Annotated in this window: 32 protein-coding genes (1 of these 32 cut by a window edge); 22 read left to right on the top strand and 10 right to left on the bottom strand. The window is 41.3% G+C overall.

The features are described 5' to 3' along the window. From AC1XUO_RS01235 to AC1XUO_RS01210, 6 genes are all read left to right on the top strand, one after another. A protein-coding gene (locus AC1XUO_RS01235) for an MGH1-like glycoside hydrolase domain-containing protein (RefSeq protein ID WP_483327940.1) crosses the window boundary here: on the top strand, nucleotides 1-1,424 show its 3' portion. Its footprint begins 1,267 nt before the window's first position; the window shows 1,424 of its 2,691 coding nt (coding positions 1,268-2,691); its start codon lies beyond the left edge, outside the window; its stop codon occupies nucleotides 1,422-1,424. Nucleotides 1,425-1,576: 152 nt separating this feature from the next. Beyond that, nucleotides 1,577-3,340: a phospho-sugar mutase gene (locus tag AC1XUO_RS01230; RefSeq protein WP_483327939.1), complete on the top strand. Its 1,764-nt coding sequence runs from the start codon at nucleotides 1,577-1,579 to the stop codon at nucleotides 3,338-3,340. A 206-nt stretch (nucleotides 3,341-3,546) separates the two neighbouring features. Further along, complete coding sequence (locus AC1XUO_RS01225; protein ID WP_483327938.1) at nucleotides 3,547-6,648, top strand: SusC/RagA family TonB-linked outer membrane protein; 3,102 nt, start codon at nucleotides 3,547-3,549, stop codon at nucleotides 6,646-6,648. 39 nt (nucleotides 6,649-6,687) lie between these two features. Next, complete coding sequence (locus AC1XUO_RS01220) at nucleotides 6,688-8,127, top strand: SusD/RagB family nutrient-binding outer membrane lipoprotein (RefSeq protein WP_483327937.1); 1,440 nt, start codon at nucleotides 6,688-6,690, stop codon at nucleotides 8,125-8,127. Between the two features lie 31 nt (nucleotides 8,128-8,158). Beyond that, on the top strand, nucleotides 8,159-8,641 hold the full coding sequence (locus AC1XUO_RS01215; protein WP_483327936.1) for a hypothetical protein: 483 nt from the start codon (nucleotides 8,159-8,161) through the stop codon (nucleotides 8,639-8,641). Nucleotides 8,642-8,866: 225 nt separating this feature from the next. Next, nucleotides 8,867-9,964: a carboxypeptidase-like regulatory domain-containing protein gene (locus tag AC1XUO_RS01210; RefSeq protein ID WP_483327935.1), complete on the top strand. Its 1,098-nt coding sequence runs from the start codon at nucleotides 8,867-8,869 to the stop codon at nucleotides 9,962-9,964. A gap of 82 nt (nucleotides 9,965-10,046) precedes the next feature. Here AC1XUO_RS01210 and AC1XUO_RS01205 read toward each other — a convergent pair whose 3' ends face one another. The 6 genes from AC1XUO_RS01205 to AC1XUO_RS01180 form a co-directional block, all read right to left on the bottom strand. Further along, nucleotides 10,047-11,570, bottom strand: coding sequence for an FG-GAP repeat domain-containing protein (locus AC1XUO_RS01205; RefSeq protein WP_483327934.1), 1,524 nt, complete (start codon nucleotides 11,568-11,570; stop codon nucleotides 10,047-10,049). A 75-nt stretch (nucleotides 11,571-11,645) separates the two neighbouring features. Continuing rightward, nucleotides 11,646-13,424, bottom strand: a complete 1,779-nt coding sequence (locus tag AC1XUO_RS01200) for a RagB/SusD family nutrient uptake outer membrane protein (RefSeq protein ID WP_483327933.1) — start codon at nucleotides 13,422-13,424, stop codon at nucleotides 11,646-11,648. A 26-nt stretch (nucleotides 13,425-13,450) separates the two neighbouring features. Further along, the gene (locus AC1XUO_RS01195; RefSeq protein ID WP_483327932.1) at nucleotides 13,451-17,020 is read right to left on the bottom strand and encodes a TonB-dependent receptor; all 3,570 of its coding nucleotides are present in this window, start codon (nucleotides 17,018-17,020) and stop codon (nucleotides 13,451-13,453) included. 216 nt (nucleotides 17,021-17,236) lie between these two features. Continuing rightward, nucleotides 17,237-18,340 carry a FecR family protein gene (locus tag AC1XUO_RS01190; RefSeq protein ID WP_483327931.1) on the bottom strand — a complete coding sequence of 368 codons (1,104 nt, stop codon included), beginning with the start codon at nucleotides 18,338-18,340 and terminating at the stop codon, nucleotides 17,237-17,239. A 93-nt stretch (nucleotides 18,341-18,433) separates the two neighbouring features. Beyond that, nucleotides 18,434-19,051, bottom strand: coding sequence for an RNA polymerase sigma factor (locus tag AC1XUO_RS01185; protein ID WP_483327930.1), 618 nt, complete (start codon nucleotides 19,049-19,051; stop codon nucleotides 18,434-18,436). A gap of 194 nt (nucleotides 19,052-19,245) precedes the next feature. Next, nucleotides 19,246-20,781: an FG-GAP repeat domain-containing protein gene (locus AC1XUO_RS01180; protein WP_483327929.1), complete on the bottom strand. Its 1,536-nt coding sequence runs from the start codon at nucleotides 20,779-20,781 to the stop codon at nucleotides 19,246-19,248. A 202-nt stretch (nucleotides 20,782-20,983) separates the two neighbouring features. On the opposite strand from AC1XUO_RS01180, the gene AC1XUO_RS01175 reads away from it, so the two are divergent. The 3 genes from AC1XUO_RS01175 (at nucleotide 20,984) to AC1XUO_RS01165 (ending at nucleotide 29,734) form a co-directional block, all read left to right on the top strand. Then, a complete protein-coding gene (locus AC1XUO_RS01175) occupies nucleotides 20,984-24,241 on the top strand; it encodes a SusC/RagA family TonB-linked outer membrane protein (protein ID WP_483327928.1) in 3,258 nt (1,085 codons plus the stop codon). A 69-nt stretch (nucleotides 24,242-24,310) separates the two neighbouring features. Beyond that, nucleotides 24,311-26,053 carry a RagB/SusD family nutrient uptake outer membrane protein gene (locus AC1XUO_RS01170; RefSeq protein ID WP_483327927.1) on the top strand — a complete coding sequence of 581 codons (1,743 nt, stop codon included), beginning with the start codon at nucleotides 24,311-24,313 and terminating at the stop codon, nucleotides 26,051-26,053. Nucleotides 26,054-26,149: 96 nt separating this feature from the next. Next, complete coding sequence (locus AC1XUO_RS01165; protein ID WP_483327926.1) at nucleotides 26,150-29,734, top strand: VCBS repeat-containing protein; 3,585 nt, start codon at nucleotides 26,150-26,152, stop codon at nucleotides 29,732-29,734. 65 nt (nucleotides 29,735-29,799) lie between these two features. On the opposite strand, the gene AC1XUO_RS01160 is transcribed toward AC1XUO_RS01165, so the two are convergent. Both AC1XUO_RS01160 and AC1XUO_RS01155 read right to left on the bottom strand, forming a co-directional pair. Continuing rightward, nucleotides 29,800-31,029: a PepSY-associated TM helix domain-containing protein gene (locus AC1XUO_RS01160; protein WP_483327925.1), complete on the bottom strand. Its 1,230-nt coding sequence runs from the start codon at nucleotides 31,027-31,029 to the stop codon at nucleotides 29,800-29,802. 33 nt (nucleotides 31,030-31,062) lie between these two features. Continuing rightward, nucleotides 31,063-33,540, bottom strand: a complete 2,478-nt coding sequence (locus AC1XUO_RS01155; protein ID WP_483327924.1) for a TonB-dependent receptor domain-containing protein — start codon at nucleotides 33,538-33,540, stop codon at nucleotides 31,063-31,065. 640 nt (nucleotides 33,541-34,180) lie between these two features. Between AC1XUO_RS01155 and AC1XUO_RS01150 the strand changes: the two genes are divergently transcribed. Together AC1XUO_RS01150 and AC1XUO_RS01145 are read left to right on the top strand one after the other, a co-directional pair. Then, on the top strand, nucleotides 34,181-34,546 hold the full coding sequence (locus tag AC1XUO_RS01150; protein ID WP_483327923.1) for a hypothetical protein: 366 nt from the start codon (nucleotides 34,181-34,183) through the stop codon (nucleotides 34,544-34,546). A gap of 253 nt (nucleotides 34,547-34,799) precedes the next feature. Next, nucleotides 34,800-35,321, top strand: coding sequence for a GNAT family N-acetyltransferase (locus tag AC1XUO_RS01145; RefSeq protein ID WP_483327922.1), 522 nt, complete (start codon nucleotides 34,800-34,802; stop codon nucleotides 35,319-35,321). Nucleotides 35,322-35,409: 88 nt separating this feature from the next. On the opposite strand, the gene AC1XUO_RS01140 is transcribed toward AC1XUO_RS01145, so the two are convergent. Both AC1XUO_RS01140 and AC1XUO_RS01135 read right to left on the bottom strand, forming a co-directional pair. Next, nucleotides 35,410-36,447: a Gfo/Idh/MocA family oxidoreductase gene (locus AC1XUO_RS01140; RefSeq protein ID WP_483327921.1), complete on the bottom strand. Its 1,038-nt coding sequence runs from the start codon at nucleotides 36,445-36,447 to the stop codon at nucleotides 35,410-35,412. A gap of 143 nt (nucleotides 36,448-36,590) precedes the next feature. After that, nucleotides 36,591-37,544: a sugar phosphate isomerase/epimerase family protein gene (locus AC1XUO_RS01135; RefSeq protein ID WP_483327920.1), complete on the bottom strand. Its 954-nt coding sequence runs from the start codon at nucleotides 37,542-37,544 to the stop codon at nucleotides 36,591-36,593. 261 nt (nucleotides 37,545-37,805) lie between these two features. On the opposite strand from AC1XUO_RS01135, the gene tsaE reads away from it, so the two are divergent. From tsaE to gyrB, 11 genes are all read left to right on the top strand, one after another. Further along, nucleotides 37,806-38,243 (top strand): tRNA (adenosine(37)-N6)-threonylcarbamoyltransferase complex ATPase subunit type 1 TsaE, encoded by a 438-nt coding sequence (tsaE, locus tag AC1XUO_RS01130; protein WP_483327919.1) that lies wholly within the window; start codon nucleotides 37,806-37,808, stop codon nucleotides 38,241-38,243. A gap of 63 nt (nucleotides 38,244-38,306) precedes the next feature. Beyond that, the gene (locus AC1XUO_RS01125) at nucleotides 38,307-39,533 is read left to right on the top strand and encodes an alanine dehydrogenase (RefSeq protein WP_483327918.1); all 1,227 of its coding nucleotides are present in this window, start codon (nucleotides 38,307-38,309) and stop codon (nucleotides 39,531-39,533) included. A gap of 149 nt (nucleotides 39,534-39,682) precedes the next feature. Continuing rightward, on the top strand, nucleotides 39,683-40,090 hold the full coding sequence (locus AC1XUO_RS01120; RefSeq protein WP_483327917.1) for a hypothetical protein: 408 nt from the start codon (nucleotides 39,683-39,685) through the stop codon (nucleotides 40,088-40,090). A 324-nt stretch (nucleotides 40,091-40,414) separates the two neighbouring features. After that, nucleotides 40,415-43,510 carry a SusC/RagA family TonB-linked outer membrane protein gene (locus AC1XUO_RS01115; RefSeq protein WP_483327916.1) on the top strand — a complete coding sequence of 1,032 codons (3,096 nt, stop codon included), beginning with the start codon at nucleotides 40,415-40,417 and terminating at the stop codon, nucleotides 43,508-43,510. 8 nt (nucleotides 43,511-43,518) lie between these two features. Beyond that, nucleotides 43,519-45,123, top strand: coding sequence for a SusD/RagB family nutrient-binding outer membrane lipoprotein (locus tag AC1XUO_RS01110; protein ID WP_483327915.1), 1,605 nt, complete (start codon nucleotides 43,519-43,521; stop codon nucleotides 45,121-45,123). 131 nt (nucleotides 45,124-45,254) lie between these two features. Further along, complete coding sequence (locus AC1XUO_RS01105) at nucleotides 45,255-48,590, top strand: VCBS repeat-containing protein (RefSeq protein ID WP_483327914.1); 3,336 nt, start codon at nucleotides 45,255-45,257, stop codon at nucleotides 48,588-48,590. Next, entirely contained in the window at nucleotides 48,590-49,906 is a 1,317-nt protein-coding gene (locus AC1XUO_RS01100) for a vanadium-dependent haloperoxidase (RefSeq protein WP_483327913.1), read from the top strand. Before AC1XUO_RS01105 ends, AC1XUO_RS01100 begins: the two co-directional genes overlap by 1 nt. Nucleotides 49,907-50,093: 187 nt before the next feature. Next, nucleotides 50,094-50,834 (top strand): outer membrane beta-barrel protein, encoded by a 741-nt coding sequence (locus tag AC1XUO_RS01095; RefSeq protein WP_483327912.1) that lies wholly within the window; start codon nucleotides 50,094-50,096, stop codon nucleotides 50,832-50,834. A 197-nt stretch (nucleotides 50,835-51,031) separates the two neighbouring features. Next, entirely contained in the window at nucleotides 51,032-51,910 is an 879-nt protein-coding gene (locus AC1XUO_RS01090; RefSeq protein WP_483328653.1) for a ThuA domain-containing protein, read from the top strand. 62 nt (nucleotides 51,911-51,972) lie between these two features. Beyond that, complete coding sequence (locus AC1XUO_RS01085; protein ID WP_483327911.1) at nucleotides 51,973-55,143, top strand: PVC-type heme-binding CxxCH protein; 3,171 nt, start codon at nucleotides 51,973-51,975, stop codon at nucleotides 55,141-55,143. 480 nt (nucleotides 55,144-55,623) lie between these two features. Continuing rightward, the gene (gyrB, locus tag AC1XUO_RS01080; RefSeq protein WP_483327910.1) at nucleotides 55,624-57,579 is read left to right on the top strand and encodes a DNA topoisomerase (ATP-hydrolyzing) subunit B; all 1,956 of its coding nucleotides are present in this window, start codon (nucleotides 55,624-55,626) and stop codon (nucleotides 57,577-57,579) included. The last annotated feature ends 92 nt before the right edge of the window (nucleotides 57,580-57,671 follow it).

Below are 57,671 nucleotides of genomic sequence, written 5' to 3'. Positions count from 1 at the left end.
GGTTTGCTGCCTGGGACCTTGCTTTCCACTGTGTGCCGCTCGCCCGGGTTGATGCGGATTTTGCCAAACGGCAACTTGAAATATTACTTCGGGAGTATTACATGCACCCGAACGGCCAGATTCCGGCATATGAATGGAATTTTTCTGACGTAAATCCGCCGGTACATGGCTGGGCAACCTGGAAGGTATATGAGATTGACCGTGAACAAAACAACGGTGTAGGGGATATTGAATTTTTAGAAAAAATATTCCACAAACTTCTTCTGAACTTTACCTGGTGGGTAAACCAGAAGGATGATACCGGAAATAATATTTTCAGCGGAGGTTTCCTTGGGCTTGATAATATCGGTGTATTTGACCGGTCGACGCCGATGCCTTTTGGTGGAAAATTGCAGCAGGCTGACGCAACGGGCTGGATGGCGATGTATACCTTGAATATGCTTCGGATTTCGGTTGAAATCGCGCTGGCTCATCCCGTTTACCAGGATATGGCCTCAAAGTTTTTCGAACATTTTCTGCATATCGCCGGTGCGATGGAGTCGATTGGTGGCAAAAATTCTTCAATCAGTCTTTGGGACGAAGAGGATCAGTTTTATTACGACGTAATTCATATTCCGAACGGACAAAGCATATTGCTGAAGGTACGCTCGATCGTTGGGTTGATTCCACTTTTTGCTGTGGAAATTCTTGATCCGCAGAATCTCGACAAAATGCCGGTTTTCAAACGCCGCGTGGAGTGGGTTCTGGCCAACAGACCCGACCTTGCCCGTTTGATATCGCGTTGGTTTGAATCAGGAAAAGGAGAAAACAGGTTACTTTCAATCCTGCGTGGTCACCGGATGAAAATGATCATGAAACGAATGCTGGACGAAAATGAATTTTTGTCAGATTTCGGCGTTCGTGCACTTTCCAAATATCATAAGGAAAACCCGTATAAATTCTATATCAATGGTGAAGTTTTGCAGGTAGATTATACGCCTGCGGAAGCTTTGACTGATATCATGGGCGGAAATTCCAACTGGCGCGGTCCGATCTGGTTCCCTCTGAATTATCTGATCTTTGATTCACTGATGAAATTCCATGCCTATTATGGTGAGGATTTCCAGATAGAATATCCCACAAATTCCGGAAATCTGGTTACTATTAAAGATGCAGCCATGGCCATTGCCAATCGGTTGATTGATATCTTTAAAAAGGACGCGGACGGAAGACGTGCGTTCAACGGCAACGATGAAAAAAGTCAGACTGATCCACATTTCAGTGATCATATTTTATTTTATGAATATTTCCACGGAGACAATGGGAGAGGCTGTGGTGCCAATCATCAGACAGGCTGGACAGGCCTTGTAGCTGAGCTTATTTTGAAAACTTCGCAGGAAAAAATGAAGGAATTGGCAAAAGAAGAAGTGCCGCTAAGTAAGTAATTCCGGTATATTTTTACTTTTATAAAATAATACTCAACCGAGAACGATATTTTTAGTCTTTTTATAATCAAAACCAGTAATATGACTTTTGATTATAAAAAGACTTATTTTTAAAAAATTAACTGTTTCAGAAAACCATCTTTTAATTAATTATGACCGCACAATTAGATCCAAATGTTTTGGCCAAAGTGAATACGTGGCTTAACGGCGATTACGATATCGACACAAAACAGTCGATTCAGCAATTGATTGACGAAGAGAATGATACTGAACTTACTGATGCATTTTATAAGGATCTTGAATTTGGAACTGGTGGTTTACGTGGATTAATTGGTGTGGGTTCAAACCGGATGAACCGGTATACGGTCGGCACTGCAACGCAGGGTTTGGCAAATTATCTTAACAAAGCTTTTCCAGATCAGGAAATTAAAGTGGCTATTGCCTACGACAGCCGTATAAAATCGGATGAGTTTTCTCAGATCATTGCGGATATTTTTTCCGCAAGCGGGATCACGGTATACCTTTTTGACGGGCTTCGTCCGACACCTGAACTTTCTTTCGCAATTCGCCAATTGGGCTGCCAGAGTGGAGTTGTGGTAACTGCTTCTCATAATCCAAAAGAATATAACGGATATAAGGCTTACTGGAACGACGGTTCTCAGGTTGTTGCGCCGCATGACTCCAATATAATTGATGAGGTTAATGCCATCAAATCGATTGACGATATTAAATTTGAAGGTGATCCTTCAAAAATAATCAAAATCGGGGCTGACATTGACGAAAAATATCTTGATCATATTTTGTCACTTTCGATCTCAAAGGATGCGATCGCACGTCAGAAGGATTTGAAAATTGTATATACCCCATTGCACGGAACTGGGGTAACGCTGGTGCAGCCGTTATTGGAGAAAATGGGTTTCGAGTCTGTAACTGTTATTGAAGAACAGGCTGAACCAAATGGTAATGGCCAGTTTCCAACGGTGGTTTACCCTAATCCTGAGGAAAGTGAAGCCATGTCGATGGCCGTAAATAAAGCGAAGGAAATCGATGCTGATCTTGTATTGGGGACAGATCCTGATGCGGACAGAGTGGGTATCGCCGCGAAAAACCATCATGGAGAAATTCAGCTTTTAAATGGTAATCAGACAGCAAGTGTATTGATTTATTATTTGCTGAACGCCTGGAAAGACGCCGGGAAATTGACTGGAACTCAGTTTGTCTGCAAGACAATCGTGACGACGGATCTTATCGATAAAATGGCTGCGTCCTACGATGTGAAATGTTACAATACCCTAACCGGTTTCAAATACATCGCTCAGGTAATTCGAGAAAAAGAAGGTATCGAGCAGTTTATCGGTGGCGGTGAAGAAAGTTATGGTTATCTGATCGGCGACGCTGTTCGTGACAAAGATGCGATTGCTTCCTGCGCTATGATCGCAGAGCTGACGGCTTATGCAAAAGACAAAGGTTTGAGCCTTTTTGATATGTTGATTGAAATTTACAAGAAGTTCGGATTCTATTACGAAGGACTTATCTCATTGACGAAAAAAGGTAAGACCGGCGCAGAGGAAATCCAGCAAATGATGGCAGATTTCCGTGCTAATCCGCCAAAAACATTGGCTGGTTCGGACGTTATCCGCATGGATGACTACAAAGCTTTGACCACAACTGATTTCACTACGGGAACTACGACTTCGATTCCTTCTGGTGAAATGGGTATTGAATCGTCAAACGTACTTCAGTTCTTTACTGTTGATGGTACTAAATTCACTTGCCGTCCATCAGGGACTGAGCCGAAAATTAAATTCTACGTGGGTGTTCGTGCTGAGCTTGAAGGTAAAGACGAATTTGACAGCGTGTATGCAGGATTGAAAGATAAGGTGAAGGCAATTGGTGAAGAATTAAGATTGAAATAATTCCTGAATAAGAATTTGAACAGGAGCTGTCATTTTTGGCAGCTCTTTTTTTGTGCCTTACTGATGATTTTTAAGTCAGATGAAAGCTTTTACAAAAGATGAAGTAATACCAGTAGTTACTTTATTTATATTTTGTAAATAAATTATTACATTTATTCAGAGTAAAAGATTTTCTTAGCCTTGGTAATAAAAACTAATTACTATTTATGATGAAAAAAATACTTCACAACAAATTCTTGATTCTTCCACTCGTCCTTTTTCTATGTGTCAGCAGCCTTATGGCTCAGACTGTTACCATTTCAGGAAAAGTTACTGATGATACAGGGTCTGATATTCCGGGTGCGAATGTTAACGTAAAAGGTACCTCTCTGGGAACAACCACCAATGAAAAAGGAGAGTATTCATTGTCTGTACATACAGGAGGAACTTTGGTTTTCAGTTTTATCGGGTTCAAAAAAGTTGAAGTCAATGTCGGAAATCAGAAAGTCATCAATATTAAACTGGAATCTGAAGCTTCTGAACTCAACGAAGTAGTCGTTACGGCATTGGGACAAACACAGGAAAAACGGGCAATTGGATATTCGGTCCAATCTGTGAAGGCGGAAGAGATCAGAAATTCTGGTAATCCGAACGTGGTTGGAGCTTTGCAGGGAAAAATTGCCGGTGCGATCATTACAGGATCTGGCGGCGCGCCTGGTGCCGGTGTTAATATCGTGCTTCGCGGCGTCACGTCACTGAGCGGCGGCGCGGATAATCAGCCATTATTTGTTATCGATGGTATCATCATCAGTAACTCCACGAATGCAGGAAATCCGCTTCCCAGCGCGGGAAGTAATTCTCCCGGAGCTTCTGAACAATTTGCAAATACGAACCGTGCGGCAGATATAAATCCGGATGATATTGAAAGTGTATCGGTTTTGAAAGGCCCGGCTGCGACCGCGCTTTACGGCCTTCGGGCATCAAACGGAGCCATCATCATTACTACAAAAAGGGGTAAGTCAGGAAAATTAAACGTCTCTGTTTCGTCTTCCGTGGGTGTAGACGTTTTGGGGAAATCACCCGATATTCAAACGACATTTTTGCAGGGAAGGTTAGGTGAATTTATACCACTTGGTCCTGGTCGTACGCCTTATCAATCCTTTGGTCCGGTACTTGACCCTCAAAATAACACAGACAAGATCTACGATAATTTCCGTGATTTTTACCGTACGGGTATCCGCAATAATAATAATGTGACGCTGACGAAAGGTAATGAAAAGGGCAATATCTACGTCTCGCTCGGAAATAATACGCAGAGCGGGATTGTGCCAAATACCAATTTTTACCGACTTTCCGGAAAGGTGGCCGGTGCTTATAATGTTACGAAAAATTTTAATGTCTCGGCCTCATTTAACTATATCCGTTCTGGTGGCAAGCGCCCGCCCGCAGGTGACAAGTCTATTTTTAGTGCGTTAGGTTATTGGCCGAATACGTATGATGTGAATGACTATCTGAATCCGGACGGCACGCAGAAAAATATCCTTCCTGGTTTTACAGATAATCCCAGATATCTGGTTGAGAAAAGTCCGCGTGTTGATAAGATAAACCGGTATATATCAGACGTTACTTTAAACTATAAATTCACGGACTGGTTGTCCGCAAAATATCAGCTCACCTACGATACTTATCACGAAACCCGTAACCGCCAGGTTGACAGTACTTTTGATGTCGGTATACAGGTTAAGGGCTTTTTGATCAATGAGGAACTTAACTTTCGGGAGTTGAATTCTAATTTGTATCTGACTGCTCAAAAGAATTTCAATGAAAACTGGACAGGTTCAGTGATGGTTGGAAACGCAATTGTCGATAGCAAGCGGCCGGATAGTTATTACATTCGTGGAGAAAACTGGAATGCGCCTTTTACCAATGACATTTCGAGCTATCAAAATCAACAGAAAAGATTTTATTCCCCGGCACAATTCAGGATTGTCAGCTTTTTTGCAGACGCAAAACTGAGTTATAAGGAAATTTTATACCTGAATGCGACGGTAAGAAATGACATCGTTTCGGTTCTGCCCAAAGCAAACAGATCCTTTGTTTATCCATCCTTTAACGCAGGTTATGTTTTTACGGAACATCTGGCAAAAAATAACTTTCTGTCCTACGGGAAACTTCGTGCTTCCTGGGCACAAGTCGGAAAAGCGACTACGCCTTATTTGATCGGTACGTATTACGATATCACCGACAACTTTCCTTATGGAAATACAACGCCGGGTTATAACCGAAGACTGACCGCCGCCGATCAGGACCTGAAACCAGAACGGACGACGTCAATCGAAGTAGGCACTGAGCTTCGATTTTTCAAAAACCGGCTTATGGTGGATGCGACTTATTTCACCATGGATAGTAAAAATCAGATCGTTCAGGCTCCGGTATCCAATGTGTCCGGATTCTCGACCTATTTTACAAACATCGGTTTGATCAGAAATAAAGGGGTGGAATTATTGGTTACGGTAAAGCCAATCCAGGTAAAAAATTTCTCCTGGGATATTGCTGTAAACTGGGCGAAACTTTCCGGAAAAGTGATTGAAATGCCTGACGCTTTGCAGGAAATTTCCTATTACGACAATACCGTCGGTTCCCTCAAAGTGCGTGAGGGCAGCAGGATCGGTGATTTGTGGGGATATGACTACAAACGTGCTGCCGACGGCCTGATGCTGATCAATGCGACGACGGGTTTTCCTGAGACCAGTACAACACTCACGCAATACGGCAACGCTCAACCAGACTGGATCGGCGGGCTGACCAATACGTTCAACTACAAAGGTCTTTCACTTTCTGTACTGATGGAATGGAGGCAAGGTGGCGACGCCATTGATTTGGGGGAAAGAAACGCGCTGCGAAGCGGATCTATAAAACTGACGGAGCGACGTAATGAGCAGGTTGTTTTTAAAGGTGTGGTGCAGCAAACGGACGGATCGTTGGTTCCAAACACCAAAGCCGTTTATCTGGACGATTCATTTTACAACCCGTCTACTTCGACTCGTTTCAATGGGTGGTCTCAGCTTAATATTCAGGATGCTTCCTGGTTTAGAATCAGAACGGCCACTTTGAATTATTCCTTGTCTAAAAAACTGCTCGGTAATTCACTTTTCAAAGGTGGCGTTCGGTTTAGCCTTACAGGTACTAATTTATTCCTGAATACGCCTTTCCGCGGTTATGATCCCGAAGCACTTACTTTCGGTTCAGGAACAAATCTCATCGGTTTTGTGGGTAGAAATAATCCGTCGACCCGCAGCTTTCAGTTTGGTGTCAATATTAATTTCTAAAACTGATCAACAACCGAATTCATCTTAATTTTCCTGATTATGAATAAGATAAGAAAAATATATTTACTCCTGATCTTTGTTTTGGTGACCATTGTTTCAGGCTGCGATAATTTCCTGGATGTCAATGTAGATCCAACTTTAAAACCCGACGCAACGGTTCAGGAATTGTTGCCGACCGCACAGTTTTATACAAGCGAAGCCAGTTATCAGCAGGCCTTTTTTGCCTGTCAATATGCCCAGCAGATCAGCAGCAATCTTGGTACAAATGGGACAGACACTTATGCAGAGTCTGAAAATGCTACGGGTTGGTCAAATCTTTATCTGTATGTAATTCCACAATTGAATGCAATCATCCGCAAAGGCCAGACCGACGACATTCCCGGATATGTCGGTATTGCCAAAACCTTACTTGCTTATAATTTAGGCCTTGCCACTGTCAATTGGGAAAATGTTCCTTTTTCAAACGCAGATCAGGAACCAAAGAATTTCCAGCCAGCTTACGATGCGCAGCAGGAAATTTATACGACAATTCAGCGGTTACTGGACGAAGGAATCGTAGAACTGGCTAAAAATTCCGGCACAAAACCGGGGACGGATGATTTGATTTATAGTGGCGATCTGGTAAAATGGACCAGGCTGGCATACTCGTTAAAGGCTCGTTATCTTATGCATCTTTCAAATAAAAACCCAAAACAAGCAGCAGAAAATGCTTTGGCTGCTTTGCAAATGGGAATGATGAGCAACGCAGATGATTTCCAAATGCCATACAATACCAAGAATTTGAGTCCCTGGTATAGTCGGGTAGCTTTGGCAAATAGTACTGGAAATTTGTCTGTCACGTATGGAAGTACTTTTGTGGATCTGATGAATGGAAAAGTTCAGACGATCACAGACCCGCGCTTGACAAAAGTAGTGACATTAAAAACAGGACAAACAACCTATAACGGCGTATTTCCCGGATCAAACCTTGGATCCACTGTTGACTTCACCATCAGGTCCTGGCATTCCTCTGTGACGTCGCCAATATTAATGATGACCTATTCTGAGGTGAAAGCGATCGAAGCAGAAGCACGGTTTTTGGCAAACGACGGAACATTATCTTCGAAAGGAGCGACCGACGCAGCCTATACTGCTTATTTGAATATTGCTCGTTCCAATATGACCAAGCTCGGTGTCGCGGAAGCGGATATCTCGACATATCTGGCGGCCACTTCTGTAAACGTCGGTGCCAATGAGTTGACTTTGTTAAATATTCTGAGAGAGAAATACAAGGCGATGTTTCTGATCGGAGATATCTGGACAGATTTGAGGAAATATGATTACTGGGATTTTCCACTTCCTCAAAATATAAATCCCGACCTGCAGGGCCGAAGAATTCAGCGCATGAGGTATCCGTCGTCAGAATTAACGAGAAATACTGCGAACGCGGAGGCTAACCAGAAAACCCCGGCGACGCCGATGTGGTTTGTTTCGAAATAGTTTTGCTTGATAACTTTCAAATATTAATGATATGAAGAAAAATATTAACATCCTTTTCCTTGCGTTGACATTTTGTTCGGGTATTTTTCTCACGAGTTGTTATGAAGAACCTGATTTGATCAGCGAAATTTCTACAAGCGTCGGCAAGGTCGCGCAGGTTTCGGTTGTATGGCTGGGAACCACAAGGACTGTTTCGTCAAGCAGTGCTGTTGTAACGGGTTTAACGGTTGATGCCGGAGCGACGACAAATTTTAACATCGAGTTCACGTCAGAAATTCCGATAAAAGAGTTCAAAGTGTATTATGCGGCAACGTCAACGGGAGCACAAACTTTGGTGACGACAATTCCGGCAGGAACTCAGAAGTATGATGAAGTGCTTCGAAATTATGTCATCTCTGTTCCTGTCACAGCGCAGGAAACCAAGGGTACGACGCGGGTTTTCTTCGCAGAAATTATTGGAGACAATGGCCTTGCGTCAATCAAAAAATCGGCTACGCTTACGACGAATAAGTAAAATCTGAAGTTTTGTAGCATACACAGGTCTGACTAACGACGTTTAAAATTCCAACCGGAGAATTAATTCCCGGTTGGAATTTTCTTTTGCAACAGACTCTCAACATTATTGGTATCAGGATGAAGATTCCAAACTCCTCATTTATCTTTGGGGATGAATGCCTCTAACCGCTTAGTTATCCGTGCTATAATGTTTCGTAATTTATTTTTTTTCAAGAGCGTATTTTTGTCCGTTTTAATCTTTGGCTGTGCAGTATCCGTTTCTTTCTCGCAACAGGGTGGTGCGGTTATCCTTACCGGCAAAGTGACAGATGGAAAAACCGGAAAACCGTTGCCGTTCGCGAATGTTTTCGTCAATAATTCGACTATTGGAACAAACGCCGACGAAAACGGAAATTACAAACTTACCGGTCTTACCATTGGAAGTATTGAAATGGCTGTGTCGTTTTTGGGTTATGAAACGATTAAGCAAACTTTAAGATTTGAGCAGCCGGGTATCAAAACCGTCCAATTCAAATTAATTGAAGGTATGCAGCTGACCGGCGTTACGATTTATTCCAAAAAGAATAAAAAACGTGAAAAACATCTGGCGATCATTACCAGAGAATTACTTGGGAAAACGCCGTTTGCAAAACAATGCAGAATACTCAATCCGGAGGTTTTAAAAATTTCTTTGGATGATAACCGACATTTAAGTGCACAAACCACTGCTCCGCTAATTATTGAAAATAATGCATTGGGTTATAAAATCCACCAGGACCTTGACGATTTTGATTATTTCGAAGGACGGGTTTTATATGGCGGAAGCACGCGTTTTGAATTACTTAAACCAAAAGACGAAGCGCAGAAAAAATTGTGGCGCGAAAATCAGAAAATTGCCTACGCCGGTTCGCTGAAACATTTACTGGCCAGTATGGTTGCAGACAGTTTATGGGAGGAAGGATTTAGAGTATACCAGGAAATTCCGGATTCGATGCGCATGTTCAGATCGGTCAGAAGCGTAAACGGTTATAACACGATCGCCAATAATATCCATAACAGGATAGAGCCGATTTTAGGTAATCGTTTGATCAAACCAGGAGAATTAATGACCGAACGACTGGTTGTTTCTAAAATGATGCTGGAAGTTTTTTTTACCAAAAAGAAAGGAAGCTCTCCTTATTCTGATATGCCTTATGCTTACACGCAGATCAAATTTCCGCAAGGATATTGTGTGATCACGCCGCAAGGTTGGGTGGTTATGCCCATGGGTTTCGAAATCGCAGGTTATCTGGGAAATGACCGATATTCAACCTTGCTGCCTGCGGACTGGAAACGAAATTAATGATCAATTGTTAATGCTGGCTGACTTAAAAGGTTGTTTAGAAGTTAATTCACGGGAGTGATTTTCAATTAATCCTTAACCATTATTTCTTCAGCAGTAAAACGAAGGGTAGATATGAATTCCAGTTGGGTTTGAAATTGTCCTGATTCAAAAAACCTTTGGAATAATTTCCGAGGACGATATCTGTATCGCCATCTCCGTCAATATCTTCTGCGTCCATACAAATCCAACGCCCGGATTCACTGATCGGAAGGGCGTTCGGGGTGAAATTCGGAAACTTAGTCTTGTTGTTTTGTTCAAAATAAAGAAAACTTCCGGATGGATTATTTTGAAAATCAGCAAAGAATGCAATGGTAGCCAGGTCGATATCCCCGTCCTGATCAAAATCTTTGGCAATAACTTTCGTTGCACCGTGAATAGGGTAGAAGTATGCCTGTTCGAAATTCAGATTCCGTTTTTTTAAATCTCCTTTATTAAGAAATAGGTATAGTCCATGATATGGTTTAAGGATTCTTGAATAATCGCTATTATCTCCTGCAGTGTAAATGATATCCAGTTTTTTGTCCATATTGATGTCGGCTAATTGGAAGCTGCTGGAACCATAAACTGGCGGAAATCTCAATACATTTTCCGAACTGAATCCACCTTTTTTATCATTAAAAAAAATCCATATTCCTTCGTCTGCATGCGCAAATAAAGCCATAATATCCGGCCAGCCATCTTCGTTAAAATCCCCTGTAATTGCCTGAGTCGCACCTGCAACTTCCCGGATTGGAATTTTCTCAAAAGTTCTATCTGATAATTGTTTGACAAGATAAAGTCCACCCTTGTTGTGTCCAAAGCCGCAAACGACATAATCAATTAACCCGTCCTTATTAAAATCAGCATTTATGGTTGAGATCGGGCGAATAAAATCAGACGAAATAATCTTATCTCCGCCATTTCCATCTGTTTGAAATAAAGTACCGCTCGGAGAATCATAGGCCTTCATCTCACCGATCAACGTGATGATCTTATTATTTTTTGCAAAAGTAATATCAACAGCTGGGGAAAAAAGTTTGGTAGAAAAGGAAGGTTTTAAAGTCTGATCCCATTTTATCAGATCAGGAATTTCTGCGCTGCTCGTATATATCGCATGCTCAGATTTGTTAATTGCAACCAAGGTTGTTGTGGCAATTTTTGAAGTATCTGTTTTTGGAATTTTTAATGTAAAACCTGCCCAGTCGTGTAACGCCGCAACAGGAGGTTTTACTTGTGCGATCGTTACAGGGGCAAGTGAATCGTAATAGGCAATAATTTTCAGCCAGTCACTGTGTGATATCGTAGATTTTTCATTTTGAAAATATTTATTTCCCTGCCATACTTCAAGCCCTAATTGCTTCGCCATCGCTGGCAAAACCTGATTCTTCCAGGTTTCTTTATCAAGTAACCCGGGATCAACACCCAAATGGCAGGTGCTGCAATACTTCACAGACAATTTCTCACCTTCTAATATTTCACCTGTAAGCTCAGGTTTTTCGCTCTCATTTTTTGAATCACAGCCCATCAATAAAATACCAGAGAAAACGAGTGTCAGGCAAAGAAAAAGCAGTGAGCTCGGGCGCATTGGAAGAAATATTTTATCAAATATCAACAAAAAGAGGCAGTCGTGAAACTGCCCCTTCTTGCTGATTAAAGTTTGTTACTGATATCCTGGATTTTGTTTCAAAGACGACACCCCATTTCTGGTACTCAAATCAATCTGAGTTTGTGGGATCGGGAAATATTCATTTCTGTTTTTAATGAATTTTCCGCCACTCACATCCGGAGTGATTTTACTTTCGAAGGCTACATAGGCATTCAATGCTTGTTCAGCAATGCCCCAGCGTGACAGGTCAAAGAAGCGATGGCCCTCCATGGCAAGCTCAACTTTGCGTTCAAAATAAATTGCTTTCAAAGCTCCGTCTTTACCTTTTGCAGCAAAAGATCCTGCTGGATATTCAGCGATTTTATAATTACTAGCCGGCGTTGTTGTGTAACCTCCCATAGGTTTTGTAGGATCGGCATAGGTATAGACCCAACTTTCAGGTTTTGCTGCGCGAGCACGAACTTTGTTGACATATTCCTGTGCTTTTTCCAAACTTCCGGCCTGCGCCTCAGCTTCTGCAGCCATTAGCAAGACATCTGCAAAACGGATGATTTGAACATTGATGGCTGTTCCCGGAGCCCAGGAGTGCTGATCAGAATATTTATCCTGCGTTGCCTGGTAGTACATGTTTTTCTTTGGAGAATATGGACCTGCATACCCTTGATCGCGAATCCAGTCCTGTCCAGGGTGTGTTCCCCAGTCAAGGAACGGAATACCGCGACGGCCAACTGTCCAGTCGATACGTGGGTCCAGTGGAACAGAAGCGTCAGGCGTAAAAGCGGCATCAGATTTTACGCCCATATCATTTTTCAAGGTAGTATTATTATAGGTGTCTACCAAAGGAAGGCCATTTGCATCTGTCTGGAATGAATTTGCGAGGTCAAGACTTGGCTGATAAAACCCACAGCAACGGAAAGGAGAGTTGTATGGAAAATTCAGCATACCACCAGTATTTGCGTTATCAATGGTATTCGTTCCGTCATTTGCTGCCATTTGAACCGCGAAAACTGATTCAGCAAGATTTTTCTGAGCAGCGTCAAAGTTGTCCTGATACTTTGGCAAAAGATCATATTTCAATCCGTTGCTAGTTACGCCGGAACTAATTACCTGATCAAAAACTGTTTTCGCATCAGTAAATTTTTTCTCGTACAAATAAGTTTTCCCCAAATAAGCAGCCGCAGCCCACTTATTTACTCGACCCACTTCTGACTGGGTCGCCGGAAGATTATCCATAGCAAATTTGAAATCAGCTTCGATGTTTGGCCAAATGTCTGTATCATTTGGTACCATCGCAGGATCCACAGTTGTTTCGTCAACCCAAGGAACCATGTTAAACATCTTCTTCAGCTCAAAATAATAATGTCCGCGCAGGAATCGTGCCTGTGCAGTGAAACTTACTTTCTCCGCGTCCGTCATACCGGAAGTGACGAGCGGAACAAATTTTAGAACTGTATTAGCCCGGTTGATTCCTTCGTAAACAGCTTTCCATTTACTATTAAAAAAACCATTACTAGGACCATGACTATAAATCATGATTGAGTTAATCCCAGGCTGGTCAGCTCCATCACTGCCTTTTTTTGCATCACCACCTGCGATACTACCATAAATCCAGTTGTCTGCGGCTGCATCCCATGCACTAGCTGCACCAACTCCGTTTCCGTCGAGGGCGGCATATGCGCCTACCAGAAGTCCATCGACTCCTGCCTTTGTACTTAATTGAGCATCACTCAATGCCCCTAATGCTGGTTTATCAAGGAAACTGTCCTGGCAGGCGTAGGACATTAATCCGAAGGCAACAACTAACGCTATTTTCGAAAATCTTAATTTTTTCATCTTTTTTCTGTTTAAGGATACAGTAATTAGAATGTCAGATTTAAACCGATCAGGAATTGACGTGTGTTTGGATAAACACCTTCGTCAAGACCAAAGGCAGTAGAACCAGCAACCTGGCTTTGTCCAACTTCCGGATCAGGGCCTGAATATTTGGTGATCGTAAACAGATTTGCTGTTTGAACATATACACGAAGTCTTTCAATTTTCAGGCTCTGTGTCAAACTCTTTGGCAAGGTATAACCCAGCTGAGCATTTTTAGCGCGTAAGTACGATCCATTCTCTACATAGTAAGAATTTGGAACGTTTGTCGTACTGAAAGAACCTGTGTTTTCCTGAATTGGGGCGGTTGCATTCATGTTTGTCGGAGTCCATGAATCATATAAGGCGGTATTGCTTTTCGCTCCCTGGAAATTGGTATAGAAGTCGTTCCACCATTTCAGGTTATTCCATATTTCGTTGCCTTGTACACCGTAAAAGAAAATACCAAAATCAAAGTTTTTGTAGTTCGCACCGATGTTCAAACCATAACTGAATTTTGGACTTGGATTACCAAGGAAAGTACGGTCATCAGATGTGATGATCCCGTCGCCGTTGATATCCGCATACCGGAAACGACCCACTTTAACTTCGTTTTGGTAAACTGCGTCAGCGTTCCCTGATTTTTCGATAGCGCTTGCGTTTGCCTGATCGATTTCCTGTTGTGTATTCCAGAAGCCATCTATCTGGTACCCGAAGAACTGACCGATTGAGTGCCCAACTGCATTTCGAATAATGTTACTACCGTTGAACCTACGACTTTCCTGATCAAAATATGTAGCTCCGTCCGTGATCTTTTTGATCTCGTTGTTATAAGTTGTTAACGTTACTGTCGCATTTAGCTTGAAATCTTTTGTGATGTTCTTCTCAGCATAAATCGACATGTCAATTCCCTTATTTGCCATTTTACCAATGTTTACAGCTGGTGCAGTTCCTTGTCCAACCGTTCCGGCCAGTTCAGGAGAAAAAAGCAAATCATTGATATTTTTTTGGTAGTAGTCAATGGTTAAGTCAACTGCGCCATTGAATAAAGTTGCATCGATACCAATGTTTGAGTTGATATTACTTTCCCATTTAGCATTTGGATTTCCAACGCGCGTTCTCTGAAAGCCCTGCACGGTGCTGTTTCCCGTTCCACGGATGTCATAGAAGGAATTGCTTCTGTTCAGTCCGTATGTTGTGAAAGCATTAGCCGGGTTAACGTTGAACTGGTTACCCATAATACCATAACCTCCACGAATTTTAAGATCTGAGATCCACTCAACCCCTTTCATGAAAGCTTCTTCTTTTACTCTCCATCCTGCACTTATAGCTGGGAACCAACCAAATTGGTTTGTGAAACGTGACGATCCATCACGACGTACTGTGGCGCTGAACAAATAACGATCTTTGAAATTATAGTCGATCCGCCCAATGTATGAGAATAACGCGTCTGAATATTTTGCACTATAGTTAGTTGGCGTTCCTGAACCGGTTGACAAAATTGTATAGTTTGGATCAAAAGAGAAATAGTTCTGAGAAGTACCACCCACTTCGCGTCCTGTGCTTGTATAAGCTTCGGTGCCCGCTAACAACTTGATCGAATGAATGTCGTTAAAAGTATGTTCGTAAGACAGAGTGTTAGTCCATGTCCAGTTGAAACCCGTATTTGTGTATTCGGTGTAAGCGTTTGTCGTTACGTTTTCAGCATTTTCCCACTCTGGATAAGCAAATGAATTTCCTCTTTCAGAATAGTAATTACCACCAAAGCTTGAACGCACAACGAAGTCTTTAAGGAAATCAACTTCGGCAAACATATTTCCGAATACACTGTTGTTCAGTCCAACATTGTTGCGTGCACGGTCGCGAATAGCAACCGGGTTTTTAGCATTACCCAGACCACTTCCGAATGAACCTGCATAATTGCCCTGAACATCATAAACCGGAATGATCGGTTGCATACGATAGGCCATACCAATTGCGCCACCTTCTTCAAGAATCGTGGATCTTGGATTGTTCACCAATGCCAGTGCAATGTTTTCGCCCACACGAATGTGCTTGCTTACATTATATTGACTGTTTGCACGAACCGTATATCTTTTCAGATAAGTGTTCATCAGGTTTCCCTGTTGGTTAAAATGGTTGAATGAAAACATGTAACTTCCACCCGTTCCGCCTCCGCTCACTGACAAGTTATGGCTTTGGATTGGAGCATTTTTAAATATTTCATGGAACCAGTCCGTACCTTGTTTGTTTGCTTTTACGATTCTGTAAAAAGAATCCATATCAGCTTTGTCCGTATAATTCGGGTTTACATAATATTTGGAAAGATCAACTGAACCTTCACTCATACCTGTCGGAACGATATAGTCTGGTAAAACAGGAGTTGCTCCACTTCCGTATTGTGGATCATTGATCGCAACGCCAGAATTTTTTAGCGCCAGAAATTTAAGGTCGGCCATTCCCTGAGAGGATAGCGCGTCATAAACATTTCCTTTCTGAACTGTCTGCGATCCATAATACATATCGTAGCTAACCTTCACTTTTCCTGTACCACGTTTTGTCGTAATTACAACGACCCCATTCGAGGCACGAGAACCATAAATAGAAGCAGACCCAGCATCTTTCAAAACCTGCATTGTAGCAACGTCATTTGGATTGAGGTTGTTGATATCCTGCGTTGGTACACCATCCACAACATAAAGCGGGGTGTTGTTACCAAATGAGTTGATACCACGGATACGAACCTGCGGAGCCTGGCCGGGCTGACCAGACGTTAGAACTGTTACACCTGAAGCACGACCCTGCAACTGATTTGAAAGGTTTGAATTAGCCTGCTCCGTAAGTTCAGCAACTTTCACAACCGAAACAGCACCAGTCAGATCCTTCTTTTTAGCAGTACCATAACCGACAACAACGACTTCACTTAATAGTTTTTCGTCCGTCGTAAGTATAACGTTTGCAGTGGTTTGGCTTGCCGTAACTTCGACATCTTTAGAACTGAAACCAACGAAACTGAATGTCAAAGTTACATTTCCGTCGGGGGCTTCAATCTTGTACGATCCCTCGCCATCCGTGTTTGTTCCACGTGAGCTGCCTTTCACGACCACTGAAACACCTGGAAGACCTCCTCCGCTGCCATCAGTGACCATACCGGAAATAGATCTTTCAAGTGCCTGGGGTTTAAATTTCTGAGGAGAAAGATCTTCTGCCTGTGATTTGATACGTTTCAGAATAATCTGTTTTCCTGAAACCTCGTAAGCTAAATCCAAAGGAGTTAAGATAATTTTTAACGCTTCGCCGAGTTGCTGCTGCTGTAGGTTTATTGATATCTTTCTTTCAGTTTTTATTAAACTAGAGCTGTAAAGAAACTTTACTTTTACTTGTTCTTCTATGGTATTCAGCACCTTGCGAACGTCCTGATTCTTCATCTGAAGTGTTACGCGGTTGTTCAGAATTTCCTGAGCCTCGCTTACCCGGGCCATGGAAATAGTCGACAGAAGTGCTGCAATAATGAGTTGAGTACAACTGAATCTCATAATGATCTGCCAATGAGCATAGTTAGGATACAATTTTTTCATAACTTTACTTAAGTTTTGTTTAATTGGAAAAAATGGGCAAAACAAATCCTCCATCCGTTTGGAGCGGATGTAAATCGAATTGGGGATTTTACTGATCGGGTTGGTGATGGTGCAAACATCATCAACCTTTTTTTTATTTATAATCAGGTCATAGTGAACAGGTTATAGTTTAAGGTTAGAAATAATTGGTGATTTATTTATTTTAGAAAAATATCGCTAACGGCAACCTCTGCCAGAAATGACTACACGAGCATCCACAACTTCAAAGCTCGCCTCAACTCCCTTACATATCAAATCAATCTTCTCGTAAAGATTCTCGTTGGAAAAAGATGCTGTTAAAAGACAATTGCCGAATAGCTCCTCGTCATAAACGATATCAATGCCATAAGTCTGTTCGAGATTATTGAAGATTTGGGAGACTGAAGCATCCTCGAATGTTAACATAGGTGCTGGAAGAACCGATGACGCGATTATTTCAGGATACTCGACCAATGATTTTTTTATTCTGATCTCTTCCCTTGAAAATAGTATTTTTTGATTGGGTGTGATGATCACTCCACCAAGTTCAGAATTTGATTGGTTCAGTTTTGCGTCTTTATCGGTTCTGGCAAAAACCGACACTTTACCTGTTTTTACCGCTACTTCAACTTCCTCAGCGCAGTCAAAAGCTTTTATTGTAAAACTTGTTCCTAAAACTTTGCTTACAAGCTCGTTGGCATATACAAAGAACGGACGGTCCGGATTTTTAGTGACCTTGAAAAAGGCTTCTCCTGATAGATATACTTCTCTTTTGCCATTGTTCTTAAAATTTTTTGGATAACTGATAATCGACGCCGGTTGCAAAACTACACTGCTTGAATCCGGCAGTATGATGGTCTGAACTTTAGAAGTTTTGTTTTTAATTTGGACAAGAGGTGACTCAGACTGTGAAATCAATTCCCTGTAGGTAAACGATCCGTTATCGTCATGGATAGTCCTGGAAAACAAGTTTAACATTAAAAGCAACATGGCAGCTGACGAGATAGCGATTGCCACCCATTTTGAAATCATTCTTCGGGCAAGAATGCCTTCTCTTTCTTTCCGTACTTTGATGATTGATAGCAGGTGTTCAACTTTTTCATCCGAAGGAAACTCTTTTTCCAAATCATTCCGAAGTTCAAGCAAGATGCATCGGGCATTCGAAACCATTTCTGACCTTTCAGGGTATTGCATCAAAAAATCTTTCCAGAATAGATCACTTTCATAATTTGGTTCAAAGACCCATGTTTTGAATGCGTCATCTTCAAGAAAATCAGTTACTTCGTAATGATAGTAACCCATATTGATAGAATTATTCTGTGAAAAAATTAAACAGGTCTTTTGTATAGAAGAGGAACCTTGCTTTGTTTTTAACTCACTTGAACGGGAATATTTTTAAAAAAATAAAAAGAAGCTAACGAAAAGTAGGGATATAGTAAGTTGGCGTAATTTTAGTACGGCGCGTTGGATCAGATTTCGGACAGATTGCTCATTGATTGTCAGAATCTGCGAGATTTCTTCGTAGCTGAAATCCTGGTAAAATTTTAACATCAAAACTTCATATTGTCTGACAGGTAGATTTTTTAACCATACGTTCAACTCGTCTTTCTGCCTTTGAGAACTTTCGGCTTCAATCATTTCGTATTCTTTCGGAAGGGAAACTGGGTGGATACTGTCATCCCAATAGTCCCAGTTCTGGCTATTTCCGTGAACGCCAGTTTGGAACTTATAAATCCGGCGGCGAAGTGATCGAAATAGGTAAAATTTTGGAGATTCAACATCTGCAAGTTTCGAACGTGTCTGCCATAAGTCTATAAATAAATCCTGCACGATATCTTCCACAGCCTCTTCGTCCGATATCAGCTTTTTCCCATAAGCATAAAGAACACGTACGTATTTCTGATACAATGTGGTAAAAGCATTTTCGTCGCCTTGCTTGAAAGCCTGCCATAACGCGCTGTCCTCTCTAATTCTAGAAGCTGATATCAATCCGTCAGATATTTTATTTTCCAAAAGTATTAAAAAATATAAGAATTGAACAATTTCATGCCTCCTACTTAACGGATATTGTCATTTGTTTAGCATATATTGATAATTAAATTGAAGTTACAAAATTTTAATAATAAATATAAAAATATCCTGACTTAATTTACAAAAGTTACTTAATGGACGATGCGTGTTATGTTTTTAAAGAGATGATATTTGAATTATCTAATTGGACGAATGATTTTTCTGGTGTTATTTTCTAAGACAACAAAAGGCGTATGAACATCCCAGTCCGGCTCATAATCTGATTGATTCATAAAACCTTTCGAAAAATTACCCAGAATGATATCCTTGTCGCCATCCTTATCATAATCTTTAACATCCATCGAAATCCATCGTCCCAGTTTGTCAATTGGTAGCGTGTACGGTTTTAAAAAGTGCTCTGATTGATTCGAGCCGTAATTATTTTCAAAATATAAAAATTTTTGTTCTGGTTTATTTTTCAGATCCGCAAAGAAAGAAATGGTTGCAATGTCCATATCACCATCCAGATCGAAGTCTGCTGCCATGGCTTTGGTGCAGCCGTTCACCGGGTAAAAATCAGCTTGTTCAAATCGCATTTTGCCTTTGTTAAGGAAAATATATAAGCCGTGATATGGTTTAAGAATTCTTGAATAATCACTATTATCACCTGCTGTGTAAATGATGTCAACCATACCGTCGTTATTCATGTCAGCCAGCTGAAAACTGCTCGAACCATATACCGGCGGAAAGCGGATTATGTTTTTTGTGGTAAAGCCACCCTTTGAGTCATTCAGGAAAAGCCATATTCCCTCGTCTCCATGTGCGAACAAAGCAATGATATCGATCCACCCGTCACCATTAAAATCACCAGTCTCACACTGGGTGACACCTGGCACTTCCCGAATGGCGAATTTTTTGAAGCTTTTATCAGGAGATTGCTTTTCCCAAAATAGTCCACCGCGGTTGTGTCCAAAACTGCTGACAACGTAATCAGTTAATCCATCTTTATTCAAGTCGACAGGCCTCGTCTGTATGGGACGTATATAGCTAACAGATAATTGCCTGTCGGTTACTTTTTTGTCATTTTGGTTCAGGATTGAAATTTCGCCAATCGTATTATCCAGCGCGCGCATACCTCCCATACTGGTAATCATTTTCTCACCGTTTGCGAATGCGATATCTACAGCTGCGGATTTTAATGATATCGATGAAATGTTCTCCAACTTATGGGTCCATTGATGTAAGGCGTTGTCATTCATTGAACTCGTGTAAATGTGCTGATTATCTGCGTCTATGGTAGTCAGTATAGTAGCTGCGATTTCAGATGTGTCGCTTTTAGGTGTCTTTACATCAAATATTCGCAAACCCTTATTTATAGGAGATAACTGCTGATCGGATTCGAGTTTTTCCGGCGCAAGCGTTTGATAATAAGCGACTATTTTCTGCCAGTCGCTACTGGATATGCGTGATTGTTTGGTATGTAAATACACATTTCCCTGAAGCACCTCTATTCCGAGCTGATCTGCCATAGCCGGCAATACGCCGGTAATCCAAGTTGTTTTGTCGAGAAGGGATGGGGAAGGGGCCAGGTGGCAGCCGGTGCAGTGTAACTTCACCAGTGGCTCAGCATACTGCCCGGGCCTTGCCTGACGCGTATTACAGGCACCAACCATCATTAAGATGCCAAAAAATGAAAGGTTACAAATTCTATTCAGAGAAAACTTTAGGCTCATTCAGATCGCTGGTTGTGGATATATTAAAATTGAGGTAAGTAACTTATATATAATTTAAACATAAAATAGTACAAAAACTAATACTATTTTAGCTTATTATAATACTATTATATATTTAAAAAAAAATATTAGTTACAAAAACACAATTATTTGGGTGAATAATAATACATTTGATTGTAAATTAATTAACCAGACTAAATTTATGAAACAAATCTACACGAGCTCCGTCCGGAGTTTAGTTTGCTGTTTCTTTTTGTGCTTCTCGACTATGGTTTCCATGGCTCAGGAACGAAAAGTAAGCGGTCGTATTACTGACATCGCCGGCTCTGGAATCCCGGGGGCGACCGTCGTAATCAAGGGAACCCAAATGGGGACCAACACCAACAGCGAAGGCCAGTACACATTAAACGTCCGATCTGCGACTGACGTACTTGTCATCAGTTTCGTGGGCTATGCAACCAAGGAAGTTCCTGTTGGAAACCAGAGTGTTGTTGATATCAAAATGGACGACGACGTGTCGGCTCTTGAAGAGGTGATCGTTACGGGTTACACCGTTGACAGTCGCAGAGAGACTACCGGTGCGGTGGCAACAGTGAAGTCAAAGGATTTGACAGCGGCTCCTTCCGGAAACGTTGAACAACAACTACAGGGACGTGTTGCGGGGGTAACTGTGATCACTAACGGTCAGCCAGGTACAACAAGCCAGATCCGGGTACGCGGTTTTGGTGCGTTTGGAGGTAATGAACCTTTGTATGTTGTTGACGGTGTGCCTACGGGTTCGACGGATTTTTTAAATCCTGACGATATTGAATCAACTACGGTTCTTAAAGATGCCGCGGCCGCCTCTATTTATGGAGCGCGTGCAGCGAATGGTGTTATTGTTTATACAACAAAAAAAGGCACTAAAAAGGCACGGAAACTGAATGTTACCTACGACGGGATGCTTGGTTTTACCACGCCTGGCAAAGGACAAAGCATGTTGAATCCGCAGGAACAGGCTGACTGGACCTGGCAGGCAGAGCGTAATAACGCATTTCAAACAGGTGATGCCCCTAATTTTTCAAACATCGCCAGCGGCCAGTATGGCAGTGGAAATACGCCGGTGCTACCTGATTACATTAACGTAGGAGGAAGAACCGGCGTAATCGGCTCGTTGGATCTTGCAGCTGAAAAATTGAAATATAATGTTGACCCGACCAGAGGATCGATTTATCAGGTTGTAAAAGCTAACAAACAAGGGACGGACTGGTATGATGCGATTACCCGCGTAGCACCAATTCAAAGACACTCACTGGGTTTCTCAGGTGGTTCTGAAACCAGCCGCTATTATGCAGGTTTCAGCGTTCAGGATCAGAAAGGGATTCTTTTAAACAATAGTTTTAAAAGATATGCTTTCCGTGTAAATACTGAATTTGACGTGTTGAAAAATCTTAGGATCGGTCAGAATGCTCAGTTTACTTACCTGCAGGTTTTAGGACAAGGCGGTGGAGGCGGTGGCCAGGGTGTGGCTGCAGATGAAAACGATATTCTTTCCGCTTTCCGGATGCCTTCAATCATACCAGTGTATGATGAATTTGGCGGATATGCAGGAACAGCGGCAAAAGGTTTTAACAATCCACGTAACCCGGTAGCAGCCCGGGATGGCCAGGCGAATAACCGCGGATTTGGCGGACAAGGCTTTGGTAACCTTTATGCTGAACTGGATATTATTTCAGGTCTGACGTTCCGTACAAGTATCGGTGCTCAGTATACAAGTTACAGCAACAGAGGATACAGCCGTTTACAGTACGAAAACTCAGAAAATAACTCAGCATTTGGATTCAATGAGGGTGCCGGACATCGTTTAGCCTGGACATTGACCAATACTTTGAATTATAAAAAACAGCTCGGTTTGCATACAATCGATGTGATCGTTGGCCAGGAAGCGTTGAACACAGGTGCCGGAAAAAACCAGTCATCTTCAGGTTTGAACCCTTTCTCGACGGATATCAACTACATCAACATGACAAACGTGAGTTCGAAAGTTGTTAACAGCGATTATTACAAGGGTGTTAACTTCTACTCACTTTTTGCCCGTGCAAACTATACTTTCAATGACAAATATATAGTTACAGGGGTTGTGCGTAGAGATGGTTCTTCAAGATTTGGTGCGAACAATCGTTATGGTGTATTCCCTGCTTTTTCAGCGGCATGGCGCCTATCCTCTGAAGAGTTCATGAAATCTATTCCTTTCATTACGGAACTTAAGATCCGTGGAGGTTATGGTTTGATGGGGAACTCGAACAACGTGGATCCAAATAACCAGTATAGTTTATACGGAGCGAATATCGCTGAATCTGCCTATGATTTGAATGGTACAAATACCAGTGCAATGGAAGGTTATTATCGTACGCGTATTGGTAACGTAAATGCGAAATGGGAAACCAGTGTTACGCAGAATATTGGTATTGACGGAACATTTTTCAAAGGGAAATTTGATGTGATCATTGATTTATGGCAAAAAGATACCAAGGATTTGTTATTCCAGGTTCCGGTCACTGCCACAGCAGGTTACAGAGCATCACCTCCTTCTGTTAACGTAGCCAAAATGTCGAATAAAGGTATTGATTTGCAGATCATCAACCGTGGTAAATTAAACAAGGATCTCGGATACGAACTTAATTTTACTGCTGGGGTACTTAAAAATAATATTGAGTCACTTGCTCCAGGTATTGAATATATCTCTTCAGCAGCGGCCAACCCAGGTTTCAGAGGAATTAACCCGATCAGAAATCAGATTGGTCAGTCAATTTCTTCCTTTTTCGGATACCAGGTTGTAGGTCTTTTTGCTGATAAGGCTGAAGTTGACGGAGCAGCTACACAGGATGGTGCAGCTCCCGGACGTTTCCGTTATGCAGACTTAAATAATGATGGTATAATTGATTCAGAAGACAGAACGTATCTGGGCAGTCCGGTGCCAAAGTTCACAGGCGGTATCAATATCTCACTGACCTACAAAGGCTTTGACCTGGCAACCTATATGTATGCTTCTCTTGGAAATAAAATCTTTAACGTTTCTAAGTGGTTTACGGATTTCTATCCATCGTTTACCGGTGCAGCTGTAAGCTCAAGAGTAAAAGATTCGTGGCTACCTGATAACAGAGACACGCAAACGCCGATTTTCGAATCAACTTCTAACTTCAGTACCAACACGCAATCGAATTCTTTCTATGTAGAGAATGGTTCATTCTTCCGGATGCAAAATATCACCATTGGATATACTCTTCCAAGCCGGATGTTGAGCAAGCTGAAAATGCAGAAACTTAGATTCTATGCTTCTACAAACAACTTATTCACAGTTACGAAATACCAGGGACTTGATCCGGGTGTAGGAGGTAATGCAGATACAAACTTTGGTATTGATGTAGGAAATTATCCGATTACAAGAAGTTACACATTTGGTGTTAACCTTGGATTTTGATAAAAACTCAGTCAAGAAATTATTTCAAAAGTTGATATCAAATAGTTGAAATCAAAAAATATTATCAAAATGAAAAAAACTAGATCAAAGGGATTATTGCTGGTTGTTTGTGCAATAATGCTGATAGGGTATTCTTGTAAGGAAAGTTTCCTGGAAGTACCGGCCACTGGGCAATTGGATGAAGGACAGCTTTCCGATAAAAAGGGTTTGGAAGGAGTGTTGGTATCGGTTTATGGCCAGCTGAACGGCCGGTCCAACCGTATGGCCAGTGCAAGTAACTGGGTTTGGGGAAGTATTCGCGGAGGTGATGCGAACAAAGGAACAGATCCAGGGGATTTTAGTGATATTAACCCAATTCAGCGCTTTCAGTATATTACGACGCAAGGTGTTATCGCGGATAAGTATACTGGTCTTTATGAAGGAGTTGCGCGGGCAAATTTGGTTATGCGACTAATAGGTGTAGCGAAAGAGGATGTTACTGACGCTGATAAAGCAAGAATTTCGGCGGAGGCCAGATTTTTGAGAGGTCATTATTATTTCGAATTGAAACGAGGCTTTAACAATACGCCCTACGTTGACGAAACGGTCGATTACGGCACAGGTATTGAGAAAGTGTCCAACAATAAGGATCTTTGGCCGTTTATCGAGGCAGATATGAAATTTGCTTACGACAATCTGCCTGAAACACAAGCTGCGGCTGGTCGGGTTAATAAATGGGGAGCTGCTGCTTACCTGGCGAAAGTTTACATGTATCAGAAAAAGTTTACAGAAGCTAAGGCTCTTTATGATCTGATCATCGCGAACGGACAAACTACGAATGGCAAAAAATACGCGCTAGTTCCAAGATTCCAGGATGCGTTCAAAGCAAGTAATGACAACAACTCTGAATCTGTTTTTGCTATCCAGGCGGCAGCTAATACGGGTAGCGTAAATAATGCAAACCCGGAATTTGACCTTAACTGGCCATACAATACTGGTCCGAATGGTCCGGGTAACTGTTGCAGCTTTTTTGCTCCAAGTTTTGAATTGGGTAATTCATTCCGTACGGATGCAACAGGTTTGCCACTTTTGGATGGATCTTATAATACTGCCGGTAAAGAACTGAAAACGGATATGGGTCTGAAATCTTCGGATGCATTTACACCAGATGCCGGCCCGGTAGATCCTCGTCTTGATCATTCGATCGGACGTAGAGGAATTCCGTATCTTGACTGGATCGATCACCCAGGTAATGACTGGATCCGTAATCAGCCTAATGCAGGGCCGTATACAACTAAAAAATATGCTTATTACAGAACTGATATCGGTAGTTTGCAGGATAACAGTTCATGGACTCCGGGTTACACGGCAATCAACGTGAATATTATCCGCTACGCCGATGTGCTTTTAATGGCGGCTGAGGCGGAAGTTGAAGTTGGATCGTTGGAAAAAGCGCGTGAATATGTGAATTTGGTAAGAGCCCGCGCATCAAATCCTGCGAGTTTTGTAAAACGTGCATCTGGTGAGAATGCGGCTAACTATGTTATTGATACTTACAAAACAGCGTGGGCCAGCAAAGACGCTGCCCGTACTGCCGTACGTTTCGAGAGAAAGCTTGAACTTTCAGGAGAAGGACACCGGTTTTTTGACTTAGTAAGATGGGGCACAGCAGCAACTGAAATTAATGCTTATCTGGCTTATGAAAGTAAAAAATTGAGTGGTGCTTTGGGTGGTTCCACCTTCACAGCAAACAAGAATGAATATCTTCCTCTTCCACAAGATCAGGTTGACCTTGTTGGCAAGGATATTCTTATTCAAAATCCGGGATATTAATTCAGAAAGTCCTAAAAAATAAAATAAAGGAGGTGGTGCGTAAGTACCATCTCCTTTTCTTAATTTCAGCTGGTGCTTACCCCGTAAATTTTCCCTATGTCAATCCGATATTTACTCTTATTGCTTTTAATTATTCCGGTACTGAATTCCTGTAAAAAAAAGCTTAAAACTTTTTCAATGCTGGACAGTGAGGAAACGGGTATAAATTTTTCCAATCGTATCGCAGAAAATGATACCATGAACATTCTTGCCTTTGAATATGTATACAACGGCGGCGGAGTGGCACTCGGAGATTTTAATAATGATAGCCTGCCGGATATTTATTTCACAGGAAATTCGGTAGATAATAAACTTTACCTGAACAAAGGAGCAGGGGGTGACGGTGGTCTGCGGTTTGAGGATGTTACTAAAAAAGCAGGTGTCGCTGCTGAAAATAAATGGTCGTCGGGTGTAGCGGTGATCGATATAAACAATGACGGACTATTGGATATCTATGTGTGTTCAACAGTGCGTAAAGTTGCGAAAGAAAGAGAAAATTTGCTCTATGTCAACCAGGGGATTGGAGCGGATAAAATTCCTGTCTTCAAAGAAATGGGAAAAGAATATGGAGTCGCTGATACAACTCACACAACGAACGCGGCATTTCTGGATTATGATAACGATGGAGATCTGGATTTGTTTCTGGTGGTGAATGAAATGGATGATAATAATTTCCCGAACAAGTTTCACGAAAAAATAATTGACGGGTCCTCTAAAAGAACAGACAGACTTTATAGGAACGATTGGGATAAGGCGCTGGGACATCCGGTTTTCACAAATGTTTCAAAAGATGCAGGAATCCTTATTGAAGGTTATGGTTTAGGAGTAAATGTGACCGATGTCAACCAGGATGGTTGGAAAGATATATATGTCACCAATGATTATCTGACGAACGATCTTCTGTATATAAATAATGGGAAAGACGCCGCCGGAAAACATCTCGGTTTTACGAATATGGCAGATGCGGCTTTCAAACACACCTCACATTCCGCGATGGGAAATGATGTTGCAGATATCAACAACGATGGCTTACCGGATATCGTAGCCCTTGATATGATGCCAGCGACGAATTTTAGAAAAAAAATGATGACTCCCGCCAGTAGTTACATCACTTATCAAAACTACGAACTGTATCATTACCAGTATCAGGTGGCAAGAAATACACTTCAGCTGAATCTGGGCAAAACAAAGTCGACAAGTAAAAGCCCGGTTTTTAGCGAAATTGGACTATTGAGCGGTATTGCAGAAACGGATTGGAGCTGGACGCCGATGGTGACAGATTTTGACAATGATGGTTTACGGGACATCATTATTACCAACGGTTTTCCAAGAGATATTACCGATATGGATTTCATCGCTTACCGGAATGAGGTCGGTAATGTGATGACCAAAATGATGTTGCTGGATTATGTACCTTCGGTTAAGATTAAAAACTTTGCATATAAAAATAAAGGAAACCTGCACTTCGAAGATGTTACGGACGACTGGGGTATTGAACTGCCGGGTTTTTCAAATGGAGCAGCCTATGCAGATCTGGACAATGATGGTGATCTGGATTATGTCGTCAATAATATCAATGATTCTGCCGCTGTTTATAGAAATAATTCAATTCAATTAAAGCCAGAAGAAAGTAATTATCTGCGGATTAAATTTAAAGGTGAAGGTTACAATGGTAACGGGATAGGTGCTATTGCCGAAATTAGCTATGATGGGAATCACAAGCAATACTCGGAGAATTCACCATTCAGAGGGTATTTGTCGACAGTAGAACCTGTTACACATTTTGGGTTGGGTAAAATAAAAGTGATTGACAAACTTGTAATTACCTGGACAGGCGGAAAAACCCAAACCCTCAGAAATGTAAAAGCCAATCAGGTGCTAACTGTTTTTGAGAAAAATGCAAAAGCGGAAAATGAACCTTTAAAACCTGTGGAGGGGACATTGATGGAGGATGTTACCGAATTTTTAGACGTAAAATACCGACACGAGGAACAAGACAATATTGATTTTAATGTCCAGAAATTATTGCCGCATAAGTTGTCTCAATATGGACCTGCACTCGCTGTTGGTGACGTAAATGGAGATAAACTTGAAGATGTTTTCATTGGCGGGGCAATGTTGCATAAAGGAAGATTTTTATTGCAGCAACCCAATGGAAAATTTGTAAACACAGATTTACTTCCCGGAACCGACGGCCCTTCGAAAAATGCTGAGGATATGGGTGTGTTGTTATTTGATGCGGATCTGGATGGCGATCTGGACTTGTACATTGTCAGCGGAAGTTATGAAATGCAGGCTAACAGCGACGCTTTGCAGGACAGGTTATATATCAATAATGGTCAGGGAAAGTTTTCTCAGAATACCGGTGCTTTACCTAAATTCCTGAAAAGCGGATCTTGTGTAAAAGCAGCAGATTATGACCGTGATGGTGATCTTGATCTTTTTATAGGAGGCAGGGTAGAGCCCGGAGCTTATCCAAAACCGGTTTCCAGCTATTTGCTTCGTAATGACTCTGCTGGCGGACAGGTCAGATTTACAGACGTTACGAAGTCAATTGCTCCGGAACTCATTAATATCGGTTTGGTTTGCGACGTTTTATGGACGGATTTTGACAACGACGGCTGGGTCGATTTGCTTGCTGCAGGCGAATGGATGCCGCTGACTTTTTTCAAAAATGTAAAGGGTAGTTTCAGGAAACATAACGGAGGATTGGAAAACCAGAAGGGGCTTTGGGGAACTTTGGCCACCGGGGATTTTGACAATGATGGCGATATGGACTATGTGGCTGGCAATCTGGGACTGAACTCTTTACACCGCGCCAATGATAAGCAACCGATTGGTATGTATGCGAAGGACATAAACAAAGATGGATTTTTTGATGCGATTCCGACAGTTTTCTATAAAGGAAAAGATGGCAGTTTTAAAGAATTTCCATACAATACCCGTGACGAAATCGGTAAACAGATCATTCAGGTAAGGCAGCGTTTTCAGGAATATGGGAAATTTTCAGATGCAGGTATTAAAGATATTTTCAAACCTGATGAGTTGAAAGATGCCTTGACTTTAAAAGCAAACTGGCTAAAAAGCAGTTACCTAGAAAACCTGGGTGGAGGGAAATTTAAAGTACATGAATTGCCTGTTGAGGCTCAGTTTGCACCGCTTTTTGGCATGGTGGCGGAAGATGTCGATGGCGATGGTAATCTTGATGTGCTCTTATGCGGAAATGACTTTGGTTCAGATGTTTCAGTGGGTCGGTATGACGCTTTTAACGGATTGATCCTGAAGGGAAATGGTAAAGGTGGCTTTTCTTCACTAAGTTGTGAAAAGGGAGGATATATGGTCACCGGAAATGCAAAAGCTATGGTAAAATTATCTGCTGCTGACGGTAAATCAATGACCATCACGTCACAAAATAGAGATTCACTGAGATTTCATCAATCTCGGCAGGTGATGAAACCTGTGCCATTACTGGTTACGGAGAACACTGCAATCCTTAAATTAAAAAACGGAAAGATACGCCGGGAAGAGATAAATTATGGTTCTTCTTTTTTATCTCAATCTGCACATTCGTTGCTTTTGCCGGAATACGTTTTAAGTGCGGATGTTGTAGATACGAAAGGAAAGATCAGAAAGGTTCGATAGTGAGCAGGTTTCTTATTAACAAAAAGGCAATCCAATCACCTGGATGCCCTTTTTGTTTTATAAAACTAAATTTTCTGAACCGTTTTACGAGGAATGTATTGTGGTTTCATTTGAATCTTACCGTGCGTTTTCCTTTTCCCGAATTCTGCGGTCACCTTTTTTGCCTTATTTCTTTTTCCCCACCAGATATAAAAACCTGTGATCGGCAAAGTGGCACAAAAGAGGCTTGCAAGAAAGGCCAGAATTTTGGTGGACATTCCATAAATTCCTCCGGTATGGATGTCGTAGTTGGTATTTCGCCATTTCATTCCCAGTGACTTATCCTCCTGTAAAATCTGGCCATATTGCTCACCCGTACTGTTATTGTAAAAATAATAATTTGACTCACGCCAGCCTGAGCCTCTGTTTGTTTCCATAAACAATAGATACGGAGCGGTTGGTTTTTCAGATATGGAAATAGTTAACATCGAAAAATTAACCTTTTTTTTAAGTGCATCCTCAAATACTTTATCTGGTAGATGATGAGAAGGCTGTGTTTTTGAACCCACGACGGGCTGTTCGGTTATAAATTTTGGGCGCTGTTTGGAACCCAAAATCCAATAAATTCCATCTTCCCACCAGTCAAATGACCAAACGAGCCCGGTGATAACAATGACCGTTGCAATTGGTAATACGTAAAACCCGCCAACATTATGAGCGTCATAATTGACCCTGCGCCATTTTGCATTCCATTTGATACTAAATCTTTGTTTCCAGCCGCTTTTGGTTTTGGGTATCCAGAGAACAAAACCAGTTACCAATAAAACGAGAAATACTAAGCAAGAACTTCCCACGATCAGGCTTCCTGTTTCGTAGGGAAGCAGCAGATTCTGGTGGATTCTGCGAACGATGTTAAAAAATTCGTATTTTCTGTCGACTTTTCCCAGCACTGCTCCGGTATATGGATTAACATAAACTTCTTCATAATATTTAACCTGCTGAAAATAAGTCCAGACATTTTTTGCTTTTTTATCTGCTTTGGAAGCAGTAAAAAGATAGGCGCGATGGCGGTCATTTGTAACTTCCACCGAATTGATCTTTTTCTTTTCACCCAGTGCTCGTTGCGCGATGGACGTCAAGGCCGACAATGATTTGACCTGTTTTCCCGGAGCTTCAATGTAAACCAGTTCTTGGTGAAAAAAATCAAAAATTTCTTGCTCGAACACGAAAATGCATCCGGTCAAAGAAACAATGAATACAATCATTCCGGATACCAGACCAAGCCACAAATGAAGTAATGCTGATATTTTTTTCATGATGAAAAGTCTTAGTGGAAATTCCGAATGCGCTTAAAATGAATAGCCAAGTCCAATCAGGAAGTTGCGTGGAGCTCCCGGGAACAATCGGTTATAATCAAACCCGCCCACCCAATGCGTTTTGTTGGTCACGTTATTCAGGTTAAATGATATTCTGAACTTGTCGACATTGTAGAAAATGGCTGCATCCAGTAAAGTATATCCCGGAAGTTTTAAATTATTTTTTGTATCGTTTGTCGTTCGTTCCGATACAAAATTGCTGCCTATACCTACTGCTAAGCCGCTGAGTGCCTTCTGTGGAAGTTTGTATTTAGCCCAAAAACCACCTTGCCGACGTGGGGCATTTGGAAAGATTTTTCCAACTTCTGCCTCGTTTGTACTTTTCGTGATTTCAGCTTTGTTAAATGCAATATTGGCAGTAAGACTGAGTTCCGGGGTAATCTGCCCGTAAGCATCCAACTCAACTCCTGTGGCTCGTTGCTGTCCGATCTGACGAAGAAGATTAAGATTGTCTGCTGCTCCGGCATTTACCAATACATTATTTTGTTCAATTCTATAAATCGCGAGATTTACAGCCAGCCGCTTTTTGAAATATTCCATCTTCGCGCCACCTTCCACCATGTTACTACTCAGGGGATCAAAGGGGCCGCCATATATTTCCGGAGCACCGATGGTTCCGGCCGATTGCGGCTGGTAACCTTCCGTATAAGTTCCATATAGACTGATCCATTGCATCGGCGTATAAACCAAACCAACTCTGGGGATCAATGCTTTTTGCTTAACCTTTTTCTCGGTTTTAAGTGTGTAATTCAGCAGATCGCTGTAATGTTCCATACGAAGGCCGATCAAACCGTTCCACTTTCCAAATTTGAATTGTTCCTGAATATAAACTCCATCAGCGTAATATTTTGAAGGGGTTACGGTGGAGCTGATATTATAATATCGGGAAATATCGGTAATGTTATAGTCCGGATTTTCAAGGTCGAAGAAAGGAACATTGGGCACCGGCATGTTGTCTTTAATAAGATATAATGCTTTGTTCTTTGGATCAAAGGCTGCCGGCGTTCCGTTTTTGTTCAGGACCACACCGTTATTAGTTGCATTAATAAATCCGCCTGCGTTATAGTTTGAACCTCCCAAAGCAGTATGGAACAGAATGTGATCGTAGCCAACCAATAACTTGTGCTCAATTTTTCCGGTATTAAATGCTGAAATAAAATAGGCACTGACATTGTCTGTGTAGTTTCGGGTCTGCCTTTTGATCGTTTGCATTTGCATCAGTGTCGGAATTGATTTTCCGTCTGCGTCCATTCCGTAACTGTTGGAAGTGCGATGTTCAAGCAAATCTTCATTATACATAAACTTCATATACGAAGCATTGAATGAAAGCCAGTTTGCCAGTTTTCTTGTGAGAGCTAGCGTGGAGTACATATTCAACTCCTTGATGTAATCACTCTTTTTTCCAAGTGCAAAAGATATTGGTGTCGAATTAAGCTTTGTTCCGGCGGTAGCACCAAATATTGGCTGCCCGCGATCCAGTTTTCCGACAGAGCTCATGAAAACAAGGTCAATATTTATCTGTGTTTTTTCATCGGGAATAAATGAAATGGAAGGTGCAACAACGACATCCTGGCCTCCCTGAAGCACACGAAAAGATTCCGCATTTTGATACGCAAAATTTAACCGATAGAGCAGTGTTTTTGATTCGTTCATCGGGCCTGTGAAATCAGTGGCAAGACGATACGTATTCCAGCTGCCCGTGGTAAAATTGATCGATTTGCGGTTTTCGTCAAGTGGTTTTTTAGTAACAATATTGATCGTTCCACCCGGATCAGTATTGGCAAATAAGGCAGAAGCAGGGCCTTTTATTACCTCCACGCGTTCAACATGTGGAATAAGTGACTGATTCCATCCACTACTACTAACACGCAAACCATTCACCATCGTGTTACTGGCCCGGAAACCGCGTAATACGAAATCGTTGTTGTTGTAAGAAAACTGGTTAACGCCACTGATATTCTTCACAACATCGCTATTCTTGAAGGCTTGTCTGTCAAGCATTACTTCTTTCGTAACATAACTTATAGCCTGAGGTACATAACGTAATGGCGTCTCTGTTTTTGTTCCTGAAAAAGCGTAGGAGTTTTTATAGGTTTGTTCCTTACGTCCGGTAACCTCAACGGCCTGTAACTCAGTTGCCGAAGAATAGATGGTCAGATCTACCGTCAAAGGTGTGTTATCCTCGAATTTGATTTCCTTTTCGATCTGGTCAAAGCCAACAGCTTTTACTACCAGTGTATGTTTTCCCGGCGGAATATTTTTGATTACGTAATTTCCCGAATCGTCGGAAACCGCTCCGAGCTGTGTATTTTTTATAAGAAGGCTTACAAAAGGAGCGGGTTCATTTTGGCTTGTCTTAACATGTCCTTGTAAACTAGCACCGATTTGTTGAGCAGAAACGCTGAAATAATATAACAACAGGATTACTAAAAGAGCGTATTTTAATTTCATAAGCGAAAATTGGAAAATAAACAGAATGAATTTAATTTATTAAGACCAATAATAAATAATGATTCAAATGTAGTTTATTTAGATTAATAACAAATAATATTTTAAGAAATATTCCAGGCTTACGGCATTTTGGGATAGGAAGACAGTAATGACATGTTATTCTTTAAGAGATTTTAAAACCTCATTGGCAATTCTCATGCATAGAGGCCTGTCTTCAAATGTCAGTTATGTAATTATAGGCTGTTAAGCAGATCTTATAGGACTTTGGAAAAGCCTGGCATTTGATATGATTTTCGTAAAATAATTATATAAAGCCTTTAATAGTACTATTTATTGAAAAAGTACAATCAGTATCCAATTTAGGGTTAAAATGCTATTGTCAAATTTTAAACTACTTGTTGTACTTTTACTATAAGTGTAGGATTATTTTAATATTAACATAGGACTGTGATATGAACTTTTCAATATGAAATCTTTCTTATTGACTTGTATTAAGAATGTTATCTACCTTTGACACATCGAAAGCAAGAATAAAGTCGCTTTTCGAAGAATAGATCAGATTTAGAATTTTAATTTAACAATATCTGTAAAGTACAATTCTTAACAGAAAGTTTAAACAACATAAAACATTAGAGACATCATGAAAAAAACAATCTTAGCAATCGCAGTTTTGGTGGGAGTATCAACTGCAAGTTTCTCATTCGCTGGTGAAAAAGTTAACAACACTGGTGCTGCTGCAATCGAATTGGTTTCTGCTGACAACCTTACTTTCAGACTGAAACTTGACAGTGTTAAAGAAAGATCTTCTGTAACGATTAAAGACGAAAACGGATCAGTGCTTTATAGCTCTTCTATTCCTAAGTCTGAAAATTATTCAAAAGTATTTGACCTGTCAAACCTTTTGGATGGTAACTACATTTTCATTGTAAACAATGGAACTGAAATCACTGAAAAACCTTTCGTAATCGCTACTGAAACAAAACGTTTAGTAACAGCAGTTAAATAATTCAAGGCTGATCTGATCAGCGCAGGGTTATGGAAAATTTTAAGGAGAGGATAGCTGGCTATCCTCTTTTTTTGTTTTACAGCCGACAAATGCTTGATTAATGTTGATTGAGATTTTACACCAGACTAAAAAAAGTAGAATCACTATTTAGGTAGCAAATACGCTACATCGAGGATCGGACTACATGTATTGTTAGAAGTGGTCTATTAAGATCGACCCACTAATGCGTAGATTTGCGCTTTAAAACTAGAAAATGCAACAATCCATAATTATTCGCCAAGCCAACATTGCTGATCTGAAATCTGTTCAATTGATCGCCAAAGAAACATTTTTTGAAACATTTGCGGAGGCAAACACTGAGGCAGACATGCAGATGTATCTTGATAAAAACTTTGGCGAAACCGTAATGAATAACGAATTGAGCAATCCGGATTCAATTTTTTATATTGCCTGGGAAGGTGAAAATCCTGTCGGATATTTGAAGGTAAATTTAAACGAAGCGCAGACAGAGCTCAAAGATGGGAGCTCTCTCGAAATTGAACGTATCTACGTCAAAAAAAAATATCACGGTAAAAAGGTTGGTCAGATTTTATACGAGAAGGCCGTCGATATAGCTATGTCTTACAATAAAAAATATCTTTGGCTTGGAGTTTGGGAAAAAAATCTGAAAGCGATAAAGTTTTACGAAAAGAACGGTTTTGTCGCTTTTGATAAGCATATCTTCAAATTCGGAGAGGATGAGCAAATAGATATTATGATGAAAAAAAGTTTATAAATTAATCTAAAAAAATGCCGTAGGTAATCAAATTCCTACGGCAACTTTTGTAACTCGCTTGTGAGTTTTACTGAAAACTAATTGTCCGTTAGTACGTCATCACTTGTTTCTCCTGGCTGCTGCGGAATGCCAGATCGATTACGCGGCAAGTTCTCAGGATTTCCTCTGGTTTCACTGCCAATTCTGCACCTTCGACAATGGCTTCGTAAACATTATCATAGAAAGGCATATAATTTCCTGCCTCACTTTCTATAATGCCTGTAAAATCAGGACTCGAAAGTTTTCCCCACCGATCTTCCGGTTCAACGCCCCAAGGCTCCTGGTTTGGAAGAATATTTTTACGCAGCGTTTCTTCTTGCACATCCAGACCACCCTTTAAAAAGGAGCCATTCGTACCGTGGATCGTGTAACGGAGCAGATTGTCATAGACCATCAAACTCGATTTCAGGATCACAAGTTTGTCTGGATAACCCAGGCGGACATCAAAATAATCATCAATTTCACTATTTGGTCTAACTGTACTAACTGTCGCAGTAACAGTTTCCGGCGCCCCAAAAAGTACCAGTGCCTGATCCAGCAAATGTGGCCCGAGGTTATAAAGATTTCCGCCTACGTCCACTTTTTTCTCTTTCCATGATTCCGTAGGAACAACCGGACGGAAGCGGTCATAGCGGCATTCGTATTCTACGACGTCACCCAGTTTTCCCTCTGCCAGTATTTTTTTGATGGTCAGGAAATCAGAATCCCAACGGCGGTTTTGATAAGCTGTCAGGATTAATCCTTTTTCCTTTGCAAGCGCGACAAGTTGTTTTGCCTCTTCTTCTGTGGCAGAAAAGGGCTTTTCAATGACTACGTGTTTCCCATTTTCAAGCGCGTCCATGGCATATTGGAAATGCGTGTCATTGGGTGTACAAATGAATACAACATCAATAGATTCGTCAGCCAGAAGTTCATCAATGGAACGCGCATTTTCGATCGCAGGATCAAATTCCTGCGCTTCATTTTTACTTCTTTCAACCGCGGTTTTTAATTTAAAACGTGGGTTTATGGAAAGGAACGGCGCATGGAAATAGCGACCGGAAAGTCCAAAACCGATAAGGCCGACGTTAAGAATTTTTGAAGACATATGTTAAGGAATAGATAAATGATGAATTAAGATCGGCCTGAAAATAATGACCTGAAATAAATATTACCCGCCTGCAAAGTTAACTTTTACGCATACAGAGTCAAGAAATAATAAAATAATCCACAACGTAAATTGTGGCCTAATCAGGCTTGCTGCCACAGCTCCTTTACCTTTTGCAGGTCCCGTTTCATTGCATCAAAAACAACTTTTGGCGCAACTGTAATTTTGTCAGCACCGACGTCAGCCCCACCCAGCGGATATTCGAGATGGAGGCATATCGGAGCCTGGATATTGTGATCTTTTAATAATTTGAAATAGGTTTTAAAGTCGACCATCCCTTCGCCAAGCGGCATACTTTTCGGAGCCCATTTTCCGCTGCTTTTATCCCACATAAAATCTTTCAGCACAATGGTTTTAATATTGGGTTCGATCAGGTTATAACCTGTCTGCCAGGAAAGGCCGCCTTCTAATGTCGCGTGACGAATGTCATATTGCGCACCCATGTGGTTGAGATCTGCTTTTTTCAAAATTTCCCATATTTCAAAAAGTGACGCGCCGACCATTCTTCCTGCATGATTTTGATAACAACCCGTTAGGTTAAGTTTCTTGTTGAGCTGACTTAATCCTGCAATTTTTTCCCTGTATTCGTCCAGCGACTGCGGAATTGTTTTTTGGTCATTATACTTATACCAGTTCATCCGGTAGTATTTAATTCCTTGCAAAGCAGCCGTTTCCAACACTTTTTTATCAATAACATTATTGGCATCTTCTACCGCAGTCGCCATAAGCAAGGGCGAAAAACCAACTTTTTTCATAGCCTCAACGGCCATCGGTAAATCATTTTCCACGCGCTCAGGCAAGACATGACCCTTCGGACGAACCGTCAGGTCTATTCCATCAAATCCAATTTCTTTTGCCGCTTCTGCCATATCCTTATAATTGAGAAATTGCAGATGTTTGGAAAAAATATTGATTTTAGGAAGATCGGCATTGGCTGCGGATCGTTGCGAAAACCCCTTTTCTGCAACCAAGGGCAATACGCTCCCTGCAAGAGCAGCATTGATCAGAAATTTTCTGCGGGAAAGTTCTTGTGACATTATTAACGGGTTTAGCAATAAAATGAAAGGAAATTAGCCATACTCGTTTTGACGAGGAACGGGAGATTTGACCCGCAAGTATAGTTATTATTTTAAGTAATTAGCCGTCGAAAACGAACTTGATGATCTCTTTATAGATTTTGAAATTTATAACGATTAGAAACTTACCCCGCCGAAATTTGACAAACGCGGGAAGTCTGAATGAAGATTTGTCTTTCATAAATTGTGATTAGTGTATTTTATTTGTAGTATTTTTGTATCATGAACACATTGCCTGTTACAATCCGTTTCCAAGAATTATCCGAATTAGATACTGTTGCAGCTTCATTGCTGCGTATCGGGGAGCATGTCTCCGTTTGGTTATTCAACGGTTCCATGGGCGTTGGAAAAACTACATTGATCAAAAAACTGTGTGAGCAGCTGGGCGTAAAATCGATCGTGCAAAGTCCGACTTTTTCGATCGTCAATGAATACATCACAGAAAAAGGCCGACCTGTTTATCATTTTGATTTTTATCGTATCAAAACTGAATTTGAGGCACTGGATATTGGTGTCGAGGAATATTTTGATTCAGGTGGATTTTGTTTTGTAGAATGGCCGGAGAAAATTGAATCACTCTGGCCATATCCTCACATGCTGATCAATCTGAAACTGGACGAGAATGGGGAGCGGGTTTTAGAAATTCACAAGGAGAAATAAACGACGGCAAATTATTATCAACACTACTCATCTAAATTTGTAATTTAATTTTTTACCCTTTCCATGGCACAGCCTCAAATAATTGGTTTTGAAGAATTGGCGAAACAGTCGGCACTGTATCCGCAGGAGTCATTATTGGCGACCCGAAAAAATCAGAATTCTTTACTTATTGGTTTGCCCAAAGAAGTTTCTTTGCAGGAAAACAGGATCGCCCTCACACCGGATGCCGTTAGTATTCTGGTGAGAAACGGCCATGAAGTCTGGGTGGAGAAAAATGCCGGAAAAGGAGCCAACTTTTCGGATCATGATTACAGTGAGGCAGGAGCAAGTATCGTTCCGGGTCCCAAAGAGGTATATCAGGCAAACCTGATCCTGAAAGTGGAGCCGCTTGTCGAGGAAGAATTTGAATACATTAAACCGGGAACAACACTCATTTCGGCTCTTAACTTACCGACACTTGAAAAAAAATATTTTGAGAGACTTAACAATGCAAAAATAACCGGAATCGGATATGAGCTGATCGGTGATCAGGTTGGTGGAAAGCCCATTATTCGGGCCATGGGAGAAATTGCCGGAAGCACCGTTTTGCTGATTGCCGCGGAATATCTCTCGAATCCAAGCGGTGGCAGAGGTATTATTCTAGGTGGAATTACCGGAGTGCCTCCCAGTAAAATTGTAATTCTTGGTGCCGGTACAGTCGCCGAATATGCAACCCGTGCCGCTATCGGTTTTGGTGCAGACGTCAAAATTTTTGACAAACATATTTATCGATTACAAAGGCTAAAATATTCGATTGGGCAAAATCTTTACACATCCATCATAGATTCTGATACCCTGGCAGAGGCGATCAGCCGTGCCGATGTGGTAATTGGAACAATGCGTGCCGACAATGGTATGAGTCCGATGGTTGTTACAAAAGAAATGGTTTCTCAAATGAAACCCGGTTCAGTGATTATCGATGTCAGTATCGATCAAGGCGGATCATTTGAGACTTCGAGAATGACAACGCATAAAAACCCGACTTTCAAATTCAATGACGTCATTCATTATTGTGTACCTAACATTCCGTCACGCGTAGCCAATACGGCAAGCACCGCTTTAAGTAATGTATTTTTGCCTTTTTTACTGCAAACGGGAACAATTGGAGGCATCGAGGAAATGATTTATGCAAATCGTTGGTTTATGAAAGGAGTGTATTGCCACAAAGGAACATTGACAAACTCACACATCGCCAGAAGTTTTAACATGCGTTACAAAGATCTGACGTTGTTGCTGGCAGCAAGAATGTGAGCATTACCATCGTAGGGGCCGACTCGGCAGTCAGCGGATCGACTGTTATTGATGGAACTTTTGAAGGTATAACAGATAGCGAATATAAAAACAAAATAAAGGTTGAGAGCCAATGCCGAAAGCTGATAGCCGACTGCCGATAGCCAATTATGATTAACAACAGTAATGAAAATTCCCTGATGGACGATGCCAACTCGCCTGAGTTGAACCGGAAACTGATGGGGCAGGTATCCCAGGATTTTGTCCGGGTTGCTGATCAATTGAAAGATGCATCTTACCAGATCAGAAAACGCGGATTTTCTGAAAATCCGATATTTGTAATTACCAATGAAGAAGTTGACCTTGGTGTTTTGCTGATCGGCTCGACAGAATTGACGAATCGATATAACTATCGCGCTTCATACATGAATGAATTTGTGGAACGAAAGCTGATAGGGGAAGAGTCAGTTCTGCTTTTTCAGGAGAACTATAAAAATGCGGATGAATATTGCTGCCTGTTTGCATTAATCGGTGATTTCTCTGGTTTTATTTTTGTTCCATATCCGGAGGATAATTAATTACAGCTAGAAATTATTAGAAAACGCTACTAATTTTTTTCTATCGGCTAACTTATTCAATTAAGTTGGCCGATTTTTTTATGTACTCAATTACAGCTTCTTACATTTTCGGGAGATCTTGCTAAATCGTTTTTAAACGCATTCCGGTTTTTTATTTTTGAAGATTGCTCTTATTAAAATTTAATAATAAGGCTTCTAAGGAATAATTAAAATTATTTAATTATTGAAAAAAGTAGGATATTTGTAGAATTACATGAATTGTATAATAAAGTTTCGCAATTCTTAACAGCAACCTATGTATAATATTTAACTAATGGAGAATTTATGAAAGAAAAATTACTAAGGACCTCTTTAAGAATCTTTATTCTTTTGGGTTTATCCTTTACATTATCGCCAGTTCTCGCTCAGGATAGAACGGTGAAAGGTAAGGTATTAGATGAAAATGACTCGGGATTGCCGGGTGCATCTGTAACGATTAAGGGCAGTACTGCCGGGACAAATGCTGATGCAAATGGAGATTTTACTTTGTCAGGTGTTAGTAGCACTTCTGTACTTGTCGTATCTTCTATCGGATATGTAAAACAAGAGATCACTGTTGGAAACCAGACAGATTTTTCTGTGAAAATGGTAGCTGATGTGGCTAATTTACAAGAAGTTGTAGTTACTGCACTTGGTATTTCGAAGGACGCCAGAAAATTGGGTTATTCTGTGACCACAATCGGTGGCGACCTGATGACTAAGGCCCGTGAAACGAATATTGCTAACTCACTCGCTGGTCGGGTTGCTGGTTTGAACGTTAAAGGTACAAGCGGAGGACCTGGTGGAACTGCGAAAATCCTTATGCGTGGTATGCCTAGTATGAACTCCGGTGGATCACCATTGGTGGTTATTAACGGAGTACCGATGGACAATACACAAAGAGGTTCAGCAGGTGAATGGGGTGGTGCTGATGGTGGTGACGGTATTGGTAACCTAAACCCAGATGACGTAGAGACCATGACTGTGCTTAAAGGCCAGGCTGCTTCGGCTCTTTTTGGTGCACGTGCTTCAAACGGTGTTATTTTGATCAAAACGAAAGCTGGTAAAAAAGGTGACTTTTCAATTGATTACAACCTGAACTATTCTGCTGATGCTCCAAGAGATATGACTGATTTTCAATATGAATACGGTCAGGGAATCGGCGGACAAAAGCCTACAACGGCTGCTGCTGCGCAGGTTTCAGCAAGAAGAAGCTGGGGAGCAAGATTGGACGGATCACAAGTTATCCAGTTTGACGGAAACGAGTATGCCTATTCTGCACAGAAAGATAACGTAAAGAATTTTTACAGAACGGGCTCCAACTTCACGAACAGTTTATCTGTAACGAAAGGTGGAGAAAACGGATCTTTCCGGCTTTCTGTTGCCAACCTGGATACAAAATCGATTATTGAAAACAGTGGTTTGAAAAGAAAAACTTTCAACCTGACTGCGGATCAGAATATCACTAAAAAGCTTAGCGTGAACGTGATGGCTAACTACGTGATTGAAAACGTAAAAAACAAGCCTATCCTAAGTGACGGACCAATGAACGCCAACAACGGTATGTTCCTTGCATCCAATATTGACCAGAGAATTCTTGCGCCAGGATTTGATCCTGTGACTGGAAAAGAAATTGTTTTCAGTGATGACGAATATGTGACCAACCCATATTTTGTTACAAGCCAATTTGTTAACGACGTAGATCGTAAACGATTGATCTCTGCACTTTCTACAAAGTATCAGTTTGCAAGCTGGTTGTACGCTCAGGCACGTGTAGGTTATGATAACGCAAACGACCGCATTTTCAAGGTTACGCCTTGGGGAACAGGTTTTTCTAATGCCGGCAGAGGTGGTCTTGATGAGTTGTCGAACGCGCAGCGTACGGAATTAAATGTTGATGGATTGATTGGTTTTAACAAAACATTCAACAACGACGAATTTACTGTGGATGCGATTGTAGGAGCGAATTTAAGAAGAAACCGTTACGAAAAAGTTCAGATCGGTGGTTCTCCATTTGTACTTCCTTACTTGTATAGTTTCAACAACGTTGTGAATTTCAACAGAGATTATGCAGTTTCAAACACTGAAGTTCAGTCTGCTTATTACAGTGTTGATCTTGGTTACAAAGGAATTTTGAATTTGACAACAACAGGTCGTTATGACACTTATTCAACTTTGCCAAGTTCAGCGCGTAGCATTTTTACTCCTTCAGTAACGGGATCTTTTGTTTTCAATGACATTATCGATGTTCCTAATTTGAGTTTTGGTAAGGTCAGAGCTTCTTACGCACGTACAAGTGGTGAGCCTTCGACTGCTTACGGAACTGCAATTTATTATGGTGTTGGAAACGCTTTCAACACAGTACCAACAGGTAATTTCAGCGATCAGCTTCCTAACCTGTTCCTTAAACCTTTCACGAAAAGTGAAGTTGAGGTTGGTTTAGACTTGAAATTCTTCGGTAATCGTCTTGGTCTTGACCTTGCTTACTATAGCCAGAAAACCGAGAATGAAATTATGCCTGCCAATTACAGTGCTGCAACAGGTTACGTAAGAGGTGTTGTTGGATCAGGCTCTGTACAAAACCGCGGACTTGAAGTTTTAGTAACAGGTACTCCCGTAAAAACGTCTAAGTTTGACTGGAATATCTCATTTAACCTGACATCGGTTAAAAATAAAATTCTTCAGACTGACGCTGATAACAACCCTATTTCGTTGGGTCAGAACAGAGCTACACTGGGTAACGCAACAACAGCATTTGTTGTTGGTGAAGCAGGTCCTCAGATCAGAGCTTATGACTACAAATATGCTGCAAATGGTGAGATCGTTGTAGATCAGTCTGGTCTGCCTGTGAGAGGAGATCTTATCAATCTTGGAACAGTACTTCCAACATTGTATGGCGGTATAAACAATGAGTTTAATGTGGGTGCTTTGAATTTCTCATTCCTTGTTGATTATAATTTCGGAAACAAGATTCTTTCAGCGACTGAAAACTATGCGTACAGAAGAGGATTGCATAAAGCAACACTTGAAGGTCGCGATGGTATCACAACCGGAGTTTCAGAAAGCGGCGCTGCGAATACAGTTGAGGCTTCTGCGGAAAATTATTACACTGCTCTGGCCAATAATGTTACTAAAATCAGTGTTGTTGATGGAGATTATATCAAGCTTCGTCAGCTTACACTTGGTTACAACATTCCTGCCCGCCTGATTGAAAAATGGCCTTTGGTACGTGCAGTTAACATTTCACTTGTATCACGTAATCTTTTTTACTTCATGAAAAAGACGACGAACATCGATCCGGAAGCAACCTTCGGTGCCAACCTGACTTATTCAGGTATTGAAGGAACCAGCTTGCCATCGACACGTAATTATGGTATCAATGTGAACTTTAAGTTTAAATGAGACAAACTATGAAAAAGAAACTTTTAATATTATTGCTCCTGACAGGCATGATACCTATGTCATGTACTGATGATTTTGACGAATTAAATACGGATCCTACAAAGGCATCAGGTACTACATTCGATCCTAATTTATTGCTGCCAAGTGTTCAATGGAAATATGTGAGCGGAACTGCAGGGTATAACGGTGCTATACTTTTCCAAAGCATGTGGGTGCAAATTCTTGCGTCAACATCATCAGGAGCTGCAAACTATTATTCGAACGCGGATAAATATGTGATTTCCAGCAATACAAATGCATACCTGGCTAACACCTGGAACACGGATTACAGTGCTGCAAGTTTTGCATACGAAATGGAGCAGCTTTCGAAAGATAAGCCTGCACTTTCAAATTTGATGAATACTGCGATCATCATGCAGGTTCAATCACTTGCGACAATGTCTGATATCTATGGAGATTTGCCGTATACAGACGCTTTAAGAGCAAAGGATGCGATAACACTGCCGGCTTATGATACCCAGGAAAGTGTTTACAAATCTTTATTGACTCGTTTGGATGCGGCCATCACTGCTCTTGACGCTTCAAAACCTTTGGTAACGAATGACGCTTTTGCAAACTACAAAGGAGATGTTGCCAAATGGAAAAAGTATGGTTATTCTCTTATGTTGAAGATGGCCATGCGTCTGGTTAAAGTGGATCTTGCTACGGCAAAAACATACGCTGAAAAAGCTGCTGCCGGTGGAACTTTCACAAGTGTGAGCGATGATGCCTATGTAGTTTCCGACGATGCAAATGGATATACAAACGGAAACGGAGCAGCACTATCAACACCTGCTGACGTTTATCAGGTAAGATGGAGTAAAACAATGATTGACTTTTTGAAGTCTACGAATGACCCTAGGTTAGGCGTTGTTGCAGAAGTTCCTGTTGCAGGTTTGGCAGGTAGCCAGAACGTTGCTGCCGGAAGCTCAGATCCTGCCATTCAGTTGGGATTGCCAAATGGTTATGACTTAAACGGTGGCGCAACAGATATTTCACGTTCTCCTGGTTACAACGGTGCCTCAGGTTCAGGTGCTGACGTAACACCAATCGGAAAATATTCTCGTCCAACGGGTGTATACAGAAGCAGAAGTGCTCCTTTATTTGTTCTTACTTATGCTGAAACCGAATTGCTGCTTGCAGAAGCTGCAACCCGCGGATTCTCGGTGGGCACTACAACAGCAGCTACCCATTATGCTAATGGCGTATCGGCTGGTATCCAGTCATTGGCCCGTTACGGTGCAACTGCAACGATCAGCGCATCTGTTGCTGATGCCTATGCCGCTGCACATCCATTGGTAACTGCGGATGCCTTGAAACAAATCAACGAACAATATTGGGCTGTAAACGGAACACTATTTAACTTCGTTGAAGCATGGAACAACTGGAAAAGATCAGGTTTTCCTGTACTTACTCCTGTGAATTATGTAGGTAATTTCTCAGGAGGCGTAATTCCAAGAAGACAAGTTTATCCGACAACAGAAGCTACTTTGAATTCAGCGAACTATAACGCTGCGGTTGGAAGAATTTCAGGTGGAGATGTATGGTCTGCCAGAAACTGGTGGGATAAATAATCAAAAAAACGGAGCAGAGGACTTTTACTCTGCTCCGTTTTTTTTAATAATCAATGCTGACTTCAACAAATTGTTGAAGTTTTTTTAGTTTTTATGATATATCTTTCGTTACATTTTTTACTTCCTTCTTCATGTTGACGAATAGAAAAAACAGTATTTATATATTCCTGGTTTTATTACTGGGAGCTCATTTTTCTGTTGCCCAGGCTCAGCAGCCACTTTTTCAACTACTGGCCCCCAGGCAGACAAATATTGATTTTAAGAATGATATCAATGAAGATGAAAGTCTGAACGTGATGGCCTATGAGTACTTTTACAATGGCGGAGGCGTAGCAGTTGGAGACCTTAATAATGACGGATTTGATGATTTGTTCTTTACTTCAAATCTTAAATCCAATAAACTATATCTTAACATGACCGGCGAAAAAGGTTCGCCGATTAAATTTAAAGACATCACAAACTCAGCCGGAAAAGGATTGGAAGGGCGAAAGGGTGGCTGGAAAACAGGTGTGACGATGGCCGATGTCAATGGTGACGGGCTGTTGGATATTCACGTTTGTTATTCAGGAAAGGTTGACGACGAAACAAGAAAAAATCAATTGTTCATCAATCAGGGTATCCAGAACGGGACCGTGAAATTTCTTGAACAGGCGAAGGAATATGGACTTGATAACATCAGTTACAGCACACAGGCAACTTTTTTTGACTATGACAATGACGGCGATCTGGATATGTTCCTGCTGAATCATAGCGTCAAAAAAATTGATAACATGGAATTGGCCAAGTTCAGAAAGGAGACGGATGAACTGGCAGGAAATAAACTTTTTGAAAACAGAAATAACAAGTTTGTTGAGGTGACCAAACAGGCTGGCATTTATCAATATCCGTTAACTTTTGGTCTTGGCGTGGCCATTGCTGATATCAATCTGGATGGTTTGCAGGACATTTATGTAACCAACGATTATAACGAGCCGGATTATCTATACCTCAATAACGGAAACGGTACTTTCAGGGAAGAAACCGAAATGTGTTTTCGCCATCTGGCCCAGTTTTCCATGGGGCTTGACATCGCTGATTTCAATAACGATGGTTTGCCGGATATTATGTCGCTCGATATGTTGCCGGAAGATAACAAGCGTCAGAAATTGCTTCAGTTGCAGGAAAATTATGAGTCTTTTGAGCTCATGATGAAACAAAATCTGAATCGGCAGTATATGCGAAATATGCTACAATTGAATAACGGAGACGGGACGTTCAGTGAAATCGCGCAGATTTCAGGCGTATCAAATACCGATTGGAGCTGGTGTCCGCTTCTGGCAGATTTTGATAATGACGGTTACAAAGACCTTTTTGTCACTAATGGTTATTTAAGAGATTATACAAACAAAGACTTCTTAAAATACTGGGGCGATTACAAAGTGCGCCAGGCAGTTAATAAAGAGCCCTTTTTATTGATGGACTTAATCAAGGCCATGCCGTCAACGAAACTCGCCAATTACATTTTTAAAAATAACAAAGACCTGACCTTTACAAAAATGCAGGATGTCTGGGGACTGAATAATCCTTCAGTTTCGAGTGGCGCAGTTTATGCCGATCTGGATAACGACGGCGACCTGGACCTGGTTGTTAGTAATATCAATGAGCCAGCCTTTATTTATCAGAATATGGGCCAGGAGCAGTTGAAGAGCAATTATTTACAGGTCAAATTAACGCAGCCGGATGGAAATAAAAATGCAGTAGGGGCGAAGGTTTTTCTTTTTTCAAAAGGAAAACAGCAGTATCAGGAAGTCAACCCCAACAGAGGCTATTTGTCATGCCTGCCTTTGAAACTTCATTTTGGTTTAGACCAGGATACGCAGGTTGATACCGTAAAAATCGTATGGCCGGACCAGAAGGAGCAGTGGCTTACCAATGTTTCGGCAAATCAGTTGCTGGTTGTTGAAAAGCAGTCGGGGAAATTGAAAAATGCAAATGCAGATCAGAAGAAGTTTAAGACGATATTGAGCAAAGCACCCAGTCCAATGACGTATCAGCATGAGGGTTTCAATGAGAATGATTTCAAACGCCAGCCTTTAATGCTTTCCATGTACTCACAAACCGGCCCGGTGGTGGCCAGTGGCGATGTAAACAAAGATGGTCTGGACGATATCTATATCAGTGGAGATCAGAACAAGCAGGGTAAAATTTGGTTGCAGGATAACAAAGGAGCTTTCTCCGAAATGGCTGGTTTTTCAATCGGGGATGAAAATGTTTCTGCTAATTCTGCAGCGCTTTTTTTTGATGCAAATGGCGACGGTTTCGACGATTTATATATAGCAAAAGGTGGTTATTCCCTTTTCGAGCCGAACACATTTTCTTTACAGGACGAAATTTATCTGAGCGATGGCAAAGGTAAACTGAATCTGGCGGTTCTATCTGTACCCAATATGAAAGCCAGCAGCAAATCCTGTGTGCGCCCCTGTGATTATGACGGTGATGGCGATATGGATCTGTTTGTTGGTGGCCGCGTAATTCCGGGAAGATATCCGGAAACGCCGACCTCATTTCTGCTAACAAATAATGGAAAGGGAGAATTTTCGATCACTCAGGTTCCATTTTCGAAAGTCGGTATGGTGACTGATGCGCAGTGGGCAGATATGGATAATGACCGCAGAAAAGATCTGGTGCTCTGTGGCGAATTTATGCCGGTAAAAATATTCGGTAATACAAAAGAAGGTTTTGTTGATAAAACACTTCAATATTTTCCTGTGGAAGAGTCAGGTTTTTGGTCGTCACTTTTGGTGGAAGATCTGGATGGCGATGGGAATAAGGATATCGTGGCTGGAAATTTCGGGACCAATTCGCAGATTAAAGTTTCGCATAAGGAGCCGGGAGAGCTTTATTTTGCTGATTTCGATAACAATGGTTCGATTGACCCATTTTTTAATTTTTATGTTCAGGGAAAATCTTACCCGTTCGTGAGCCGCGATGAGCTTAATGACCAGATTTATCCTATGCGGAAAAAATTCGCGTTTTATAAGGATTATGCAAATGCGGGCATGACTGAAATTTTTGCACCTGAGGTTTTGAATAAGGCAGAAAAACTTGTTTTTAACGAAGCCCGTTCAGTCTGTTTTATGAACAAAAACGGAAAATTTGAAAAACAGATCTTGCCAATTCAGGCGCAGTTTGCTCCGGTAACTTCGATCTCCTATCAGGATTTTGACCGGGATGGGAAGAACGATCTGATACTTCTTGGTAATAAGTCAGATAATCGTTTGAAGCTTGGAAGTATGGATGCAAATTATGGCTGTTACCTTAAAGGAAATGGCCAAGGTCAGTTCACTTATGTGGGCCAGCCGCAATCTGGCTTGTCAGTGGTGGGTGATGTAAAATCTGTTATAGAAATTAAAATTAAAAAAGACCCATACCTCGTGATTGGAGCATTTAACAAACCGCTTCAATTTTATCAAATAGAAAAAAAGTAATGAAAAAAATTCTTCTGATAAGTTTATTTATAACTCATTTAGCTACTGCTCAAAAATCAAAAAAAGAGCTGGATCGTTTTTTACAGCCTGCCATTTTTTCATTAACCATGGTCATGATCCATGACGTGGCTAATCCTCCTGCTGCCAGTCGGTTTTATACTTATTGCTTACTTGGGGCGCAGGAAATTGTTGCTCAAAACAATAAGGAGATTGTTTCGCCATCTGCTTATACGAAAGTATTTGGAAAAATAGAAATTGAAACAAGAACTGGATATGATTACAAGATCGCTGCGCTGTATTGTATCCTTGAAACCGGACGAATTATTTTACCTTCGGGTTATATGCTTGAAGAGGATCAGAAGAAATTTCTCTCAGATTTAAAAAAAGAAGGTTATTCTGATCAGCTGATCGGTCAATCTGTCGCCGTTGCGCAGGATGTTGCCAAAAAAATAATCGCATTTTCAAGTAATGATAACTATTCGACATTAAGTACCCGACTGCGTTACCGTCCTCTAAAAGGCGATGCGTATTGGTTCCCAACGCCTCCCGGTTATATCGAAGGCGTAGAGCCACACTGGAAAACAATCCGTCCGATGATGATTGATTCATGCGGACAGTTCAAACCAAAACCTCCCGTTGCTTTTAGTAAGGACAGCACAAGTGAATTTTATAAACTAACCTATGAAGTTTACGACGCCGGAAACAAACTGAATGAGGGTACACGCTTTATTGCTTCCTACTGGGATTGTAATCCGTTTGCGATTAACACCTCAGGGCACATGGCGATTGGTTTTAAAAAGATTAGTCCCGGCGGCCACTGGATAAATATTACCAGCATCGCTACGACAAAGGCGAAAGTAGATCTGGATCACGGAATTATGATCCATTCCATCGTTGCGGCTACGTTGATGGATGCGTTTATCAGTTGCTGGGATGAGAAATACAGAAGCAGTCGGATACGGCCGGAAACAGTTATTAACCGTTATATTGATCCTCGCTGGCAGCCGCTTTTGCAGACACCGCCCTTCCCGGAGTATACCAGCGGGCATAGTGTTATTTCGACCGCGGCTGCTGAAACGCTTACCTATTTTCTTGGTGACAAATTCTCTTTTACGGACAATACCGAAGTGATTTTTGACTTACCGACAAGAGATTTTCAATCCTTCCGTCAGGCAGCAGAAGAGGCTGCGATTTCCAGATTATATGGTGGAATTCATTATCGTGACGCTATTGTCAATGGTCAGGAACAAGGAAAAAATATTGGTGATTTTATTGTTCAAAAGGTGAAGTCCGCAGGTGTTAAACCTATGTTTTAAAATAAATTTTCCGGCCATTTATTTCAATATATGGTTGAAAATTGTAGATGTAACAAAGAAAACAATTAAACACATTTGCGTCACAACGATCGTCATACAGTATAAGTTGTATATTTGAGTCCGCTTTGACTTGAAATCGTTATAGTTTAGTCGGAAGCATTCGGATTACAATTGAGTTTTAAGATCAATGAATAAATTTTTAACGGTTAGCATCTTTTTGGTTTTTGTTATTTCAGGTGTTTCGAAAGCACAGGATACTATTGATGTCGTAAAACCAGATTCAGAGATCAGGACGACGGATTCACCGGTTTCTGAAACAGATTCTATTAAAACAAAAAGCCGACTTGCTTTCGACAGAAAATGGTCATTTGGATTGAGCGGTGGATATGGTTATCGTTTGCCAAATAAAGGTGCCAGGACCAATCAGCCTTATTCAAAATATCTCCGGAATCTAAAATCCGGTTATTCGCTTGGTGCTGATATTCATCGGTTTATTTGGCCGCAGGTCGGATTGGGTTTAAAATATAATATTTTCAAAAGCCGGGGAGATTACGATAATAAAAATGGCGATGATATTACCATTCAATTTGTTGGCCCTTCGGCGGTTTACCAATATCCTTTCAAAAACAATACAACATCTGTCCTCGCGGGTTTTGCTTTGGGCTATCAGTCATATAGGAATAACGGCATTTCGAACGGTAAAGATTTTACGAATAAGGGCAATGCTATGGGCTGGGCTGTATCAGTCGGTTTGGAACAAAAGATCAGCAATCATTTTGCTTTAAACATTTCCGGTGCCTGTTATCTAGGGACAGCATATAAATTCAAAAGGGAAACGGGTGGAATAACTGAAACCATAAACCTCTCCAAAGAAAAATTTGAAGATTTATCAAGAGTTGAATTAACGCTCGGTCTCAAATTTTTCTAACATATCATTCGTTTTGTTTTATGAAAAAGTAAGGGAAAAGTAGGATAATTTAGTCTTACTTTTGAAACCTTGGCGAAGGAAGTTAAAAACAGAATTTCAATCGGTAGATTGACCAGTTTTGCGACTTACCAAACTAAGCCTTTTAAACTTTTCTTTCATATGATTTCCATTTTCCAACAATGGATGCAAATCGCAAAATGATGTTAAAACCTAACCTGTTTCTATTCCTTTGTGCAGTATTTTGCTGCCTGTTAACTTCACCAACAATTGTTTCTGCTCAGGCTGTAAAATCTAAAAAGCCACTCGTTGTGTTCGTAACGGGCGATCATGAATACAGCGGTGAAGAAACACTTCCGTTAATCGCAGCCGAACTTGAAAAGAATTATGGTATGCGTACCATCGTTTTGAAAGCCTCTCCAGATTACAATTCGGAGAAAAACATTCCTGGCCTGGAAGCTTTGAAAGATGCTGATCTGGCAGTTTTTTACCTGCGCTGGCGGCAATTGCCCAAGGAGCAGCTCGCTCATATTGACGCCTATCTGAAATCGGGAAAACCTGTAATGGGCTTCCGTACCACAACGCATGCGTTCAATTATCCAAAAGGAGATGAGAATGAAAAATGGAATGCTTTCGGAGAATTCGCCCTGAATTCTCCTCCTGGCTGGGGTGGAAAAGCAGCTCACACGCATTATGGACACAAAAGCAGCACGGATGTTTCTGTAATTCCCGAACAGTCAAAAAATCCTATACTGACAGGTGTATCTCCCAAATTTCATGTTCGTTCATGGTTATACCGCGTTCTTCCGGATTATCCAACTAAGGGCTCGACCTGGCTACTGATGGGTAAATCAGTTGATCCTGATAAACAAGATGTCGAAAATCCGGTTGCCTGGACAGGTACAAATTCCTTCGGCGGAAAAGTTTTCATGACAACCCTTGGGCATCCGGACGACTTCAAACTGGAACCTTTTCAGCGGCTGGTTATCAATGCAATTCACTGGGAATTAGGACAGAAAGTACCTAAAACCTGGAAGGGTAAAATGGATATCCAGGTTCCCTACAGAGAGGCAAAGTAAGCCCAGGTACCACTTTGAGCAATAGTATATTCCTAAACCATGAGTAAATTATCATTACGAAAATGACTAAACCCGCAAAAAGAGGCATCAACGGATTGTTTATCTTATTTGGATTAATTGTCATCGCTTTCAGTGCTTTTCAGTTCAGCGAGCCGGATTCGCTGAAACTCAAAAAAAACTCCCGAATAATTCTACTGGGAGGAAATCTTGGGTCCAGAATGATGAATTACGGCCATTTTGAAACTGAAATGCAAGTTCGGTATCCCGACAGTCTGCTTTATATCCGCAATATGTGCGACGGCGGCGATACACCTGGATTTCGTCCACATGCCAGCAGAAATTTACCCTGGGCATTTCCGGGCGCTGAAAAATTTCAGACAGAATATGCCAAAAATTCTAACAGTGAAGGTCATTTCGAATCACCGGATGAATGGATTACCAGGCTAAAAACAGATATCATCATTGCCTTTTTTGGATATAGCGAATCGTTCCAGGGAAAGGAAGGATTGGACAACTACAAAGCGGAACTTGATGCTTTCATTAAACATACATTGAGCCAAAAGTATAACGGAACGACGTCGCCTCAATTGGCCATTGTTTCTCCCATTGCGTTTGAAGATTTGTCGGCAAAATTTGATCTTCCAAACGGGAAGAAGGAAAATGAAAATCTTTCCCTTTACGCAAAGGCAATGAAGGAAGTTGCGGATCAGAACAAGGTGCTTTTCGTCGACGCATTTACACCTTCACAAAAATGGTATGCTGAAAGTAAAGCAGACCTGACAATTGACGGGTCGCAGTTGAATGAGGAAGGTTATAAGAAACTGGCACTTTTACTTTCTGATAAGGTTTTTGGAAAAGCTTTGCCGAAAGCAGAGGCGAACAGAAATCTGGTTCATGACGCCGTACTTGAAAAAAACTGGATGTGGCATAACGATTACAAAATTCCAAACGGTGTGCATGTTTACGGTCGTCGTTATAATCCGTTCGGCCAGGATAACTATCCGGCGGAAATTAACAAAATCCGGGAGCTGACAGCCATTCGCGATCAGGCTGTCTGGCTTGCTACTTCAAAAGGACAAAAGCTGGACCTGGCTGCTGCCGATAAAAATACTTCGCCTTTGCCGGAAGTGAAAACAAATTATAATCCGGAAAAAAACGGAAGTCTTGAATATCTGTATGGTGAAGACGCGCTCAAAAAACTGAAAGTGCCGGAAGGGTATAAAATCGAGCTTTTTGCTTCGGAAGAACAATTCCCGGATTTGGCAAAACCGATGCAGATGTCTTTTGATAACAAAGGAAGACTTTGGGTTTCTACGATGCCGAGTTATCCGCATTACAAGCCGGGGGATTCAAAACCAAATGATAAAATTATCATTTTTGAAGATACAAACGCAGACGGAAAGGCAGATAAACAAACTGTTTTCGCTGACGGATTACACCTTCCTTTGGGTTTTGAAATAGCAAAAGAAGGTGTTTACGTTTCCCAGGGAACAAATCTTAAAATCTTGATGGATACCAATGGAGATGGCAAGGCAGACAAAAGTGAAATTTTGTTAAGCGGGTTTGATGATCATGATACCCATCACAACAGCCATGCTTTTACAGTGGATCCGTCGGGTGCAATTTATTCTGGTGAAGGTGTTTTTCTCCATACAGATGTTGAAACTTCGTATGGCACCGTAAGGGCAACGAACGGTGGATTTTACAGATACGCACCACAGTTGAAAAAACTGGAACGTACTGCTCAACTTTCCATTCCAAACCCTTGGGGTATAGCGTTTGATGATTGGGGACAGCCGTTTTTTGCCGAAACTTCCAGTCCGGATGTTCGTTGGATGATGCCGGGATCTGTGTTGCCAAGATATGGCGAGTATACCCATAAGTCCGTTCAGCTTGTTGAAGATGCTCATCGTGTACGCCCGACTTCCGGGTTGGAATTTGTGTCAAGTCGCCATTTTCCGGATGATATTCAGGGAGATTTCCTGATCAATAATACGATAGGTTTCTTAGGTATGAAAGAACATACGCTAACGGATGACGGAACCGGATATGCAAGTAAACATCGTGCCGATCTTGTTGTCAGCGAAGACAGAAATTTCCGCCCTGTGGATATGGAATTTGCTCCTGACGGATCTCTTTACCTGATCGACTGGCATAATATCCTGATCGGGCACATGCAGCACAATGCACGCGACCCTTTGAGAGATCATTCACACGGGAGAATTTACCGGATTACGTATCCTTCAAGGCCGCTGGTGAAACCTGCAAAAGTGGATGGGGCAAGTATCGAAGAACTTTTTGCAAATCTTAAATTGCCGGAGTACCGCACCAGATACAGAACACGACGCGAGTTGCGTGGAAGGGATGTGAATCAGGTTTTAACAAAACTTAATACCTGGGTTGCTGGTCTGGATAAAAATGATCCACGTTATGAACATCATTTGCTGGAAGGTTTGTGGGTGAGCTGGGGTATGGATAAAGTGGATCAAAAACTTTTGAAACAGGTACTTAAAGCAAAAGATTACCATGCAAGGGCAGCTGCGGTTAACGTGGTACGTTTCACTGGGCATCAGGTTCCAGATCAGGCAGCTTTGTTGATGGAGGCGGCGAAGGATGAAAACAGCCGTGTCAGACTGGCAGCAATTGTGGCGGCGTCCTGGATTGGAAAGGAAAAGGGATTGCCAATTCTGGCGGAGGCAAAGAAAAAGCCATTGGACGATTGGTCGATTCACGCGTACGAAACGGCCGTTGCACATTTGAATGGTGTGGGTGTAAAAAAGGAAAAAGAAGTGGTTGTAAAATCAACACTAAAAGGAAAAGAGCTTGAACTTTACAATACGGGTAAAGGGATATATGCGAAGGAAGGATACTGCACCACATGCCATCAGCCTGACGGTAAGGGGTTAACAGCTTCTGGTTTCCCACCTCTGACAGCAAATAAATGGGTTTTAGGCAGTGAGGATCGTCTGATAAAACTGGCGTTAAAGGGACTTTTAGGACCGATTGAAGTAAGTGGCAAAAAGTATCCGGGACAAGTTCCGATGACACCATTCGGCGGACTTTTGAACGATGAGGAAATGGCAGCAGTGTTGACTTATGTCCGGAATTCATTTGGAAATCAGGGCTCGGCAATTCTTCCTGAGCGCGTTAAAAAAGTAAGAGCTGCCACGGAAAGTAAGCAGGATTTTTATTCTCCTGAGCAATTGCTGAAAGAACATCCAATGGAAAAATAATAATATAGGTTTTATACAAAAAAGCGCGGTTGTCTGATTCTCTCAGGCGGCCGCGTTTTTTTGTATTCATTTGAACGCTATCCAAAAGCTGCGACGCTGACATTATCGGATAAATTCAATGAATCAGCATTTAAAACTTCTCCCAAAAACCGCCACAGAATACAATGTTGTAGGTATGCAATTATAATTATTGATCTTATTTTATTCTTTTTCCCATTAGAAAGTCAGATTTTACCAGTCAGAAAAATAATCCGGTACCTGAATATTGTTTTTGGTTTTACTGAAAATGAATAGTTTGTAAAGCTTTGAAATCCGCTGAATATTAGCTCTTTGGACATTAAAAATGGAATAATCAAAAAAGAGGTAAAGTACAGGAATCTATCTTTAAATGAAGTAGGAAAAAAGGCAAAAAAAGCCTATCTTTGTATGTTTAAAAAGCCCCTGGATGGGCACTTTTTATCGTAGAGTAAAACAAATAATATGGCAAACGAAATAGCGAGTGAAGTAAATAATTATTCAGCCGATAATATCCAGGTTCTTGAAGGTTTAGAGGCCGTACGTAAACGTCCGGCCATGTACATTGGTGATACCGGTTTTAAAGGTGTTCACCATTTGATTTGGGAAGTAGTTGACAATTCCATTGATGAAGCAATGGCAGGCTACTGTGACACCATCAACGTTACGATAGAAGAAGATAATTCCATTACTGTTCAGGATAATGGCCGGGGTATTCCAACCGGGCTTATGGCGAAAGAGAAAAAATCTGCACTGGAAGTCGTTTTAACTGTACTTCATGCGGGAGGTAAGTTTGATAAAGATACTTATAAAGTTTCTGGTGGTTTGCACGGTGTCGGGGTATCATGTGTTAATGCGCTTTCAATCCATTTACGGGTAGAAATCCACAGAGAAGGCAAAATATTCGAACAGGAATATAGCGAAGGGAAACCTTTGTACCCTGTGCGTGTGATCGGTGATTCGGGCAAAACGGGAACGTTTATCCATTTCAAGCCGGATGCCACCATATTTACGGTTACGGAATATAAATACGAGACTGTTGCGACACGTCTTCGCGAGTTGTCCTTTTTGAATAAGGGTATCCGTATTACGTTGCAAGATAAGCGTGAGTTGGATGAGAACGGTGTTCCGCGTGGCGAAGAATTTCATTCCGAGATCGGTTTAAATGAGTTCGTTCTTTACCTGGAAGGAACACGGCAGGCGTTGATTCCTGAGCCGATCTACATGGAAAATACCAAAGGTTCGGTTCCGGTAGAAATTGCGATGATGTATAATACTTCATATGGTGAAAATGTTTTTTCTTATGTGAATAACATCAACACGGTTGAAGGTGGTACGCACGTTCAGGGTTTCAGGGCAGCTTTAACCAGAACGCTGAAAAATTATGCGGATAAATCTGGTGTGCTGGCCAAAGAAAAAATCGAGATTAGCGGAGACGATTTCCGTGAAGGATTGACTGCGGTTATTTCTGTTAAAGTGGCTGAACCTCAATTTGAAGGACAGACAAAAACTAAATTGGGTAACTCCGAAGTAGTTAGCGTCGTGAGTCAGGTTGTGGCTGAGATGCTTGATACTTATCTGGCTGAGCATCCAAAAGAAGCAAGGACGATCATTGATAAAGTAATTCTTGCCGCAAAAGCACGTATCGCTGCGAAAAAAGCGCGTGAGATGGTACAGCGTAAGAATATTTTGACAGGAACTGGTTTGCCAGGGAAACTATCTGACTGTTCTGAGACCGATCCTGCTATTTGTGAATTGTATCTGGTCGAAGGGGACTCTGCTGGTGGAACAGCGAAACAAGGTCGTAACCGTGCATTTCAGGCTATTTTGCCGTTGCGAGGTAAAATCCTTAATGTTGAAAAAGCACAGGAATATCGCATATACGAAAACGAAGAGATCAAAAATATGTTCACCGCAATGGGTGTGCAGATTGGGAAAGACGGAGATGAAAGAGCGTTGAACATTGACAAACTTCGTTACCATAAGATCGTCATCATGACCGATGCGGATATCGACGGTAGTCACATTCGTACACTGATCCTTACTTTCTTTTTCCGTTACATGAAGATTTTGATCGACAACGGTTATATCTACATTGCGCAGCCACCTTTGTATTTGGTTAAAAAGGGAAAAGAGGAAAGATATTGCTGGACAGAACAACAACGCGAAGAAGCTGTGAAGGCTGTTGGTAATGGCCGTGAAGATTTAGTGAATATTCAGCGTTACAAAGGTTTGGGAGAGATGAATGCCGAACAATTGTGGAGCACTACCATGAACCCGGACGGAAGAAGTCTTAAACAAGTATCGATCGAATCAGCAGCGGAGGCAGATCACTTATTTTCTATGTTAATGGGAGATGAAGTAGGGCCGAGGCGCGATTTTATTGAGAAGAATGCTAAATATGCTCGTGTAGACGTGTAACAGTCAGCTCTCGTCGCGGGTTAGAGAAAAACGGATGGCTGACTATGTTCAGTCGTCCGTTTTTTGTATAAAGAATTAACAAAAACTTCATC

Source organism: Dyadobacter sp. HNCC25DJ186, from assembly GCF_056895235.1.
Note: the sequence above shows the minus strand (reverse complement) of the source record. Positions and strands in the feature narration are given on the sequence as shown.

Excerpts from the sequence above, each read along its gene's own strand:
- AC1XUO_RS01230 (WP_483327939.1), top strand. The coding sequence starts at position 1,577 with ATGACCGCACAATTAGATCCAAATGTTTTGGCCAAAGTGAATACGTGG.
- AC1XUO_RS01225 (WP_483327938.1), top strand. The coding sequence starts at position 3,547 with ATGATGAAAAAAATACTTCACAACAAATTCTTGATTCTTCCACTCGTC.
- AC1XUO_RS01220 (WP_483327937.1), top strand. The coding sequence starts at position 6,688 with ATGAATAAGATAAGAAAAATATATTTACTCCTGATCTTTGTTTTGGTG.
- AC1XUO_RS01215 (WP_483327936.1), top strand. The coding sequence starts at position 8,159 with ATGAAGAAAAATATTAACATCCTTTTCCTTGCGTTGACATTTTGTTCG.
- AC1XUO_RS01205 (WP_483327934.1), bottom strand. The coding sequence starts at position 11,570 with ATGCGCCCGAGCTCACTGCTTTTTCTTTGCCTGACACTCGTTTTCTCT.
- AC1XUO_RS01200 (WP_483327933.1), bottom strand. The coding sequence starts at position 13,424 with ATGAAAAAATTAAGATTTTCGAAAATAGCGTTAGTTGTTGCCTTCGGA.
- AC1XUO_RS01195 (WP_483327932.1), bottom strand. The coding sequence starts at position 17,020 with ATGAAAAAATTGTATCCTAACTATGCTCATTGGCAGATCATTATGAGA.
- AC1XUO_RS01190 (WP_483327931.1), bottom strand. The coding sequence starts at position 18,340 with ATGGGTTACTATCATTACGAAGTAACTGATTTTCTTGAAGATGACGCA.
- AC1XUO_RS01180 (WP_483327929.1), bottom strand. The coding sequence starts at position 20,781 with ATGAGCCTAAAGTTTTCTCTGAATAGAATTTGTAACCTTTCATTTTTT.
- AC1XUO_RS01175 (WP_483327928.1), top strand. The coding sequence starts at position 20,984 with ATGAAACAAATCTACACGAGCTCCGTCCGGAGTTTAGTTTGCTGTTTC.
- AC1XUO_RS01170 (WP_483327927.1), top strand. The coding sequence starts at position 24,311 with ATGAAAAAAACTAGATCAAAGGGATTATTGCTGGTTGTTTGTGCAATA.
- AC1XUO_RS01165 (WP_483327926.1), top strand. The coding sequence starts at position 26,150 with ATGTCAATCCGATATTTACTCTTATTGCTTTTAATTATTCCGGTACTG.
- AC1XUO_RS01160 (WP_483327925.1), bottom strand. The coding sequence starts at position 31,029 with ATGAAAAAAATATCAGCATTACTTCATTTGTGGCTTGGTCTGGTATCC.
- AC1XUO_RS01155 (WP_483327924.1), bottom strand. The coding sequence starts at position 33,540 with ATGAAATTAAAATACGCTCTTTTAGTAATCCTGTTGTTATATTATTTC.
- AC1XUO_RS01150 (WP_483327923.1), top strand. The coding sequence starts at position 34,181 with ATGAAAAAAACAATCTTAGCAATCGCAGTTTTGGTGGGAGTATCAACT.
- AC1XUO_RS01145 (WP_483327922.1), top strand. The coding sequence starts at position 34,800 with ATGCAACAATCCATAATTATTCGCCAAGCCAACATTGCTGATCTGAAA.
- AC1XUO_RS01140 (WP_483327921.1), bottom strand. The coding sequence starts at position 36,447 with ATGTCTTCAAAAATTCTTAACGTCGGCCTTATCGGTTTTGGACTTTCC.
- AC1XUO_RS01135 (WP_483327920.1), bottom strand. The coding sequence starts at position 37,544 with ATGTCACAAGAACTTTCCCGCAGAAAATTTCTGATCAATGCTGCTCTT.
- tsaE (WP_483327919.1), top strand. The coding sequence starts at position 37,806 with ATGAACACATTGCCTGTTACAATCCGTTTCCAAGAATTATCCGAATTA.
- AC1XUO_RS01125 (WP_483327918.1), top strand. The coding sequence starts at position 38,307 with ATGGCACAGCCTCAAATAATTGGTTTTGAAGAATTGGCGAAACAGTCG.
- AC1XUO_RS01120 (WP_483327917.1), top strand. The coding sequence starts at position 39,683 with ATGATTAACAACAGTAATGAAAATTCCCTGATGGACGATGCCAACTCG.
- AC1XUO_RS01115 (WP_483327916.1), top strand. The coding sequence starts at position 40,415 with ATGAAAGAAAAATTACTAAGGACCTCTTTAAGAATCTTTATTCTTTTG.
- AC1XUO_RS01110 (WP_483327915.1), top strand. The coding sequence starts at position 43,519 with ATGAAAAAGAAACTTTTAATATTATTGCTCCTGACAGGCATGATACCT.
- AC1XUO_RS01105 (WP_483327914.1), top strand. The coding sequence starts at position 45,255 with ATGTTGACGAATAGAAAAAACAGTATTTATATATTCCTGGTTTTATTA.
- AC1XUO_RS01100 (WP_483327913.1), top strand. The coding sequence starts at position 48,590 with ATGAAAAAAATTCTTCTGATAAGTTTATTTATAACTCATTTAGCTACT.
- AC1XUO_RS01095 (WP_483327912.1), top strand. The coding sequence starts at position 50,094 with ATGAATAAATTTTTAACGGTTAGCATCTTTTTGGTTTTTGTTATTTCA.
- AC1XUO_RS01090 (WP_483328653.1), top strand. The coding sequence starts at position 51,032 with ATGATGTTAAAACCTAACCTGTTTCTATTCCTTTGTGCAGTATTTTGC.
- AC1XUO_RS01085 (WP_483327911.1), top strand. The coding sequence starts at position 51,973 with ATGACTAAACCCGCAAAAAGAGGCATCAACGGATTGTTTATCTTATTT.
- gyrB (WP_483327910.1), top strand. The coding sequence starts at position 55,624 with ATGGCAAACGAAATAGCGAGTGAAGTAAATAATTATTCAGCCGATAAT.